At 66.8% G+C, this 54,411-nt stretch carries 59 protein-coding genes (1 of these 59 only partly in view); 32 read left to right on the forward strand and 27 right to left on the reverse strand.

Annotated features, from left to right (window positions below):
* Positions 1-342: 342 nt before the first annotated feature.
* Positions 343-750: a DUF4332 domain-containing protein gene (locus OSH07_RS23295; protein WP_266341109.1), complete on the reverse strand. Its 408-nt coding sequence runs from the start codon at positions 748-750 to the stop codon at positions 343-345.
* 180 nt (positions 751-930) lie between these two features.
* Between OSH07_RS23295 and OSH07_RS23300 the strand changes: the two genes are divergently transcribed.
* Positions 931-2,496, forward strand: a complete 1,566-nt coding sequence (locus OSH07_RS23300; RefSeq protein ID WP_266341167.1) for a helicase HerA-like C-terminal domain-containing protein — start codon at positions 931-933, stop codon at positions 2,494-2,496.
* Positions 2,497-2,598: 102 nt separating this feature from the next.
* Here the strand turns inward: OSH07_RS23300 and gstA are convergent, their stop codons facing one another.
* Positions 2,599-3,207, reverse strand: a complete 609-nt coding sequence (gene gstA, locus OSH07_RS23305) for a glutathione transferase GstA (RefSeq protein ID WP_266341110.1) — start codon at positions 3,205-3,207, stop codon at positions 2,599-2,601.
* Positions 3,208-3,416: 209 nt separating this feature from the next.
* Here gstA and OSH07_RS23310 point away from each other — a divergent pair, with 209 nt between their 5' ends.
* Both OSH07_RS23310 and OSH07_RS23315 read left to right on the forward strand, forming a co-directional pair.
* The gene (locus OSH07_RS23310; protein ID WP_266341111.1) at positions 3,417-4,814 is read left to right on the forward strand and encodes a M20/M25/M40 family metallo-hydrolase; all 1,398 of its coding nucleotides are present in this window, start codon (positions 3,417-3,419) and stop codon (positions 4,812-4,814) included.
* Positions 4,811-5,389 carry an LOG family protein gene (locus OSH07_RS23315; protein ID WP_266341112.1) on the forward strand — a complete coding sequence of 193 codons (579 nt, stop codon included), beginning with the start codon at positions 4,811-4,813 and terminating at the stop codon, positions 5,387-5,389. Before OSH07_RS23310 ends, OSH07_RS23315 begins: the two co-directional genes overlap by 4 nt.
* 4 nt (positions 5,390-5,393) lie before the next feature.
* Here the strand turns inward: OSH07_RS23315 and OSH07_RS23320 are convergent, their stop codons facing one another.
* From OSH07_RS23320 to OSH07_RS23335, 4 genes are all read right to left on the reverse strand, one after another.
* Positions 5,394-6,626 (reverse strand): RNA polymerase sigma factor, encoded by a 1,233-nt coding sequence (locus OSH07_RS23320; protein WP_266341113.1) that lies wholly within the window; start codon positions 6,624-6,626, stop codon positions 5,394-5,396.
* Positions 6,627-6,651: 25 nt separating this feature from the next.
* Positions 6,652-7,005, reverse strand: a complete 354-nt coding sequence (locus OSH07_RS23325; RefSeq protein WP_266341114.1) for a YciI family protein — start codon at positions 7,003-7,005, stop codon at positions 6,652-6,654.
* Positions 7,006-7,102: 97 nt separating this feature from the next.
* Positions 7,103-8,029 (reverse strand): c-type cytochrome, encoded by a 927-nt coding sequence (locus OSH07_RS23330; RefSeq protein ID WP_420909676.1) that lies wholly within the window; start codon positions 8,027-8,029, stop codon positions 7,103-7,105.
* Positions 8,026-8,469, reverse strand: coding sequence for a c-type cytochrome (locus OSH07_RS23335; protein WP_266341116.1), 444 nt, complete (start codon positions 8,467-8,469; stop codon positions 8,026-8,028). The genes OSH07_RS23330 and OSH07_RS23335 overlap by 4 nt, the downstream gene beginning before the upstream one ends.
* A 296-nt stretch (positions 8,470-8,765) precedes the next feature.
* Between OSH07_RS23335 and OSH07_RS23340 the strand changes: the two genes are divergently transcribed.
* Entirely contained in the window at positions 8,766-9,365 is a 600-nt protein-coding gene (locus OSH07_RS23340) for a superoxide dismutase (protein WP_266341117.1), read from the forward strand.
* A gap of 70 nt (positions 9,366-9,435) precedes the next feature.
* Here the strand turns inward: OSH07_RS23340 and OSH07_RS23345 are convergent, their stop codons facing one another.
* The 4 genes from OSH07_RS23345 to msrB form a co-directional block, all read right to left on the reverse strand.
* Entirely contained in the window at positions 9,436-10,146 is a 711-nt protein-coding gene (locus tag OSH07_RS23345) for a glutamine amidotransferase (RefSeq protein WP_266341118.1), read from the reverse strand.
* Between the two features lie 86 nt (positions 10,147-10,232).
* The gene (locus OSH07_RS23350) at positions 10,233-10,565 is read right to left on the reverse strand and encodes a hypothetical protein (RefSeq protein ID WP_266341119.1); all 333 of its coding nucleotides are present in this window, start codon (positions 10,563-10,565) and stop codon (positions 10,233-10,235) included.
* A 99-nt stretch (positions 10,566-10,664) separates the two neighbouring features.
* Positions 10,665-12,755: a S9 family peptidase gene (locus tag OSH07_RS23355; protein ID WP_266341120.1), complete on the reverse strand. Its 2,091-nt coding sequence runs from the start codon at positions 12,753-12,755 to the stop codon at positions 10,665-10,667.
* A 165-nt stretch (positions 12,756-12,920) separates the two neighbouring features.
* The gene (gene msrB / locus OSH07_RS23360) at positions 12,921-13,364 is read right to left on the reverse strand and encodes a peptide-methionine (R)-S-oxide reductase MsrB (protein ID WP_266341121.1); all 444 of its coding nucleotides are present in this window, start codon (positions 13,362-13,364) and stop codon (positions 12,921-12,923) included.
* Between the two features lie 246 nt (positions 13,365-13,610).
* Between msrB and OSH07_RS23365 the strand changes: the two genes are divergently transcribed.
* From OSH07_RS23365 to OSH07_RS23415, 11 genes are all read left to right on the forward strand, one after another.
* A complete protein-coding gene (locus OSH07_RS23365) occupies positions 13,611-14,096 on the forward strand; it encodes a Na+/H+ antiporter subunit E (protein ID WP_266341122.1) in 486 nt (161 codons plus the stop codon).
* Entirely contained in the window at positions 14,093-14,371 is a 279-nt protein-coding gene (locus tag OSH07_RS23370; protein ID WP_266341123.1) for an MrpF/PhaF family protein, read from the forward strand. The genes OSH07_RS23365 and OSH07_RS23370 overlap by 4 nt, the downstream gene beginning before the upstream one ends.
* A complete protein-coding gene (gene mnhG, locus OSH07_RS23375) occupies positions 14,368-14,769 on the forward strand; it encodes a monovalent cation/H(+) antiporter subunit G (protein ID WP_266341124.1) in 402 nt (133 codons plus the stop codon). Before OSH07_RS23370 ends, mnhG begins: the two co-directional genes overlap by 4 nt.
* Positions 14,766-15,317 carry a DUF4040 domain-containing protein gene (locus OSH07_RS23380; RefSeq protein WP_266341125.1) on the forward strand — a complete coding sequence of 184 codons (552 nt, stop codon included), beginning with the start codon at positions 14,766-14,768 and terminating at the stop codon, positions 15,315-15,317. Before mnhG ends, OSH07_RS23380 begins: the two co-directional genes overlap by 4 nt.
* Positions 15,317-15,736, forward strand: coding sequence for a Na(+)/H(+) antiporter subunit B (locus OSH07_RS23385; RefSeq protein WP_266341126.1), 420 nt, complete (start codon positions 15,317-15,319; stop codon positions 15,734-15,736). Before OSH07_RS23380 ends, OSH07_RS23385 begins: the two co-directional genes overlap by 1 nt.
* Positions 15,733-16,173, forward strand: a complete 441-nt coding sequence (locus tag OSH07_RS23390; RefSeq protein ID WP_266341127.1) for a cation:proton antiporter subunit C — start codon at positions 15,733-15,735, stop codon at positions 16,171-16,173. Before OSH07_RS23385 ends, OSH07_RS23390 begins: the two co-directional genes overlap by 4 nt.
* On the forward strand, positions 16,170-17,651 hold the full coding sequence (locus OSH07_RS23395; RefSeq protein WP_266341128.1) for a monovalent cation/H+ antiporter subunit D family protein: 1,482 nt from the start codon (positions 16,170-16,172) through the stop codon (positions 17,649-17,651). Before OSH07_RS23390 ends, OSH07_RS23395 begins: the two co-directional genes overlap by 4 nt.
* Positions 17,648-19,105 (forward strand): monovalent cation/H+ antiporter subunit D family protein, encoded by a 1,458-nt coding sequence (locus OSH07_RS23400; RefSeq protein ID WP_266341129.1) that lies wholly within the window; start codon positions 17,648-17,650, stop codon positions 19,103-19,105. Before OSH07_RS23395 ends, OSH07_RS23400 begins: the two co-directional genes overlap by 4 nt.
* A 183-nt stretch (positions 19,106-19,288) precedes the next feature.
* A complete protein-coding gene (locus tag OSH07_RS23405) occupies positions 19,289-19,507 on the forward strand; it encodes a hypothetical protein (protein WP_266341130.1) in 219 nt (72 codons plus the stop codon).
* Positions 19,500-21,179, forward strand: coding sequence for a proton-conducting transporter transmembrane domain-containing protein (locus OSH07_RS23410; RefSeq protein ID WP_266341131.1), 1,680 nt, complete (start codon positions 19,500-19,502; stop codon positions 21,177-21,179). Before OSH07_RS23405 ends, OSH07_RS23410 begins: the two co-directional genes overlap by 8 nt.
* Positions 21,180-21,450: 271 nt before the next feature.
* Positions 21,451-21,864, forward strand: a complete 414-nt coding sequence (locus OSH07_RS23415) for a Ros/MucR family transcriptional regulator (protein WP_266341132.1) — start codon at positions 21,451-21,453, stop codon at positions 21,862-21,864.
* Between the two features lie 68 nt (positions 21,865-21,932).
* Here OSH07_RS23415 and OSH07_RS23420 read toward each other — a convergent pair whose 3' ends face one another.
* Positions 21,933-22,256, reverse strand: coding sequence for a hypothetical protein (locus OSH07_RS23420; RefSeq protein ID WP_266341133.1), 324 nt, complete (start codon positions 22,254-22,256; stop codon positions 21,933-21,935).
* A 270-nt stretch (positions 22,257-22,526) separates the two neighbouring features.
* Here OSH07_RS23420 and OSH07_RS23425 point away from each other — a divergent pair, with 270 nt between their 5' ends.
* Positions 22,527-22,820: a helix-turn-helix domain-containing protein gene (locus OSH07_RS23425; protein ID WP_266341134.1), complete on the forward strand. Its 294-nt coding sequence runs from the start codon at positions 22,527-22,529 to the stop codon at positions 22,818-22,820.
* Positions 22,820-23,617: a DUF6456 domain-containing protein gene (locus OSH07_RS23430; RefSeq protein ID WP_266341135.1), complete on the forward strand. Its 798-nt coding sequence runs from the start codon at positions 22,820-22,822 to the stop codon at positions 23,615-23,617. Before OSH07_RS23425 ends, OSH07_RS23430 begins: the two co-directional genes overlap by 1 nt.
* On the opposite strand, the gene OSH07_RS23435 is transcribed toward OSH07_RS23430, so the two are convergent.
* Positions 23,618-24,070 carry a SufE family protein gene (locus tag OSH07_RS23435; protein WP_266341136.1) on the reverse strand — a complete coding sequence of 151 codons (453 nt, stop codon included), beginning with the start codon at positions 24,068-24,070 and terminating at the stop codon, positions 23,618-23,620. It abuts the gene before it with no gap.
* A 47-nt stretch (positions 24,071-24,117) separates the two neighbouring features.
* A complete protein-coding gene (locus tag OSH07_RS23440) occupies positions 24,118-24,480 on the reverse strand; it encodes a DUF5330 domain-containing protein (RefSeq protein ID WP_266341137.1) in 363 nt (120 codons plus the stop codon).
* Between the two features lie 366 nt (positions 24,481-24,846).
* Here OSH07_RS23440 and OSH07_RS23445 point away from each other — a divergent pair, with 366 nt between their 5' ends.
* The 4 genes from OSH07_RS23445 to OSH07_RS23460 all read left to right on the forward strand — a co-directional run bounded on the left by OSH07_RS23445 (position 24,847) and on the right by OSH07_RS23460 (position 30,197).
* On the forward strand, positions 24,847-26,982 hold the full coding sequence (locus OSH07_RS23445; RefSeq protein ID WP_266341138.1) for an alginate lyase family protein: 2,136 nt from the start codon (positions 24,847-24,849) through the stop codon (positions 26,980-26,982).
* A gap of 195 nt (positions 26,983-27,177) precedes the next feature.
* Positions 27,178-28,953 (forward strand): PAS domain-containing sensor histidine kinase, encoded by a 1,776-nt coding sequence (locus tag OSH07_RS23450; protein WP_266341139.1) that lies wholly within the window; start codon positions 27,178-27,180, stop codon positions 28,951-28,953.
* Entirely contained in the window at positions 28,946-29,839 is an 894-nt protein-coding gene (locus OSH07_RS23455) for a peptidoglycan-binding domain-containing protein (protein WP_266341140.1), read from the forward strand. The genes OSH07_RS23450 and OSH07_RS23455 overlap by 8 nt, the downstream gene beginning before the upstream one ends.
* Positions 29,840-29,855: 16 nt before the next feature.
* Positions 29,856-30,197, forward strand: a complete 342-nt coding sequence (locus tag OSH07_RS23460; protein ID WP_266341141.1) for a DUF1491 family protein — start codon at positions 29,856-29,858, stop codon at positions 30,195-30,197.
* Positions 30,198-30,203: 6 nt separating this feature from the next.
* Here the strand turns inward: OSH07_RS23460 and OSH07_RS23465 are convergent, their stop codons facing one another.
* On the reverse strand, positions 30,204-31,709 hold the full coding sequence (locus OSH07_RS23465; RefSeq protein ID WP_266341142.1) for a DUF2336 domain-containing protein: 1,506 nt from the start codon (positions 31,707-31,709) through the stop codon (positions 30,204-30,206).
* 231 nt (positions 31,710-31,940) lie between these two features.
* Here OSH07_RS23465 and OSH07_RS23470 point away from each other — a divergent pair, with 231 nt between their 5' ends.
* Positions 31,941-32,123: a hypothetical protein gene (locus tag OSH07_RS23470; protein ID WP_266341143.1), complete on the forward strand. Its 183-nt coding sequence runs from the start codon at positions 31,941-31,943 to the stop codon at positions 32,121-32,123.
* A 28-nt stretch (positions 32,124-32,151) separates the two neighbouring features.
* On the opposite strand, the gene OSH07_RS23475 is transcribed toward OSH07_RS23470, so the two are convergent.
* Positions 32,152-32,769 carry a DUF1254 domain-containing protein gene (locus OSH07_RS23475; protein ID WP_266341144.1) on the reverse strand — a complete coding sequence of 206 codons (618 nt, stop codon included), beginning with the start codon at positions 32,767-32,769 and terminating at the stop codon, positions 32,152-32,154.
* Positions 32,766-33,341, reverse strand: coding sequence for a DUF1214 domain-containing protein (locus OSH07_RS23480; protein WP_266341145.1), 576 nt, complete (start codon positions 33,339-33,341; stop codon positions 32,766-32,768). Before OSH07_RS23480 ends, OSH07_RS23475 begins: the two co-directional genes overlap by 4 nt.
* 182 nt (positions 33,342-33,523) lie before the next feature.
* Between OSH07_RS23480 and OSH07_RS23485 the strand changes: the two genes are divergently transcribed.
* Positions 33,524-34,462 carry a DMT family transporter gene (locus OSH07_RS23485; RefSeq protein WP_266341168.1) on the forward strand — a complete coding sequence of 313 codons (939 nt, stop codon included), beginning with the start codon at positions 33,524-33,526 and terminating at the stop codon, positions 34,460-34,462.
* Between the two features lie 363 nt (positions 34,463-34,825).
* Here the strand turns inward: OSH07_RS23485 and OSH07_RS23490 are convergent, their stop codons facing one another.
* Both OSH07_RS23490 and OSH07_RS23495 read right to left on the reverse strand, forming a co-directional pair.
* On the reverse strand, positions 34,826-35,464 hold the full coding sequence (locus tag OSH07_RS23490) for a hypothetical protein (RefSeq protein ID WP_266341146.1): 639 nt from the start codon (positions 35,462-35,464) through the stop codon (positions 34,826-34,828).
* Positions 35,461-36,153 carry an HNH endonuclease gene (locus OSH07_RS23495; RefSeq protein WP_266341147.1) on the reverse strand — a complete coding sequence of 231 codons (693 nt, stop codon included), beginning with the start codon at positions 36,151-36,153 and terminating at the stop codon, positions 35,461-35,463. The genes OSH07_RS23490 and OSH07_RS23495 overlap by 4 nt, the downstream gene beginning before the upstream one ends.
* 255 nt (positions 36,154-36,408) lie before the next feature.
* Between OSH07_RS23495 and OSH07_RS23500 the strand changes: the two genes are divergently transcribed.
* Entirely contained in the window at positions 36,409-37,152 is a 744-nt protein-coding gene (locus OSH07_RS23500) for a C40 family peptidase (RefSeq protein ID WP_266341148.1), read from the forward strand.
* Positions 37,153-37,655: 503 nt separating this feature from the next.
* Positions 37,656-38,303 carry a DUF2161 domain-containing phosphodiesterase gene (locus OSH07_RS23505; protein WP_266341149.1) on the forward strand — a complete coding sequence of 216 codons (648 nt, stop codon included), beginning with the start codon at positions 37,656-37,658 and terminating at the stop codon, positions 38,301-38,303.
* 25 nt (positions 38,304-38,328) lie between these two features.
* Here OSH07_RS23505 and OSH07_RS23510 read toward each other — a convergent pair whose 3' ends face one another.
* From OSH07_RS23510 to OSH07_RS23520, 3 genes are all read right to left on the reverse strand, one after another.
* Positions 38,329-38,814 (reverse strand): GNAT family N-acetyltransferase, encoded by a 486-nt coding sequence (locus tag OSH07_RS23510; protein WP_266341150.1) that lies wholly within the window; start codon positions 38,812-38,814, stop codon positions 38,329-38,331.
* Positions 38,815-38,840: 26 nt separating this feature from the next.
* The gene (locus OSH07_RS23515; RefSeq protein WP_266341151.1) at positions 38,841-39,545 is read right to left on the reverse strand and encodes a L,D-transpeptidase; all 705 of its coding nucleotides are present in this window, start codon (positions 39,543-39,545) and stop codon (positions 38,841-38,843) included.
* A 176-nt stretch (positions 39,546-39,721) separates the two neighbouring features.
* Positions 39,722-40,162: a lipid-binding SYLF domain-containing protein gene (locus OSH07_RS23520; protein ID WP_266341152.1), complete on the reverse strand. Its 441-nt coding sequence runs from the start codon at positions 40,160-40,162 to the stop codon at positions 39,722-39,724.
* Between the two features lie 199 nt (positions 40,163-40,361).
* Between OSH07_RS23520 and OSH07_RS23525 the strand changes: the two genes are divergently transcribed.
* Both OSH07_RS23525 and OSH07_RS23530 read left to right on the forward strand, forming a co-directional pair.
* On the forward strand, positions 40,362-40,697 hold the full coding sequence (locus OSH07_RS23525) for an ArsR/SmtB family transcription factor (protein WP_266341153.1): 336 nt from the start codon (positions 40,362-40,364) through the stop codon (positions 40,695-40,697).
* On the forward strand, positions 40,694-41,182 hold the full coding sequence (locus OSH07_RS23530; protein WP_266341154.1) for an SRPBCC family protein: 489 nt from the start codon (positions 40,694-40,696) through the stop codon (positions 41,180-41,182). The genes OSH07_RS23525 and OSH07_RS23530 overlap by 4 nt, the downstream gene beginning before the upstream one ends.
* Positions 41,183-41,225: 43 nt before the next feature.
* Here OSH07_RS23530 and OSH07_RS23535 read toward each other — a convergent pair whose 3' ends face one another.
* On the reverse strand, positions 41,226-42,107 hold the full coding sequence (locus OSH07_RS23535; protein ID WP_266341155.1) for a LysR family transcriptional regulator: 882 nt from the start codon (positions 42,105-42,107) through the stop codon (positions 41,226-41,228).
* A gap of 28 nt (positions 42,108-42,135) precedes the next feature.
* Between OSH07_RS23535 and OSH07_RS23540 the strand changes: the two genes are divergently transcribed.
* A complete protein-coding gene (locus OSH07_RS23540; RefSeq protein ID WP_420909675.1) occupies positions 42,136-42,672 on the forward strand; it encodes a PACE efflux transporter in 537 nt (178 codons plus the stop codon).
* A gap of 64 nt (positions 42,673-42,736) precedes the next feature.
* Here the strand turns inward: OSH07_RS23540 and OSH07_RS23545 are convergent, their stop codons facing one another.
* The 4 genes from OSH07_RS23545 to OSH07_RS23560 all read right to left on the reverse strand — a co-directional run bounded on the left by OSH07_RS23545 (position 42,737) and on the right by OSH07_RS23560 (position 48,804).
* Entirely contained in the window at positions 42,737-43,879 is a 1,143-nt protein-coding gene (locus tag OSH07_RS23545; protein ID WP_266341157.1) for a serine hydrolase domain-containing protein, read from the reverse strand.
* Between the two features lie 180 nt (positions 43,880-44,059).
* Positions 44,060-44,770 (reverse strand): outer membrane protein, encoded by a 711-nt coding sequence (locus tag OSH07_RS23550; RefSeq protein WP_266341158.1) that lies wholly within the window; start codon positions 44,768-44,770, stop codon positions 44,060-44,062.
* A 518-nt stretch (positions 44,771-45,288) separates the two neighbouring features.
* Positions 45,289-46,026 (reverse strand): outer membrane protein, encoded by a 738-nt coding sequence (locus OSH07_RS23555; protein ID WP_266341159.1) that lies wholly within the window; start codon positions 46,024-46,026, stop codon positions 45,289-45,291.
* 486 nt (positions 46,027-46,512) lie between these two features.
* The gene (locus OSH07_RS23560) at positions 46,513-48,804 is read right to left on the reverse strand and encodes a transglycosylase domain-containing protein (protein ID WP_266341160.1); all 2,292 of its coding nucleotides are present in this window, start codon (positions 48,802-48,804) and stop codon (positions 46,513-46,515) included.
* A gap of 148 nt (positions 48,805-48,952) precedes the next feature.
* Here OSH07_RS23560 and OSH07_RS23565 point away from each other — a divergent pair, with 148 nt between their 5' ends.
* On the forward strand, positions 48,953-49,504 hold the full coding sequence (locus OSH07_RS23565; protein ID WP_266341161.1) for a YcgN family cysteine cluster protein: 552 nt from the start codon (positions 48,953-48,955) through the stop codon (positions 49,502-49,504).
* A gap of 352 nt (positions 49,505-49,856) precedes the next feature.
* On the opposite strand, the gene OSH07_RS23570 is transcribed toward OSH07_RS23565, so the two are convergent.
* Positions 49,857-50,723 carry a helix-turn-helix domain-containing protein gene (locus tag OSH07_RS23570; protein ID WP_266341162.1) on the reverse strand — a complete coding sequence of 289 codons (867 nt, stop codon included), beginning with the start codon at positions 50,721-50,723 and terminating at the stop codon, positions 49,857-49,859.
* 151 nt (positions 50,724-50,874) lie between these two features.
* Here OSH07_RS23570 and OSH07_RS23575 point away from each other — a divergent pair, with 151 nt between their 5' ends.
* From OSH07_RS23575 to OSH07_RS23585, 3 genes are all read left to right on the forward strand, one after another.
* On the forward strand, positions 50,875-51,813 hold the full coding sequence (locus OSH07_RS23575; protein WP_266341169.1) for a phytanoyl-CoA dioxygenase family protein: 939 nt from the start codon (positions 50,875-50,877) through the stop codon (positions 51,811-51,813).
* Between the two features lie 426 nt (positions 51,814-52,239).
* Complete coding sequence (locus OSH07_RS23580; protein ID WP_266341163.1) at positions 52,240-53,112, forward strand: aldo/keto reductase; 873 nt, start codon at positions 52,240-52,242, stop codon at positions 53,110-53,112.
* 402 nt (positions 53,113-53,514) lie between these two features.
* Positions 53,515-54,411, forward strand: partial view of an aldo/keto reductase gene (locus tag OSH07_RS23585; protein WP_266341164.1) — the 5' portion only. 84 nt of this gene lie beyond the right edge of the window; 897 of the gene's 981 nt are visible here — the first part of the coding sequence; the start codon lies at positions 53,515-53,517; the stop codon falls past the right edge of the window.

The following is a 54,411-nucleotide window of genomic DNA, read 5'->3' on the forward strand; positions in this document are numbered from 1 at the left end:
GCGGGGTTCGCGGGCGAGGCCGATGCGGCAGCCCGATCAAACTCTCGTGCTGCTGAAACCTTTCCGGCCATCGCCGCGTAACACTCACAGACGGTTGGCGATCCGCCCCAACTCCCGGCATTCGCCCGCCTCCCTCCGCGCAGCGCGCTTCCGCGAGCCGCGCACCGGGCACCGTTCCGGAGGCCGCCCCGCCCGCCGGAACGGTGTCCGGATTCATGATACCCTTCAGCCACCCCATGACGTCCGTTGCGCCCTCGCGCCGCCCATCCGTCTAGGCACGACAAAAGGTCCGGACGATCGCGTCGCCCGGATCGTCGATGCGATGGGGCAGGCGTCGCGGGATCAGTAGGTGAGCATGGGCGGCAGTTCTTTCGCCTGCTCGATCCAGCTTTCGACCAGCTTTTCCGACGGCAGCTGGCGTACCAGCTTCCGGGTGGCGTTGATCTCGACCATCTTGGCGGTGAGATTGTCGGCCCGGCGCATCTTCAGTTCCTTGACGGTGTCGACGCCGGCCGCTTCCAGCAGCTCGGAATATTCTTCCGCCACGCCCTTGATGCGCATCAGGTCGGCCATGTTGGCCCATTTCAGGATCTTGTGCTCGTCGATGCCGGATTTCTCGGCGAGTGCCTTGCGCCCCTTTGGATCCTTGGCCTGCTCCAGCAACGCGCCGGTCGTGCGGATGCCGGCCGTCGCGAGCTTCTCGGCGAAGACAGGACCGATGCCTTCGATATCTAGGATGGGGTAAGACATTCTCGAACTCTCCTGAGCGAATCCCAAGTGCTGGAAGTCTAGACTTGGATGTTCGCCCGGACGTTGCGTCATGGCAAGCCGTCTTGTCGCCGGAAGATTGCGCCGCACGGGCGGGGGTCTATAAGGTCGATTGTGCCTTCCGATCCTCGGAGGGGCGACGTGGGGAATGTGTCGATGCCGATGCTGGAAGCGGACAAGATCTATCTCGGGACGAGCGACAAGCCGGAATATCTCCTGCTCGGCCTCGCCAACCGGCATGGACTGGTCACGGGCGCCACCGGCACCGGCAAGACGGTGACGCTGCAGGTGATGGCGCAGGGCTTCTCCGATGCCGGCGTGCCGGTGTTCTGCGCCGACGTGAAGGGCGATCTCTCCGGCATTGCCGAGGTGGGCGAGCCGAAGGATTTCCTGCTGAAGCGCGCCGAGGAGATCGGTTTCGCGGATGAATACAAGTTCAGCGCCTGCCCGACAGTGTTCTGGGATCTGTTCGGCCAGCAGGGACACCCGATCCGCACCACGGTGAGCGAGATGGGGCCGCTGCTGCTGGCGCGGCTGATGAACCTGAACGACACGCAGGAGGGCGTGCTCACCATCGCCTTCCGCGTCGCCGACGAGCAGGGGCTGCTGCTGCTCGACCTGAAGGACCTGCGCGCCATGCTCGGCTTCATGGCCGAGAATGCCGACACCATCCAGGCGAAGTACGGCAACGTCACCAAGGCCTCGGTCGGGGCGATCCAGCGCCAGCTTCTGGTGCTGGAGAACCAGGGCGGCGACGCCTTCTTCGGCGAGCCGGCGCTCAACATCGCCGACCTGATGCGCACGACGATCGACGGTCGCGGCATGGTCAACGTGCTCGCCGCCGACAAGCTCATGAGCTCGCCGCGCCTCTACGCGACCTTCCTGCTCTGGCTGCTGTCGGAACTGTTCGAGGTGCTGCCCGAGGTCGGCGACCCGGCCAAGCCGCGTCTCGTCTTCTTCTTCGACGAGGCGCATCTGCTGTTCGATGAAGCGCCCAAGGCCTTGCTCGAAAAGGTCGAGCAGGTGGTGAAGCTGATCCGTTCGAAGGGCGTCGGCGTCTATTTCGTCACCCAGAACCCGCTTGACGTGCCGGACAGCGTGCTGTCGCAGCTCGGCAACCGCGTCCAGCACGCGCTGCGCGCCTACACGCCGCGCGACCAGAAGGCGGTCAAGGTCGCGGCCGACACGTTCCGGCCCAATCCGGCCTTCAAGACGATGGATGTCATCACCCAGCTCGGCGTCGGCGAGGCGCTGGTCTCGACGCTGGAGCCGAAGGGCGTGCCCAGCATCGTCGCGCGTACCTTCATCCGCCCGCCATCCTCGCGCATCGGCCCGGTGACGGAGGCGGAGCGCCGCCAGATCATCGCCGCGAGCCCGATCGGCATCGCCTATGACAAGACGATCGACCGCGAGTCGGCCTACGAGATACTGGGCCGCCAGGCCGAGGCCAATGCCCCGGCCGAAGCCGATGCCGCCACGGCGCAGGGATCCGCCGGCGGCTTCGACGTCGGCAGCATCCTCGGCTCGCTGCTCGGCACCAACAAGAAGCGCGGCGAGCGCTTCACGGCGACGCAGCGCGTCGCCCGCGAAGTGACGCGCACCGTCACCAACCGCGTGGCGGGCGACGTTGCCGCGAATATCGGCAAGAGTGTCGCCGGCTCGATCGGCGGCTCGGTCGGACGCTCGATCGTGCGCGGCGTCCTCGGCAGCATTCTCCGCCCGCGCTGAGAGGCGCATCGTCCCGACGCCCACACATCCAAACGCCCATACAAAAGACCCCCGGCGCCGAAACGCCGGGGGTCTTTTCGTTCGCAAGGAACGTCGCGCGGATCAGGCCGCGGCGAGCAGGCCTTCGGCCTCGAGCGCAGCCTTCACCGCCGGACGGGCGGCGACGCGGTCGAAATAGGCGTCGAGCGTCGGGCCGAGCTCGAACTTGAACCCCTTGGCCCAGCGCAGCACCGTGAACAGGTAGCCGTCGGCGGCGCTGAAATCATCACCCATCAGGTAGGGCTTGTCGCCGAGCGCCTTCGTCAGATAGTCGAGCCGCAGCGCCAGGCGCTGGCGGAAGCTCTGCTTGGCTTCGTCGTTCACGGCCGGGTTGAAGAACGGGCTGAAGCCCTTGTGCAGCTCGGTGGCGATGAAGGCGAGCCAGTCCATCAGCTGGTAGCGCTCGGGCGTGCCGAGGGCGGGCGCGAGCGTGGAGCCGGGCGCGAGGTCGGCGATCATCTGCACGATCACGGGGCCTTCCGCGACCACGCGGCCGTCGTCGAGCTGCAGCGCCGGCACATAGCCGCGCGGGTTGATCGCCTTGTAGTCGGCGCCGCTTTCCGTCGTCTTGGCGCGCAGGTCCACCTTTTCCATGGTGAAGGGGAGGCCGGCTTCGCGCAGCGCGATATGGGGCGACAGCGAGCAGGCGCCCGGGGCGTAGTACAGCTTCATGCAACTCTTCCTGGGAGGGGCCATCCTGTTCCAAAAGACGGCCAGGCAATGGGAACGGTTTCTAAGGTGGGCTTTGCAACGGCGTCGCGCAATGCGTCTTTTGGCGTGTGGCGGCGCAACCGGCTATTGCCTTTTCTTTTGCGGGATGCAGGCGTATCAGGAGCCCTTCTCGCGCGTGCCAGCGCGCGCTCATTGCCCGGAGCCCGCTCGTGTCCGATCGCCTCGCCGACGTCCTCGCCCATATCGACGCCGATATCGAAAACAGCCTCGATCGCCTTTTCAAGCTGATCCGCGTCGAGAGCATCTCGACCGATCCCGCCTATGCCGGCGCCTGCCGCGAGGCGGCCGAGATGATCGCCGCCGACCTCGCTTCGATCGGCTTCGACGCCAGCGCCCGTCCGACCGCCGGGCATCCGATGGTCGTCGGTCACCAGGACGGCGGCAAGGGACCGCGCGCCCTGTTCTATGGCCACTACGACGTGCAGCCGGTCGACCCGCTCGATCTCTGGGAAACCGCGCCCTTTGAGCCGCGCATCGTCACCGCCGCCGACGGCACCAAGCAGATCGTCGCGCGCGGCACCTCGGACGACAAGGGCCAGCTGATGACCTTCATCGAGGCGTTCCGCGCCTGGAAGGCGGTCACTGGCAAGCTGCCGATCCCCGTCTCGATCCTGCTGGAGGGCGAAGAGGAATCGGGCGGCGCCAATCTCGTGCCGTTCATGAAGGCCAACAAGGACGAGCTCGCAGCCGATTTCGCCTTCGTCTGCGACACGAACATGTGGGACGCCGAGACGCCGGCCGTCACCACCATGCTGCGCGGCCTCGTCGGCGAGGAGATCACCATCACCGCCGCCTCGCGCGACCTGCATTCCGGCATGTATGGCGGCGCGGCGCGCAATCCGATCCACGTCCTCGTCTCGATCCTCGACGGGCTGCGCGACGAGAACGGCCGCGTCACGCTGCCGGGCTTCTATGACGGCGTCGGCGAGATCCCCGACAGCATCCGCCAGCAGTGGCAGTCGCTCGGCTTCGATCCCGAGAAGTTCCTCGGCGAGGTCGGTCTTTCCGTGCCGGCCGGCGAGGTCGATCGCAGCGTGCTGGAGAAGATCTGGGCGCGGCCGACCTGCGAGGTCAACGGCATCTCCGGCGGCTATACCGGCAAGGGCTTCAAGACGGTGATCGCCTCGCAGGCCTTCGCCAAGGTCTCCTTCCGCCTCGTCGACAAGCAGGACCCGGACAAGATCCGCGCCGCCTTCCGCGCCTATGTGCAGTCGAAGCTGCCGGCCGATTGCACGGTCGAGTTCACGCCGCATGGCGGCTCGCCGGGCATCCGCCTCTCGGCCGAGAACCCGGCGCTGGTGAAGACGCGCGCGGCGCTGACCAACGAATGGGGCCATGAATGCGTCGTCGTCGGCTCCGGCGGCTCGATCCCGGTCGCCGGCGACTTCAAGACCGTGCTCGGCCTCGACGCGCTGATGGTCGGCTTCGCGCAGGAGAACGACCGCATCCATTCGCCGAACGAGAAGTACAATCTCTCCTCGTTCCATGGCGGCATCCGTTCCTGGGCGCGCATTCTCGCCGCCCTGTCCGAGGAGAGCGCTTCGTGAAGATCTGCGTCTTCTGCGGTTCGAGCGCCGGCTTCCGCCCGGACTATCGCGAGGCGGCGGTGGCGCTCGGGCGCGCCATTGCCGAGCGCGGCGCCGCGCTCGTCTATGGCGGCTCCAAGGTCGGCCTGATGGGAGCGGTCGCCGATGCGGCGCTCATGGCCGGCGGCGAGGTGATCGGCGTCATCCCGACGGCGCTGCGCGACAAGGAGATCGCCCATCCCGGCCTGACGCAACTGCACGTCGTCGCCTCGATGCATGAGCGCAAGCAGATGATGGCCGATCTTTCGACCGGCTTCGTGGCGCTTCCCGGCGGCCTCGGCACGCTGGAGGAACTGTTCGAGATCTGGACCTGGGGCCAGCTCGGCTATCACAAGAAGCCGGTCGGCCTGCTCGACGTCGCCAATTTCTACGAGAAGCTGGACGCCTTCCTCGATCACACGGTCGAGGCCGGCTTCGTGCGCGCCGAGCATCGCGACATGCTGATCGTCGACGACAACCCGGTCACGCTGCTCGACCGCTACGAGAACTACCAGCCGGTGGCACTGGCGAAATGGATCGGCCCGACCGAGCGCTGATCCGCTAGGACAGAAGACGGACCCGCCGCGTCGCCAGATGGGCGCGGATCGCGGGGTCGTTCGAGAGGTCGATCGCCCGCTCATAGGCGAGCAGCGCCTCGTCCCGGGCTTCGGGAGCGTCGGCTCGCGCGAGCAGCTCCGCGCGGGCTGCCCAGTAGGGCTGATAGGCGGCGACGCGGGCGGGCTCGATCTCGTCAAGGAGACGGAGCCCGGCTTCGGCACCGTCGGCCTCTGCCGTCGCTGTCGCGCGGGCGACGGCGACGCCAAGCACGGGTGCGTGGCGAAACAGGGCGTCGTAAAGGCTGGCGATCGTCGCCATGTCGGGCGCACCGGTGAGCCTGCGGCCGACATGGGCCGACTGGATCGCCGCTTCGAGCTGGTATCGCCCGGTCTGGCCGAATCGCCCGGCGCGCCGCAGCGTCGCCTCGGCCTCGTTCAAAAATTGGCTCGACCAGCGAGCGGGATCCTGGTCGGCCAGCGGCGCGTAGCCGCCGTCAGGCTTGCGGCGGGCCGCCCGGCGCGCTTCGAGATGCAACATGAGCGCGAGCAGCCCCAGCGCTTCGGGCTGATCCGGCAGCAGTTCGTTCAGCATGCGGCCGAGCCAGATCGCTTCCGACGCCAGATCGTCCGGCCGCGCATCGCCGGCCAGGCCTTCCCATCCGCTGCCATAGGCGGTGTAGATCGCGTCGAGAACGGGCGCGAGGCGCCCGGCGAGGTCCCGCTGGTCCGGCAGTTCGAAGCCGATGCCGGCGTCGCGGATCTTCACCTTGGCGCGCGTCAGCCGCCGTGCCATGGCATCGGGCGAGATGACGAAGGCGGCGGCAATGCGCGCGGCATCGAGGCCGAGAACGCTCTGCAGCATCAGCGCCGCATGCATCGACGGATCGATCGCCGGATGGGCGCAGACGAAGAGAAGCTTCAGGCGTTCGTCCGGAAAATGGGGAATCGCAGGATCGACTTCGGCGGAGAGCTCGGTTAGCACCGCCAGTGAGTGCGCCACCGCCGTGCCCGTCGCCTTGCGGCGGGCACGGTCGACCAGGCGCCGGCGTGCGACGGCGACAAGCCAGGCCTCCGGCTGATCCGGTATTCCCTGGTCCGGCCAGCTTTCGAGCGCCGCGACGATCGCATCTGCCAGCGCATCTTCGGCGGCGGCGATGTCGCGATCGCGAGCGGAGAGGATGGCGACAAGGCGGCCATAGCTTTCGCGGACCGCATGTTCGATCGACTGCGTCGCCATGGGAACTCTCCGCCCGTGCGGCCCCTTACATCCGGGGCAGGGTCGGCCGCACCTCGACGCCGCCATAGGGCGCGCACGGCGCCTTCGTCGCCCAGCCGAGTGCTGCGTCGATATCGGCGACCTCGATCACGAAGAAGCCGGCGAGCTGCTCCTTCGTGTCGGCGAACGGACCGTCCTGGATCTGCGAACTGCCGCCGCGGATCCGGAGCGAGGTCGCGGTCTGCGGGCCGAGCAGTCCTTCGCCGCCGCGCACGATGCCGGCCGCGCTGATCTCGTCGACATAAGTCTTCCAGGCGCCCCAATAGGCCTGCGTCTCGGGGCCGTGATCACGCGTGGTGAACTGCGCCTCGGTTTCATAGAAGAGCAAAGCGTATTGCATGGCCGTCCCTGTATCGTTCGAAAAGCGGGACCATTCCCGTCCTTCACGACAATGTCGTCGGACGATCGACGATTCGGACATTCGGCGGGAAAAAATCTCAGGGCTTGCTCGCTGCCACCGGCGGCACCTGTTTCAGATATTCGCCGATCGCCTCGCGGTCCGCCGCCGGCAGCTTCGCCATGTTGCGCTGGACCTCGGCCATCGTGCCGCCGATCGAATCGAAATCCGGCGTGAAGCCGGTCTCGAGCGCGCTGGCGATGTCACCGGCGCTCCAGTCGCCGAGGCCGCCCGGGCCTGAGGTGATGTCGGGAACGCGCCCCTTGCCGGAGGGATCCGGCGCGCCGCCGAGCGCCTGGCTCCTGTCGAGCCCGCCGAGCGCCGTGCGCGGCGTGTGGCACTCGTTGCAGTGGCCGGGCCCCTCGACCAGATAGGCGCCATGATTGACCGCCTCGCTCTTGGCCGGGTCCGGCTTGAAGGTCTCGCCGTCGAGATAGAGCAGCTTCCACAGTCCGATGCCGCGCCGGATCGAGAACGGGAAGGGCAGGTCGTGCGGCTGGTTCGCGGTCGCATCGGTCGGCAGCGTGTCGAGATAGGCCTTCAGGTCGAGCAGGTCCGGCACGGTCATGCGCTGGTACGAGGTATACGGAAAGGCCGGGTAGAGGTGCGAGCCGTCCGGCGCGATGCCCCGCTTCATCGCGTTGATGAAATCGAGCGTGCTCCAGTTGCCGATGCCATGCGCCTTGTCCGGCGAGATGTTGGGCGCGTGGAAGGTGCCGAACGGGGAGGTGATCGCCACCCCGCCGGAAAGCTTGAGCAGATCGTCGCCGGCGGCCCCCGGCGCGGCGTGGCACGACGCGCAGCCGCCCGCCCAGAACAGCCGCTCGCCCTTGGCCGCGTCGCCCGGCTTGTCGGGCAGCACGGCGGCGCTGAGCGGCTGCGGCGCGGTCATGAACCAGAACGCCGCCGCAGCGACGGCTGCGGCAGCGACGAGGACGAGGACGGCCGAACGAACCCGCACGGTCAGGATTTCTTGATGCGGAATTTCTCGTGGCAGCTCTGGCAGCTGGCACCGACTTCGCCGGCCGATGCCTTGATGGCATCGAGCCCGCCCGCGGCGGCAGCGGCGCCGGCGGTCGCGGCGGCTCCCATTTTCGCGGCGATCGCCTCGAAGCCGGCCTTGTCCTGCCAGATCGCCGGCGAGGCGGTGGTCTTGCCCTGGTCCGAGCCCTCCGGGAACAGGGTTGGGAAAGTCTTGATGTCGGCGGCGATCTTCTCGAAAGCCGCCTGGGCCGCCGCCGCGTCATACGGCGTCTTTCCCTGCACCATCTGGAAGATCGTCTTGGCGGCGCCGGCATTGTCCTTCATCAGCGCCTGGCGCTGGGCGATGACGTCGTCGGCGCCATGGGCGAGGCCCGCGGCTCCCAGCGTCAGGGCCAGTCCGGCCAGTATGATCTTGAATTGCATCGACAATCCTCCGTTGTGGTGTTCGGAATCGTTCCAACTGTCGCGACGAACGATGACAGGGGCAAGTCGGAAGGCGGTGCGGTCACGCAAATATGATCGCCTCTCCAGCGTGTTGGCGCACGCGGGTTTGCTGCCGCCGGCCCGGATCGAAAACCGCATACCTTTGATTGTGCATCCGGGTGGAGACGAGTTGCCGGACGACCCGGCGCTGCCTATGTTGCGTTCGGAACCTTCCCGCCGGGACGTCGTTTTTCCGACGAGTCCCACCCCACCGACATGGTCGATAGGAGTCTCCCATGGCTTTCGAACTTCCGCCGCTGCCGTACGACTACGAGGCGCTCGCGCCCTTCATGTCGAAGGAAACCCTCGAGTACCATCACGACAAGCATCACCAGGCCTATGTCACCAACGGCAACAACCTGCTGAAGGACTCGGGCCTCGAGGGCAAGAGCCTGGAAGAGATCGTCAAGGAGAGCTACGGCAAGAACGCCGGCCTCTTCAACAATGCCGGCCAGCACTACAACCACCTCCATTTCTGGAACTGGCTGAAGAAGGACGGCGGCGGCAAGAAGCTCCCGGCCAAGCTGCAGGCGGCGATCGACAGCGACCTCGGCGGCTATGACAAGTTCCGCACCGATTTCATCGCCGCCGGCACGACGCAGTTCGGCTCCGGCTGGGCCTGGGTCGCGGTCAAGGATGGCAAGCTCGCCATCTCCAAGACCCCGAACGGCGAGAACCCGCTCGTCCACGGCGCGACCCCGATCCTCGGCGTCGACGTCTGGGAGCACTCCTATTACATCGACTACCGCAACGCCCGCCCGAAGTACCTCGAGGCGTTCGTCGACAACCTGATCAACTGGGACTACGTCCTGGAGCTCTACGAGAAGGCTGTCTGATCCGGCGTCCGGATTGGTCCACGGAAACCCCGGCCTCGCGCCGGGGTTTTTCATTTTCAGGGCGCCGGGATCAGGCGGCGAGGCCGGCCTGCGTCAGCCATTCGCGCATCAGCGCGTCGGCGCGCCGCGCGAGCGCCGGTCCATGCCCGGCGGCGTCGCGGCGCAGCGCCGGGATGTCGATGCCGGCGGTGGCCAGCTCGGCCGCGTGGCCGATCAGCCAGCGCTCGAAGCGCGGCCCGGTATCCGCCTCGGGATGGAACTGCAGGGCGAGGATGGAGGGGCCGAGCGAAAAGGCCTGCTGCGGGCAGGGAGCCGTCGAGGCGAGATGCACGGCGCCGTCCGGCAGCTCATAGGTGTCGCCGTGCCAATGCAGCACCGGCCCGCCCTCGAGATGGCGCAGCGGACTGGCCGCACCGGCCTCCGTCAGCGTCACCGGCGCGAAGCCGATCTCCTTGACGCCGGACGGAAACACCCGCTTGCCGAGCGCCGCCGCCATCAGCTGCGCGCCGAGGCAGAGCCCGAGCGTCGGCCGCCTGGCCGCAAGGCGGCGGGCGATGAAGTCGCGCTCCGCCTTCAGGAACGGATAGGTCCCGTCCTCATAGACGCCGATCGGTCCGCCGAGCACCACCAGCAGGTCGGGCGCGAGCGGGTCGCCGGCCAGGAAATCCGCGTCGCCGGCATCGCGATAGGTGAGGGCGAAGCCTGCATCGGCAAGCGCCGGCGCGAACACGCCAAGATCCTCGAACTGGACATGGCGGAGCGCCAGGACTGTCTTCGGCATCGTCTCGATCTGTCAATTCAGGGAAAAGAAAACCGGACGGCCGGAGCGGCGGGCGCTCGGGCCGTTCAGCGGGAAGGCATGGCGTCTCAGAACCGCGCCGGAAGGCCCTGCGCGCAGCGGGTGAAGTTCATCAGCCGCGGCCACTCGGTCTGGGTGTCGTAGAGCCAGCGCTTGCACTCCTGCTGGGTGCGGAAGCAGCCGACGCCCCAGGCGGGCTCGAGGCCGCGATCCCAGACATCCGGCTTGGAGCCGGAGAAGCGCGAGAACCACACCTTGCGCGCGCCCATCTTGCTGGCGAGCGCCTTGCAGTCGCCCTGCGAAACATTCTGGCCATAGCTCAGCCCGAACATGACCTGCGCGCCGGCCGGCGGGGGGGCGGCGATCGTGCCGGCCAATGCCGCCGTTGCCAGTGCCGTCATTGCCAATCGTCTCATCGCGATGCCCTCCAGAAACCCCATTCTAAAGGTGCGGCGGCGCCCGTTGAAGTCAAGCGCCGCCGCAATCATCCCGGGCGGGGATCAGCCGTTGTGGGTCGCCTTGCCGGCGACGACCTTGATGGCGAAGGCCGTCGAGAAGGCCGTCTCCTTCAGCCGGTCGAAGCGGCCCGAGGCGCCGCCATGGCCGGCGTCCATGTTGGTCTTGAGCAGCAGCGGGGCGTCGCCCGTCTTCTTCTCGCGCAGCTTGGCGACCCACTTGGCCGGTTCCCAATAGGTGACGCGGGGATCGGTCAGGCCGCCGATCGCCAGGATCGGCGGATAGGCGTGCGCGCCGACATTGTCATAGGGCGAATAGGAGTGGATGGTCGCGAAGTCCTCGGCGCTCTCGATCGGATTGCCCCATTCCGGCCATTCCGGCGGCGTCAGCGGCAGCGTGTCGTCGAGCATGGTGTTGAGCACGTCGACGAAGGGGACCTCGGCGATGATGCCGCCGAACAGATCCGGCTGCATGTTGGCGATGGCGCCCATCAGCATGCCGCCGGCCGAGCCGCCCCAGGCGACGATCCTGCCGCGCGCCGTGTAGCCTTCCTTCGCCAGATATTCGCCCGACGCGATGAAATCGGTGAAGGTGTTGGTCTTCTTCTCGCGGCGGCCGTCGGCATACCAGCGGAAGCCCTTGTCCTTGCCGCCGCGGATATGGGCGATGGCGTAGACGAAGCCGCGATCGACCAGCGACAGCCGCGAGATCGAGAACGAGGCGGGAATGGTGATGCCATAGGCGCCATAGCCATAGAGCAGGCAGGGCGCGCTGCCGTCGAGCTTGGTGTCCTTGTGGTAGAGCAGCGACACCGGCACCGTCTCGCCATCCGCCGCCGTGGCGAAGACCCGGCGGGTGACGTAGTCGGCCGGGTTGTGGCCGGAGGGGATTTCCTCCTCCTTGCGCAGCGTCCGCTCGCGCGTCGCCATGTCGTAGTCATAGACGCGCGACGGGGTCGTCATCGACGAATAGGTGAAGCGCAGCGTCGAGGTATCGAACTCGTAGCCGTCGCCCATGCCGAGCGAATAGGCCTCCTCGTCGAAGGCGATTGCGTGCTCCTCGCCGCTGGCGAGCGCGCGGACGATGATCCGCGGCAGGCCGGCGAAGCGCTCGAGCCGGACCATGTAGTCCTTGTAGACCGTCATGCCGAGGATCAGCGTGCCCGGCACATGCGGCACGAGGTCGACCCAGTTCTCGCGGCCGGGCGAGGCGACCGGCGCTGTGACGATCTTGAAGTCCTCGGCGCCGCCGGCATTGGTCAGGATGTAGAGCGTGTCGCCGCTGTGATCGACGGAATATTCCTCCGCCGTCACCCGCTCGGCGATCAGCCGGTGCGCGCCGGTCGGGTCCTCGGCATCGAGCAAATGGACTTCCGACGTCTCGTGGTCGTGGCTGTCGATCAGGATGTAGCGCGAGGACTGCGTCTGGCCGACGCCGAGGAAGAAGCCGGGATCCTTCTCCTCGAAGACGAGCACGTCCTCGGATTGCGGCGTGCCGACGACGTGGCGATAGATCCGGCAGGGGCGGTGGTTGTCGTCCAGCACGGTGTAGAACAGCGTGTTGCTGTCGGCCGCCCAGACGCCGCCGCCGGTCGTCGCCTCGATCGCGTCGGAGAGATCGGCGCCGCTTTCGATGTCGCGCACATGCAGCGTGTAATATTCCGAGCCCTTGTCGTCATAGGCGAAGGCGAGCCGCTTGTGATCGGGGCTGTGATCGGCGCTGCCGAGCCGGAAATAGGCGCGGCCGGCCGCCATCTGGTTGCCATCGAGCAGGATGGTCTCCGGGCCATTGCCGTCGCGCGCCGTGCGCACCACCAGCGGCTGCTCCGCGCCCTCGGTGAAGCGCATCGCATAGGCGAAGTCGCCATCGGGCGAGGGTACGGAGGAATCGTCTTCCTTGATGCGGCCGCGCATCTCGGCGAACAGCTTCGCCTGCAGATCGTCCGTCTCCGCCATGGATGTCGCCGTATGGGCGTTCTCGGCCTCGAGATAGTCGCGGATTTCCTGCGAAAGCAGGGTCGGGTCGCGCATCACCTCCTGCCAGTTGTCGGCGCGGAGCCAGGCATAGTCATCGGTCAGGGTGACGCCGTGCACGGTCGAGGTCACAGGCTTCTTGGCGGCGAGGGGCGAGGTCACGAGGGAGAGTGCTCCTGCGGAAAGGCGAAAATGAACTGCCGAGCCCGGACCCGGATTGGCGCGAGACGCGGCGGGGTCTCCCGGAAGTCGCGGCACCATAGGCCACAAACTGCCGGGAGGGGAGGCATCGGTTGCAAGGGCGCCGGTGGCGCTCGTGGATATCGCTCAGCCTTCGCTGCCGTCGTCCGGCTTCAGCTTCAGCGCCGTCCCATTGGTGCAATAGCGCAGTCCGGTCGGGTTCGGGCCGTCCGGGAACAAATGGCCGAGATGCGCCTCGCAGCTGGCGCAGACGATCTCGGTGCGCACCATGCCATGCGAGCGGTCCGTCACCTCGCCAATGGCGTCGTCGCCGACCGCCGCGTAGAAGCTCGGCCAGCCGCTGCCGGATTCATACTTGGTCTCGGACCGGAACAGCGGCGCGCCGCAGGCGACGCAGGTATAGAGCCCGGCGCGCTTCTCATGCAGGTAGGGGCCGGTGCCGGGGCGCTCGGTCGCCTGCTGGCGGGTGACGGCATATTGTTCGGGCGTCAGCTCGGCGCGCCACTCGGCATCGGTCTTCTCGACCTTCTTGCGTCCGGCTTCCGTCTCGGGGCGGGTGTTCGTGGTCATGCGCGCTCCTGTCGATCTGCGGCCGAAATGCCGGCGCGGCAGATGGCAATCGGGTGAAACACAAGCTGGCCTATCTAGATAGGCGATCGCGGCGATTTCACAATTGGTCGGGTTCACGTTGTCGCGCTTGTCGGTTTGCGGTCCGGTTTTCCTTGGGCTGGCCGTCTCGACGTGCTTTATCTGCCTTCATCCGTCGAATCACCCATCACACATCGAAGGATGTCCTGAACAGGAGGAGCCGATTACATGCTGCGCACCGCTAGTCTTGCGCTTGCCCTGTTCGTCTTCTGGCTGCTCTTGTCGGGTCACTACACGGTCTGGCTGATGACTGCCGGGCTCGCCGTCTCGGTTTTGCTGGCGTTGGCGGGCCGGCGTCTCGGCTTCGCCGACGAAGAGGGCCATCCGGTCGATCGGGTGATCGCCGGCCTGACCTATTGGCCATGGTTGGCGCGCGAGATCGTCAAGTCCTCGATCACGGTGACCAAGATCATCCTCGACCCGAAGCTGCCGATCTCGCCGCGGCTTTTCCACACCAAGGTGTCGGCGCGGACGCCGGTCGGCGTCGCGACCTATGCCAATTCGATCACGCTGACGCCCGGCACCATCACCGTCGCCGTCGACCGCGAGAATGACCGCTTCCTCGTCCATGCGCTGACCGGCGCCGGCGCCGAGGACGTCGAGGCGGGCGATATGGATCGCCGGGTGAAGCGCTTCGAGGGGAGGGCGGAATGATCGCCGCAGCCCTTTTGGCCGTGCTGGCCGCCATGGCGCTGGTCGTGGTGCGGGCCCTGCGCGGGCCGACCACCTTCGACCGGCTGCTGGCCGCCAATTCGATCGGCAATGGCGCGATCCTGGTGCTCGCCCTGTTCGGCTTTCTGACCGGGCGGCCGGAATTCCTCGACCTCGGCCTCACCTACGCGCTGCTCAACTATGTCGGCATCTTCGCCGTGCTGAAGTTCTTCCGCCTGGGTTCGCTCGGCGCCGAAGCGGAGGCGGACCAGCGATGATCGACCTTCTGCGCGAGATCGCGGCCGGGCTGTTCCTGTTCGCGGGTGCGTTCTTCCTGCTCGCAGGCGCCATCGGCATGAACCGGATGCCGGATCTCTTCACCCGCATGCACGCCGCCTCGGTCGGCGACACGCTCGGCGTCAGCCTGATGCTGATCGGAATGGTGTTCCTCGCCGGCTTCACGCTGGTTACGGTGAAGCTCGTCTTCCTGCTGGGCTTCCTCCTGTTCATGGGGCCGGTGGCGTCGCATGCGCTCGCCGCCGCCGCTCTCCAGGCCGGCGTGAAACCGGTGCTGGCCGAGAACGGCGAGGCGAAGAAGGCCGAGCGCAAGAAAGCCGAGCCCACCGTGAAGGCGCCCGCGCGAAAGACCTCCTCCCGCAAGCGGGGCAAGCGATGACCGAACTCGCGACGATCGAGACCGCCGTCACCATCGTCCTGCTGCTGCTCCTCGGCGCGGTCACGTTCGGCATCGTCCGCGTGCGCGGCCTGTTTGCCGCCGTGGTTCTGCTCGGCGTCTACAGCCTGCTGATGGCGACGCTCTTCATCGTTCTCGACGCGGTCGATGTCGCGATGACCGAGGCCGCCGTCGGCGCCGGCGTCTCGACCGTCTTCTTTCTCGGCGCGCTGTGGCTGACCGATACCGTCGAGGCGCCGGCCCGGCAGCGTCAGTTCATGCCGCTCTTCGTCGCGCTGGTCACGGCCGGCGCGCTGCTCTGGGGCGTGAGCGACCTGCCGCCATTCGGGTCCGCCGATCAGCCGATCCACCGCGAGGGCGCGGACTACCTCGTCCGCTCGCTGCCCGAGACGGGCATCGCCAATGTCGTCAGCGCGGTTCTCGCCAGCTATCGCGGCTTCGACACGCTGGGCGAGACCACGGTCGTCTTCACCGCCGGCATCGCCATCCTGGCGCTGCTCAAGCGCCGTCGCGGCGAGGGAGGCAACTGATGCGGCTCGATGTCGTCCTGCGCGTCACCACCAAGTTCATCCTGGCGCCGCTGCTGCTCTTCGCGCTCTACGTCCAGTTCCACGGCGATTACGGCCCGGGCGGCGGCTTCCAGGCCGGCGTCATCGCGGCGGCCGCGATCATTCTCTATGGCCTGATCAACGGCCTCGGCCCGGCGCAGAAGATCGTCCCGGTCGGCCTGCTCGAGGTGCTGATCCCCGGCGGCGTTCTGATCTATGTCGCGGTCGGCATCGCCGGCATGCTGCTCGGCGACAATTTCCTCGACTACAACCACCTCGCCCATGACCGCATCCATGGCCAGGAATGGGGCGTGTTCCTCGTCGAGGTCGGCGTGTTTCTCACCGTCTTCTCGACGATGATCGCGATATTCTACGCCTTCGCCGGCCGGAGGCGCTCGTGATCCTGCAATTCGGCCAGATCGCCACGATCCTCTTGATGGTCGCAGGGCTCTATGTGGTCATCGCGCGCGGCAACTTGATCAAGAAGCTGATCGGCCTGTCGCTGTTCCAGACCTCGGTCTACCTGCTCTACATCCTGCCTGGAAAGCTGCTCGGCGGCACCGCGCCGATCCTCGACGCCGGCTATTCCGTCTACGCCAACCCGCTGCCGCATGTGCTGATCCTCACCGCGATCGTCGTCGGCATCGCGACGCTGGCGCTCGGCCTGACGCTGGTGGTGCGGATCAAGGAGGCTTACGGCACGATCGAGGAGGACGAGCTCCTGCTGCGCGACGGCCCCAGGGAGAGCGGCAGGGAAGACGCTTCGGGCAAGGCGAATGCCGCCAGCCGCAAGACCAGCAGGACCATCAAGACCGGCAAGGGCGGGAAGCCGGCATGATCGCTCACCACCTACCGGTTCTGTTGATCCTCGCGCCGCTTATTGGCGCGATCCTGGCGGCGCTGTCGCGCAACGGCTTCGTCGCCTGGTTCATCGCCCTCGTCGCCTCGGCGCTGACGGCGGCGATCGCCGTGGCGCTGGTTTGGCGCGTGCAGGCGGAAGGCGTCATCTCCTATCGCATCGGGGGCTGGGCGCCGGAACTCGGCATCGAATACCGCGTCGATGCGGTCAACGCCTTCATCATCCTTCTCGTCGGCGTCGTCGCCTTCGCGACGATGATCTTCGCGCGTCGCAGCGTGCTGGCCGAGATCATCCCGGAGCGCGTCGCGTGGTTCTACACGATGATGCTGCTCTGCGTCGCCGGCCTGCTCGGCATGGCGGTGACGGGCGACGCCTTCAACGCCTTCGTGTTCCTCGAGATCTCGTCGCTCTCGACCTATACGCTGATTGCGCTCGGCCGCGACCGCAGGGCGCTGGTCGCCGCCTATCAATATCTGATCGTCGGCACGATCGGCGCCACCTTCTACGTCATCGGCGTCGGCCTGATCTATCTCGTCACCGGCACGCTCAATCTCGGCCTCATCGTCGAGCGGATCGGCGCCATCGAGAGCTCGCGCGCGCTGATCGTCGCCGAGGCTTTCATCGCCGTCGGCATCTCGCTCAAGCTGGCGCTGTTCCCGCTGCATGCGTGGCTGCCCAACGCCTATGCCTATGCGCCTTCCAGCGCTTCCGTGCTGCTCGCCTCGACGGCGACCAAGGTGGCGGTCTACCTGCTGGCGCGCTTCCTGTTCACCGTCTTCGGCATGGATGCTGGCCCGGGCGGCATCCCGGTTGGGACCATCCTGATGGCGCTCTCGCTTGCGGCGATGTTCATCCCCTCGGCCGCCGCCATCTTCCAGAACGACGTCAAGCGCATCCTCGCCTTCTCCTCGGTCGGCCAGGTCGGCTACATCACGCTCGGCCTCGCGCTCGCCAATCCGACCGGCGTCACCGGCGGCCTGCTGCATCTCTTCAACCACGCGCTGATGAAGGGCGCGGCCTTCATGGCGATCGGCGCCATCGTGCTCAAGGCGGGCACCGCCAAGCTCGACGAACTCTCCGGCATCGGCCGCACCATGCCGTGGACAACGGCGGCGCTCACCGTCGCCGGCCTCGGCCTGATCGGCGTGCCCGGCACCAGCGGCTTTGTGTCGAAATACTACCTGATCCTCGGCGCGTTCGAAGCTGGCCTCGGCTGGCTGGCGATCCTGATCGTCGCGAGCTCCTTCCTCGCCGTGCTCTATGTCGGCCGCATCGTCGAGGTGGTCTGGTTCCGCGAGCCGGCCGCAGCCGCGCGCGAGGCCAGCGAGGCGCCGCTTGAAATGCTGCTGCCGATGTGGCTGCTCGCCGGCGCCACCATCTGGCTCGGCCTCGATGCCGAGGGACCGGCGGGCCTTGCCCGCGCGGCGGCAAGCGCGCTGCTCAGGGTGGCGCCATGACCTTCTCCAACGATCCCGTCCTGCTGGCGCTCGCGCTCGCCATTCCCGCGCTGGCGACGCTTGCCATCGCCATGCTCGGCCGCTGGCCGAACCTGCGCGAGGCGGCGACCCTTGCCGCGGCGGTGCTGCTCTTCGGCGTGGTGATGGCGCTGCTGGCGCATGTGCTCTCCGGCGCGCGGCCGGAGCTGCATCTCGTTTCCGTCGCGCCCGGCCTTTCGCTGGCGCTGAAGATCGATCCGCTCGGCATGCTGTTCGCCGCCGTCGCCGCGACGCTCTGGATCGTCAACTCGCTCTATTCGATCGGCTATATGCGCGGCAATGACGAGCCGCGGCAGACGATTTTCTACGCCTGCTTCGCCATCGCCATCTTCGCGACCATGGGACTGGCGTTTTCCGGCAACCTGTTCACCCTGTTCGTCTTCTACGAGGTGCTGTCGCTCTCGACCTATCCGTTGGTGACCCACAAGCAGAGCCCGGCGGCGATGAAGGCAGGGCGCGTCTACCTGCTCACCCTCGTCGGCGCCTCGATGGTGCTGTTGCTGCCCGCGATCGTCTGGACCGGCCTTGCCGCCGGCACGCTCGATTTCCGAACCGGCGGCATTCTCGCCGGCAAGCTCGGTGACGGCGCGCTGGCGCTGCTCTTCGCCCTGTTCGTCTTCGGCGCGGCCAAGGCGGCGGTGATGCCGCTGCATCGCTGGCTGCCTGCGGCCATGGTGGCGCCGACGCCGGTCTCGGCGCTTCTGCATGCCGTCGCCGTGGTCAAGGCGGGCGTCTTCACCATCCTGAAGGTGGCCGTCTCTGTCTTCGGCATCGAGACGCTCTCCGCCAGCGGCGCCAGCGAATGGCTGGTCTATGTCGCCGGCTTCACCATCGTCGCTGCCTCCGTCGTCGCGCTCCGTGCCGACGACCTGAAGCGCCGGCTGGCCTATTCGACCATCGGCCAGCTTTCCTACATCGTGCTGGCGGCGGCGCTCGCATCGCCCGTCGCCGTCCTTGGCGCGGCCTTGCACATCGCCGCCCACGCCGTCTCGAAGATCACGCTCTTCTTCGCTGCCGGATCCGTCTACACGGCGGAGCATGTGACCAAGATCAGCCAGATGGACGGGATCGGCCGCCGCATGCCCTGGACGATGGGCGCCTTCGCGATCGGCGCGCTCTCCATGATCGGTCTGCCACCGACGGCCGGGTTCCTCGGCAAGTGGTTCATCCTCGATGCCGCCACCGGCGCCACCAACTGGTTCGCGGTCGGCGTCATCGTCGTCTCGACCGTGCTCAACGCCGCCTATTTCCTGCCGATCCTGACCCGCGCCTTCCTGCGCCCGGCGAACGGCCCGCGCCAGGAAGCCCCGCTCGCGATGGTGATCGCGCTGACCGTCACAGCGGCCGGCACCGTGTTGCTCTTCCTGTGCCCGGGCGTTCCGTTCCGCCTCGCTTCGATGATCATGGGAGGGTGAGATGCGTTCTTCTGCCAGTAAGACCCTCACCCAACCCTCTCCCGCAAGCGGGCGAGGGCTTTTCGGCCGGCGCGCTTCAGAAGCAACGTGCCTGAACGAGCACGCACAGTCGCGCCCCCTCTCCCGCGCGCGGGAGAGGGGTGGGGTGTGGGGCTTTTCTCATCTCTCCGCCGGGAGAAAGCCATGACCGCCACCCGCCGCAAGATCCTGATCGCCCTTGTCGTCGTCCTCGCCCTGCTGGTCGTCGCCGATAGCTTCGTCACGCATCATCCGAGCTTCGGCATCGATGGCACGCCGGGCTTCGCCGCGTGGTTCGGCCTCTTCGGCGCGGCGGTCGCGGTCATGGTCGCTCATGGCTGGGGCCGGCTGATGCGTCGACGCGGGGAGCGGGCGGATGACTGAGACTTTCGGGCCGCTGTCGCCCGCCCTCGTCCTGATCGCCGCAGGGCTGATCCTGCCGCTGCTGAAGGAGCCGCTGCGCAACGCGCTGTTCCTGCTCGCACCGGCGATCGCACTGGCGCTCGTCTGGATGCTGCCGCTCGGGCCGGGGCTGGTCGTCGACTGGCTCGGCCTGCATCTCGTGCCGATCGCCGCGGACGGGTTTTCGCGCATCTTCGGCACGGCCTTCGGCATCGCCGCGCTCGCTGGCGCGCTCTATGGCGTGACGCAGCCGAGCGCCACCGAGAAGGCGGCCGCGCTCGTCTATGCCGGCGCGGCGCAGGGCATCGCCTTTTCAGGCGACCTCCTGACCCTGTTCGTGTTCTGGGAGATCCTGGCGATCGGCTCGACGCTGGTGATCTGGTCGAACGGAAATGCCCGCGCGGGCCTGCGCTATGCGCTCATCCATGTGCTGGGCGGCGTACTGCTCTTCGCCGGCATCGCCGCCGAGATCGCCGGTTCCGGCAGCCTGTCGCTGCAGGCGATGCGCGCCGACAGCGTCGGCCGTTGGCTGATGCTAGCCGGCATCCTCGTCAACGCCGGCGCGCTGCCGCTTTCCGCCTGGGTTGCCGACGCCTATCCGAAGGCGTCCTGGTCGGGCGCGGTGTTCCTCTCGGCCTTCACCACCAAGGCGGCGGTGCTGGTGCTGATCCGCCTCTTTCCCGGCGAGCCGGCGCTGCTCTGGATCGGCCTCGCCATGGCGGTCTACGGCCTCGTCTACGCCCTGCTCGAAAACGATATCCGCAAGCTGCTCTCCTATTCGATCGTCGGCCAGGTCGGCTTCATGGTCGTCGCCGTCGGCATCGGCTCGCCGCTGGCGCTTGCCGCAGCGGCCCTGCATGCGCTGGCGCACATCCTCTACAAGTCGCTGCTGATGATGGCGGCCGGCTCGATCCTGCGCGCAACCGGCGAGACGCGCCTGACCGGGCTCGGCGGGCTCGCGCGCGCCATGCCGGAGACGGCCGCCGCCATGCTGGTCGGCGGCCTCTCGCTCGCCGCCATGCCGCTGACGGCGGGTTTCGTCAGCAAATCGGCGATCATGGCGGCGCTGGCGGCCGACCAGGCCGGTTTCTACTGGTTCGCTCTGACGGCGGTTTCGGCCGGGTCCTTCCTTTATATCGGGCTGAAACTGCCCTTCTTCGCGCTGTCCGGGCCCGAGCGCGCGAGGGTCGAGATCCAGCCCACGCGGTCGATGCGGGCCGCGATGGGCGCGCTGTGTCTTCTGCTGGTTGCATCGGGTTGCTTCCCGGGATGGCTGGAAACACTTGCGCCGGAGATCGCCGGCGTGCCGATCCTCACGGCCGACCACATCCTGTTCCAGTTGCAGATGTTAGTCGGTGCAAGTTGCATATTTGCCTTCTTGCTGCCGTTACTTCGCCCCAGTCTTGGATTTACGCTGGACGTCGACTGGTTGTGGCGCGAGCTGCCACACCGCGCGGCGCCGCGCTGGCGCCGGGTTAGGGGGCTTTTTGACAAGGCGGGTGCTGACTTCCGGGCCGAGGCGCGCCGCAGCTGGGGCTCCTTTTCGCAGCGTTCAATCCTGCGTCTTGGCGCGGCCGGCAACTGGCCAACCGGCAAGATCGCCTTCTGGGCCACAGCGCTTCTCGCGATCTATGTATTGATCGCGGCATTGTGAATGGGGATTTGCCCGGGGCCGTGTGATCAGGGGAATATTGGCCGAGACGAATCGCCGCGACCATAAAGATGTGCCGCGGCCTAACAATGCACCGACTTAATGCTTGTCTTTGCGGAAACGCAATTATATAGGTGCGACGAAGTAACGGATTTAGCGCGCCGATGGCCACTGCCGATGCTTGGATTTGTCCGGCTCTGGCGCCGTCGAAGCTGCAAGCTCTCAATTTCTTCGTTACAGAATTGCTATGACACAACCGAAGTTAGGGTAGACCATGATTGAAAAAACGGCAGGAAGCGATCTGATAGATCTGACGGCTGACATCGTTTCCGCGTATGTCAGCAACAATTCAGTTTCGGCGCATGACCTTCCCGGTCTGATCACCGAAGTCTATCAGGCGCTCAACCGTACTCATGGTGGCGTCGTCGAGCCCGAGCCCGAGCCGCTGAAGCCGGCGGTGAACCCGAAGAAGTCGGTGTTCCCGGACTATATTGTCTGCCTGGAAGACGGCAAGAAGTTCAAGTCGCTGAAGCGCCACCTTCGTACGCATTACGATCTGTCGCCGGAAGAATACCGCGAGAAGTGGGGCCTCCCGGCTGACTATCCGATGGTCGCGCCGAGCTATGCCGCCGCCCGTTCGGAACTGGCGAAGAAGATGGGCCTCGGCCAGCAGCGCAAGCGCCGCTGATCGCGCCATCCGCTCGAATGACAAAGGGCCCGGCATCGCCGGGCCCTTTTTGTTGCGCGGTGCATCCTTCAGGGGCGCAATTGCCGACGTTCGCTCTCATAGGCCTGGTGCAGGGCGATGTGGCGGTTGAGGTCGTAGGTCCAGTGGCCGGCGCGGCCGCGCATCCGCTCGGTCCGGAGCGCGCGGGCGAGCCGGGCGACGATCCGCCGCCGCGCTGCCTCGCTCTCGTCGGCGAGTTCGGCCGGCAGCATCGGCAGCAGCCGCGGCAAACAGGTCTGGCGCCGGTAGAGCGCGACGCCGGCTGCGATCGCCGCGTCGACGGCGTGGCGGGCGCGGTGGCGGATCGGCGCTTTCGTGATGGGATCGTCTGGAATTCGGGCGGGGCGGGCCATGGTCGTCTCCGGTTTCGGAGCCCCAATTGTCCCGCCGCCCCGACGCGCGGGGATAAGCCGGCCCTCTATCCCCGCGTCGCCGCTCCCGCCAAAGGCGGAGGATCCTCATCCAAAAAATCTATCCCCGCCCTTCGCGGATAGGACTATCGTGGTCTAGGATTAAAATCCTATATTGCGTTACGGGAGGTTCCGATGGTGGGAAGAGCGGCCCCAGCGGCTGAAAATCGTGAAATCCAGCAGCGGCGCACCCGCGAGGAAGGCACGCGGCGGATGCTGGTGTCCCTTGTCGGCTCCGCGCTCGCCGTCGATGGCGAGAGGCTGTGCGGCGCCGGACGGGGCACGGCCCGGGAGGCGCATGCCCGCCAGGTCGCTGTTTACATCGCCCATATCGCGCTCGGCCTCAGCTACACCGAGGCCGGACGGTTGTTCGGTCGCGACCGCACGACGGCGGCGCATGCCTGCCGTCGCGTCGAGGAGCAGCGCGAGAGCGAGCGGATCGACCAGTTCGTCGACAGGCTGGAGCGAGCCGCCTGCCGCGCCACCTTTCAAGCGGGGAGGGCATGATGGCGAGGCGCGAAGCGGCGCGTCTCGCCCGTCGTCTCGCTACTGCCGGCGCGAGGCTGGAGCCGGATGCGGACGGATACGGCCTTGTCTCGCCGTTGACGACCCGAAGGGGCGCTGTCGAGGCGACGAGCGTCAGGGCGCTGCTCGCCGATGGCGCGCTTGAGGCCTATGGCGCCGGCTATATCCTGTCGGCGGCGGGCAGGGCGATGGTGCGGCGGCTGCTTGCCGGCGGCGAGGATTTCGCCGGCCAGCACCAGAGCCGCGAACGGCGGACGCTCGAGGAGGACGGCGCGCGCAACACCGTGCTCGTCGACGCCGGCGAGAGCCCGCTCGCCTGGTTGCGGAGCCGCAAGGGGCGGGACGGCAGGCCGTTGATCGATGACGCGGCATTCAGCGCCGGCGAGCGGCTGCGGGCGGATTTCACGCGCGGGCAATTAATGCCGCGCGTGACGTCGAATTGGTCGGCGGCGGTGGCGAGCGGCCGGCGCGGCGGCCCCGGCGGCATGGCCGACCTGACGGAGACGGCGCTTTCGGCGCGATTGCGGGTGGAGCGCGCCCTAGCGGCGACCGGGCCGGAATTCGCCGGCATCCTCGTCGATTTCTGTTGCTTCCTGAAGGGGATCGAGGAGATCGAGCGCGAAAGAGACTGGCCGAAGCGCTCGGCCAAGCTGGTGCTGCAACTGGCGCTTTCGGCGCTGGCGAGGCACTACGGGCTTGCCGCGAGCGCGCAGGGGCGCGCATCTGGCGGCGGCATTCGTCACTGGGGCTCGGAGGACTTCAAGCCGAAGGCGGGCTGATCAGGCGGCGGCTTCGGCCGCCGCTTCCGTCTTGATGCGGTTGACCATGGAGCGCAGGCCGTTCGAGCGCTGCGTCGTCAGGTGCTCGCGCAGGCCGATCTTCTCGAACACCGCCTCGGCGTCGGTCTCGACGATCTCCGCCGCCGGGCGGCCCGAGAACAGCGCGATGACGATGGCGACCAGGCCGCGCACGATCAGAGCGTCGCTGTCGCCCTTGAAGTCGAGGTGCGGGCCGTCTGCTTCCTGGCGCACGTCCTTCTGCAGCCAGACCTGGCTGGCGCAGCCATGCACGCGGTTGGCCTCGTTATGCGCTTCCGGCGGCAGCGGTTCGAGGGCGCGGCCGAGCTCGATCAGATAGCGATAGCGATCGTCCCAATCGTCGAGAAAGGCGAAATCGTCGAGAATCCGGTCGATGGGCGAGAGCGTGGCGGTGATGTTCATGGCATCCCGCATATAGCGTTTCGCGCAGCGGGATGAAACGGCCGGCGCCGAAAAGATTGTCAGGCCTTGCGCGGATGCGGCGCGCGCCAGTTCGGCTCCATGTCGGCCGGCGTCAGCGTGCCGCCCGTCGCGCCGACGCCAGGGAGCACCGGGGCCGGGCCGCCGAGCGTCCCGTCGATGGCGCTGTAGAGGAACTGCGCGCCATAGCGCGCCTTGGCGCCGAAGGCGGCCAGCGCGGCGCCGCCATGGCTGCAGACCTCCGGCTGGCGCTCGCACATGCCGGAGAGGTCCGCGACGGCGCCGCGGGCGGCGAGAACCGCGTCGATCGCGCTGACGCGCGGGGCCTGCACGCCGTGGCTCGGGTCGCCGGGAATTAGCAGGACCACGACCGAAAACCAGAAAGCCGCCCGGAGGATAAACATCGATCTGCCCTTCCGCCTTCCGAACCCATCGCCGCGCCACGATCGTTTCGTCGTGACGATGTCGATCCTAGGCGGCGCAACTGAAAGTGGCGTTCAGGCGGATGGGCAAATTCTAGCGAACCGGTTCATGCGTGGGTAACCATGAAGGGCCGCGTTCCCTTGCCCCGGCGCTTGCGATACCCTCCGCCGGTTGACCGGGGGAGCGCGTTGAAAAGGTCGAGCCAAGCAGAAATCGAGGCCATGTCGTCGAGTTGGGCCTGGCGTCTGACACGGCCGATATACCGGCTCGAGCGCGAAATCCGGCGCTGGCGGCCGAAGCGTCTGTTGGCGAAGCTCGGGCGCGCCAAACAGCGGGAGAGCGCCGCTTTGCCTGTCGCCGCCGCCTCGATGCCGGCCGTCGCCGCATCGGCGCCGCCGCCTGCCGCCCAGCATGACGGGCCTGACGATTTCGTGCTCCTTCGCATCCTCGGCAACGATCTCTTCCCCCGCCACCGCAAGGGGCAGACGCGGACGAATCTCGCGCTGATCCTTGCCCACGAGCCGGAGCTCGAAGACTGTCGGAAGCGCTGGATCGTCAACCGGATCATCGATCCGGCCGAGGAAGCGCTGATCATCGATTTGCTCGAGCGCAGCGGCCAGGATTATACGCGCATTCCCTTCGATATCGGGGAATATGCCGGCATAGGCTGGGCGGAAGACGGCTTCGCGGAGCCGGGCTTTTTCCTGAGCAAGTCCTACGAGGCGTTGGGCCCGGAGGCGCGGGCGCGCGCCGAGGTGCATGCGCGGCGGCTGAAGAACATCTACGTCATGAACAACAATGGCGGCCGCAACCTCGCGCTTCGCGAGGGGCGCGGCCTGGCCAGATGGGTCCTTCCCTGGGACGGCAACTGCTTCCTGACCGAGAGCGGCTGGCGCGAGATCCGCCGCGCCGTCCTGGAGCAGCCCGATCTCAAATATTTCGTCGTGCCGATGCTGCGGGTTTCCAGCAACGAGCTCCTGCTGCGGGGGCAGATGGAACGGCCGGCCGAGGACGAGCCGCAGCTGATCTTCCGGAACGACGCGGTCGAGATGTTCGACGAGGCGCGCCCCTATGGCACCCGGCCCAAGGTGGACCTGCTCATGCGTCTTGGCGTCCCGGGCCCCTGGGATCGCTGGCTCGCCGATACGTGGGAGGCGCCGATGGCGCCGCGCTCGGCGGAAGCGGGGAGATTCGCCCTTGCCGGATGGGTTGGGCGGCTCGAATCCGGCAAGCCGCACCTAGAGCGGAGCGGGCAGGGGACCGTGCGCGCCCTCGCGCGGGCCGATGCCATCGTAGCAGCGCTGGATTGGCTCGACCGGCAGGTCATGGCGAGCCGGGTCCAACCCGAGCGCCTCTGTCTCTACGACGAGGCAAAGATCGGCGAATTGGCGTCGGAAGCGTCCGCCACGCTGCGCTCGGCGCTGAAGGCGGATGCCGACGCTGCCCTGTCGCGCGGCCCCGGTTCCGTCGCCGACAAGCCGGCGCCGGCGCCGGGCGCAGGCGCCCGCGACTATTTCAGCCTGGCGCGCTATTGGTGGCCGGATCCCGCCTCGCCGGACGGCCTGCCCTATGTGAACCGGGATGGCGACGACGTCTTTCGCTCCGGCCTGCCGGGCTTCGCGCCCGAGCGCTTCGACCGGATGCGGGTCCAGCAGCTTTTCGATGATTCGATCGTGCTGGCCCTCGGCTGGGCGGCGCTCGGCGACGGGCGATATCTCGATCACGCCGCCGGCCTGGTCCGGACCTGGTTCATAGATCCGCGCACGCGCATGACGCCGCATCTGCGCTTCGCGCAGTTCGTGCACGGCCATGACAGCCATGACAGCACCGGCTACGGCATCCTCGATTTCAGCGGCCTGCCCCGGCTTCTCGATGCCGTGCGACTGATGGAGCGGGGCGGGGCGCTCTCTCCCGGAGACGGCCTCGCCTTCCGCCACTGGCTCCGCTCCTACGCCGACTGGCTGCTGGATAGTCCGCAGGGCCGCCATGCCAGCCGCCGGCTCAACAATCATGGCACGTTCTACGATCTCCAGATTGCAGCGATCGCCATCTTCCTCGGCGATATCGATGCCCTGAATGCCGCGCTCCGGCGTGTGCGGGAGCGACTGCCGCATCAGTTCGCGCCGGACGGGTCGCAGCCGCGTGAACTCGCCCGCTCGCGCCCCCGCCACTATAGCTATCTCAATCTCGTCGGCTGGATTGCGATCGCACGGCTGGCGGAGAGCGTCGGCGACGATCTTTGGAACTACGAGGCCGCGGACGGCCGCTCGCTCCGGAAGGTGCTCCGCTGGCTGATCGACCGGTGCGACGCGCGGGACTGGCCGAAGGGGCTCCCCGTCGAGGCCGAGCGACTGGCGGTCGAGCCGCTGCGCGCGGCCTACAGCGCTAAGTACGAGCCGGAGCAGGCGGGCCCCGCGCCGCAGCCGCCTTTCAGCCTGGATCCCATGCTCGGAATGGCGCCGTTCTGGCCGCTGCAGCGCTAGATCTCTGCCTGCCGGCCAGCTCCGTCCGGGTGGCAGGGATCCTTGTTAAGGCCGGCGGATCGCGTCGTCCGGCGCTTATCCTTAGGGTTCCCTTAAGCGGGGTCTGCCATGATCCCGACATTGCCGGGATGGCCCTTGTCGGGCCCTGCGCCGGCGGGCCGGAAGGCCGGAACGAGCGTCATTGGTGTGTTGTGTATGACGGTTTCATTCGAGCCCTTGCGGCGAATCATCGACGGGTTGGTCCATAGCTCGGTCGCTGACGAGCCGCTGCTCGCCGCGCGCCATCGCGCGTTCATCGCGGCGCATCTGGCCGTCGGCCTCGGCGTCCTCATGCTGTTCCCGATCTGGCTGGCGCTGGCCGGCCGTCCGTCCTTCGCCTCGGCCGTTGCCTTCGGCTGGCTGGCCGCGCCGCTGCCGATCGCCGGCTTCCTGTCGCGCACGGGCCGCTATGGCGAGGCCCATCTTCTTTCCGCCGTGGCGCTGGCCGGGCTCGTCGTCTGGGCCGGCATGCTGACCGGCGGCCTCGGCTCGCCGGCGCTCGTGCTGCTGGCGATCGTGCCGGCCGAGGCGGCGCTTTCCGGTTCGCGCCGGATCACGCTGGCGTCGATCGCGATTTCCGTCTGCGCGCTTGCCGGGCTGGCGCTGGTGGCGCTGGCCGGCCTGCTCCCCGCGCCGATGGCCGGGCCCGTCTCCTTCGCGCCGATCCTGGTCGCGGCCGCGATCCTCTATGGCGCCGGCCTGGCGCTGCGCATCGAGCTGGTCCAGCGCGTCGCCGAGGGCGCCGCCCGCGACGGCGAGGCGCGCTATCGCATCCTCGCCGACAACACGGCCGAGCTCATCACCCGCCACAATGGCTCCGGCGCCGTCGAGTTCGCCTCGCCTGCCGCGCGCGCCATGCTCGGCTGCTCGCCGGCCGAGCTGATCGGCCACGGCCTGTTCGATCGCGTCCACGTCGCCGACCGGCCGAACTATCTGCATGCGCTGTCCGAGGTCGATCGCACCGGCGAGCCGCGACAGGTCGAGTTCCGCCTGCGCCGGACCGCCGGCGACGATGCCGCCGGCTTCGTCTGGGCCGAGATGCGCTGCCGTCCGGCGCTCGATGCGGCGCAGGGCACGCGCTCGGTGGTCGCCGTCCTGCGCGACGTCACCGCCAGCCGCAGCCAGCGCGACGCCTTCGCCGAGGCGCAGTCCTCCGCCGACCAGGCCAACCAGTCCAAGGTGCAGTTCCTCGCCCATATGAGCCATGAGCTGCGCACGCCGCTCAACGCCATCATCGGCTTCTCGGAGATCCTGCAGCGCGAACTGTTCGGCAAGTTCGAAATGGCGCGCCACCGCGACTATATCCGGCTGATCCATTCCACCGGCGAGCACCTGCTGCAGGTGGTCAACAGCGTGCTGGACATGTCGAAGATCGAGGCGGGCAAGTTCGATGTCGTGGCGGCGCCGTTTCCGGTCGTGCCGGTGATCGACGGCGCGCTCGACATGATGGCGCAGCAGATCGCCGGTCGTGGCATCAAGCTCGTCCGCCGCATCGATCGCGACCTGCCCGAGATCGTCGCCGACCGGCGCGCCTGCCGGCAGATCCTGCTCAACCTGCTTTCCAACGCCGCGAAGTTCACCGAAGCTGGCGGCACGGTCACGGTTTCCGCCACGCTGGAGCAGGGTGAACTCGTGATCGAGGTGCGCGATACAGGGATCGGCATCGCCGCCAACGACCTGCCGCGCATCGGTACGCCCTTCGTCCAGGCCGACGCCTGTGCCGAGCGTCGCGGCGAGGGCACCGGGCTCGGCGTCTCCGTCGTCAAGGGCCTGGTGGCGCTGCAGGGCGGCACCTTCGCGCTGGAGAGCGAAACGGGTCGCGGCACGCGCGCCATCGTGCGCCTTCCCATCCGCCCCGCGCGCCATGCGGCGGCCCCCTTCATCCGCCCGGCTGGGACGGTCTTCGAGGAGAGGGAGCGTCGGCGTGCGTGAGCGGGAGGCTCCAGCAAGGCGGAAACGTCCGTCGAACCGGTCGCGCCGTCCGGCTCCGGAGACCGAGAGCCTGATCGGCCGGCTGGCGGACAAGATCATCGAGAACCCCGGCCGGGCCGGCGGCTTCGCGCTGATCGCCATCGCCGTGACCTCGATTGTCTCCAACGCCGCTTTCCTGCAGACCAGGCATCATCCCGACCCGCTCTTCGTGACCCGCAGCGTCGCCGAAAGCCCGGCTCCTGCAGCAGCCGCTGCGTCGGCTCCGGCGGCGACCGCGCCGCCCGTTGCCGAGACGGTCTCCATGCCGCTGCCGAAGAGCCGTGTCGCCGCCACGCAGGCGTCACAACCGGCGCCGCCGCCTGCGCCGGCAAAGGCCCCGGCGACGGCTGCATCCACCGCACCGCAGCAGCCGGCCGCCACAGCTGCGCAGGGCCATGCCTCTCTAGTCGGCAATCTCGTCGCCGATACGCAGCGCGCGCTCCTCGATGTCGGCTTCTATGATGGCTCCGTCGATGGCGTTCTGGGACCGCAGACCAAGGCGGCGATTTCGGCCTTCGAGAAGCGGATCGGCCTGATCCCGACGGGGCAGCCGAGCCCGCGCCTGCTCAGCGAGATGCGCAGGGGGCGGCCGCGCGCCGCCGAGATCGCCGATCCGGTCTCCACCGGTTCGATCACGGATCCCGCCGGCCGCGCCCGCATGAAGCGCGTCCAGCAGGCGCTGAACCAGATCGGCTATGGTCCGATCGAGACCGATGGCCGCGGCGGCGGCAAGACCGCCAGCGCCATCCGCCGTTTCGAACGCGATAACGGCCTGCCCATGACCGGCGCGGCTGGTGACGCCGTCATCGCCAAGCTGGTGCTGATCGGCGCGATGGACACGCTTTGAGAGCGTCGATCCCCCCATGCGCGTAACATCCGGCTTTTGGGTCGCGGCCTATATCCGCCGTGTCTTCGCCGAGGGCGCATTCGCCGCCGTCGTCCGGCGTGGCGCCGAGGAGGCAGGCGCCATCTTCGTCGCGATCGACTGGCTGGACGGAACGGTCGACCTCTATGGCCCGGCGCCACAGACGGTTTTCGATGACAGCAGGCCTACCGACCGGCTCTTCACCCGCATCGGCGAACGGATCGACCGGCTCGAACTGCAGCAGCGGATTGCCTCGGAAACCCGCTTCGACCCGGATATCTGGCTGGTCGAGACCGAGGATCGCCAGGGGCGGTCCTTCCTCGATATTGCGGCGGGCTGATCGGCCTCAGGCGAATTTCTCGGTCCGGAGAGCCGGTTCGCCAAGGATCGGCTGATCGAGGGCGGCCGGACGCGTATCCCTGCGTGGCGCGTTGGCGAAATGCGGCTGATGCGCGGCTTCGGGCTCGGCGTCGCCGCGCCATTCGCCGACCAGTCGGCTCGCGCCGGGCTGTGCGATGCCGGCCAGCAGTTCCGAGAGCCGGAAGAAGGCCTCGACCGCCTCGCGCATCAGCGGATTGGCGAACAGCATCACCTGCTGCGCCTCGCTGTCCGAAAGTCCGATCGCCTTCAGCAGCACGATCAGCGCCTCGCCGGAACGATCGTCCAGCAGGGCCGTCACCTGTTCGACGTCGAGGCGGAGCCCCTCGGCCAGCGCCGCGATCAACTGCTCGCGCTGGTGCTGGCGCGCCAGCATCGGCAGGCGGGCCCGGCTCAGTGCGGCGCGGAAGGCCTGGTCGATCTGGATCGAGGAAAGCTTCGGCTTCGACAGCGGCGCGGGCGGCAGCGAACCGATCCGCGCCAGCCGGCCCTCGCGGTCGAGGCGGAGGAAGGCGGCGACGGGATCGTCGGATACGGCCGGTTCGACAATCGGGGGCGCTTCGTCCGTGACCGGGAGCGCGGCTTCCGGCATCGTGGCGGCCGGCGCTTCGGCCGGCACGGCCGGCAGCGCAACTTCGGCGGGAGGCGGCGTGGCCTCGGAGGTGGCCGCGACCGGGGCGGCGGCCGTCGCTTCCGGCGTCGGCGCGACGGCTGCCGGGCGGGGTTGCGGCTCGAAAGGTTTGCGCGCGGAGGCCGGGGCGGGCGGCGCGTCGCTGGCGAGCGCGCTCATCTCGGCGCTCAGGCTGGCGGTGAGGACGCGCGCCGCGACCAACGCCGAAAGGGGGGCCGAGATCTCAGGTGCGGCGAGGTGATTCGCCGGCTCGGGAGCCGATTCCGTCGGCTCCGGGGCTGCGACCGTCGCTTCGGCGACGAGTTCCGGCAGGATTTCTGGCGGATCTGAGATCTCGGACTCGGACGTCGTGACCGGCCCTGTCTCCGCGACTGTCGGCGCGCCTGCAGCGGCGGCCGGCAACTCCGGCATCGGGCTGGTTTCGGCCGGCAGCAGGGCGATCGTTTCGGCGTCGCCGGTCATCCGCAGCGCGGCTGCGATCGCCGGCGCGAGGCCCTCGCGCGAGGCCATCATCCGCCAGTGCGCCGGGCCGGTAGCGGCCATGATGGCGAGGAGATCGAATGGGTTCAGCGCCGGCGCATGGCGCAGGATCGGCGAGGCGATCTCGACCAAGTCCTTGCCGAGCATGCGCAAAATCGATCCGGGCGTATCCGGGTGGCGCGCCAGCCGCTCGGCGACGAAGGCGCGGTCGGCAACCGAAACCTTGGCGAGGAAATGCGCCGCCAGTTCCTCGAAGCGGCGAATGCCGGCCTGGTCGTGCGTCTTGTCGAGCACGAACAGCTCGGTGGTTGCGCGAAGCAGCGCGGCGTCGCGACTTTGCTGACTCGACACGGCCATGGCCATGAGACCATCCGAAAAATGCGAGGGTTGCATGATGACGCGTTACCTGAAGAGCAGTCGACGCGATCGCAATCCCCGTTGGTAGCCCCGATCGCCAAGCCCGAATCCATCATGCCGGAAAGTTGTTAGCGATCCGTTAACCTTGCCGGTTGGTAAATGGTGCTATTGTTGATGCGAGCGTCCGCCAGGCTATCGGGGCGTCGATGCAGCCGGACGGACCTCCAAGGAGGTCACATGGGCACCATCCTGAGCTATTCGGGCGACCGGCGCAGACGGGTCCGCTCCGGCCTGCCGAAGCAGGGGACATGCGAGATCATCATCTTCTCGGGCGTGCGGATCGATCGCCAGCGCCCGGAGCGGCCGCAGCCGGCGCAACCCGTGGCTGCGCCGCAGCCGAAGCCCGGACGGGGCGGCTAGGGAGTCTGCGGCCGAAGCGGATCCGGGCTCACTGCTTCTCGTCGCCGGGATCGGCGGCGGGCGGCGCATCGGCCGAGGGCAGTTCCGCCGAGCAACTGGCGGCGCCGAGCAGCGCCTCGGCGCGGCCGACCAGCGTCGGATCGGCGACGAAGCTGCGGATCAGCGCGAAGCCCCGCGTGATCGGAACCTCGATGACGATCGACTGGTCGAGGGCGGCGATCGGGTTCTCGCGCAATTGCGCCATCTGCACCGGGGTCGCGATCACCAGGTCGATGTCGGCGCGCTCGGCCGAGCGGTCGTTCAGGCTGTAGACATTGCTGCCGCGCCGGTTGAACACCGCGATCGACCAGAAATCCTCCGGCATCGCCGCCTTGATGCGGACCGGCCCGTCCTCCAGCGAGAAGCGGCAGGCGGCATAGGCCATCTGCGGGTCGAGATAGGGCAGCGGCTCGGTGCCCGGCTCCGACATCGGCAGAAGATGGAAGGCGCCGTCCGGCCCGAACCGGCCGAGCGACGTCCAGGCGTCGCGATTGGCGAAATCCGGCAGGAGCAGGATGACGGCGATGTGGATGATGCCGCCGAGCAGCAGCCCGCCGAGGACATAGAGCAGCGTGCGGATCCAGTTCCGCCGGGCGAAGCGCGTCATGGGCAGCCCGCCTTGGCGATTTCGGGCATGACGACGGCGCCGACGCGCGCGCCGCCGGCGAGCGGCGTGTCGTAGAGGCGCAGGATCAGCCGGATCCCCTCCGTCGTCGTCACCGGCAGCCAGTTGCCGGGCTGCGCCGCGCGCGACACGGAGATGGTGAAGCTGCCGTCCTCGTGCCGCAGCACCTCGCGCGAATGGAAGGCGGTGCGGCGGGCGGGATTGTCCATCAGGTGGCCGTCGGCATCATAGACGGTGAGCGTCCAGAGCCGCGCCGGCGGCGTCTGGCCGGTGATGCGATAGGTGCAGCCGCCGGTAAGCCGCGCCCCGGCGCCATCGGCATCGGCCGAGAAGGCGAGGCCCTCGCCGGCGCCGAGCGGCACCTCGCCGGTGCGCGCCAGCATGGCGGCGGTATAGGGATCGGCATCGGCGCTGCCGGTATCCGGCCACGCCGTCCACGCCCCGCGCGTCACCGCGCCAAACAGCCTCTCGCGGTCGAGCACGAGCGCGGCCGAGCCGAAGCCGACGATCACGGCGATGGCGATGGCGATGGCGAGGTTGATCAGAAGTCGCAAGCACGGGCCTCAGGTCGGAGCGCCGCGAAGATAGCGCGGGCAGACGGCGGGCGATAGCAGGGTTGATGCGTTCCGCCGCGCCCGCGCGCCGCCCCGCGCCCTTCCGCCGCAACAAACGGGTTGCCGGCCGCGCCGAAGGCGGGCAGAGCAGGCGGGGCACGAAGGAATCCAGCGAGGCGATGATGACGACGGCGATCCGCCAGACGATGACGCGCGGCGACTGGGCGCTGCTGGCGACCCTTTCGGCGCTCTGGGGCGGCTCGTTCTTCTTCAATTCGATCGCCGGTCAGGCGCTACCGCCCTTCACGGTCGTGTCGCTCCGCGTCGGCCTCGCGGCGGTGATCCTGGTGGCGCTGATCCGGGTGACGGGGAGGGCGCTGCCCAGGGGCTGGCGGGTCTGGCGCGTGCTGTTCGGCATGGGGCTGATCAACAACGTCATCCCGTTCTCGCTGATCGTCTGGGGCCAGACCCAGGTGCCGAGCGGGCTCGCCGCTGTGCTGAACGCCACCACGCCGTTCTGGACCGCGCTGGTGGTCAACTTCCTCACCAATGACGAGAAGCTGACGGCGGCGAAGGTGACCGGCATCGCGATCGGCGTCGCCGGCGTCGGCGTGCTGATCGGCCCGCAGGTCTTCTGGGATTTCGGGTCGCACGGGCTCGGCGAGTTCGCGATCCTGCTGGCGACGCTTAGCTACGGCTTTTCCGGCGCGCTCGGCCGTCGTCTGCCGCGCCTCGGCGTCGAGCCGATGACGGCGGCGTCGGGGCAGATGATCGCCGCGACGACGATGATGGTGCCCCTGGCGCTGGTCTTCGACCGGCCATGGACCCTGGCGCTGCCGGGCTGGCCGGTCTGGGGCGCGATCCTCGGCCTCGCGGCGCTCTCGACCGCGCTCGGCTACATCCTGTTCTTTCGCCTGATGGCCCGCGCCGGCGCCACCAACACCTCGCTGGTGACGCTCCTCGTCCCGGTCTCCGCCATCCTGCTCGGCACGCTCGTTCTCGGCGAGACGCTGGCGCCCAAGCATCTCGCCGGCATGGCGCTGATCGGCGCGGGGCTGCTGGCGTTCGATGGCCGGGCGTGGCGGTGGGTTAGGGGGAGGCGGGTGGTGGAGGCTGGGTGAGGAGCAGTGATATCTTGTAGGGACTGTGTGCTTTTCACTGCACTTTACTAGCTGCGCTACAATATGAGCTTCATACGAATACTGACGACGCTAATTTCTTGAGCGGTATACAGTTTTGTCGCGTAATAAAATCGGTGTGTTGAACTTCAGTGGGCTGCATGTAGAGAATGTGAAGCGGTAGACATTCGGCTGCAACTCGCAACTCCTGTTTGAGTTGTAACAGCGCATCGCCAACTGAGCCAACGATCAGAATGTCAATATCCTCTCCGATACCGACTAGGCTGGATCCAAACATGTAGGAATCGAATCTGCCTAGGGAACTGCAGCAACACAGAAGATGAGCCGCAATCTCCCCTGCGGTCATCAAGCTGTTCTCAGATATTCTTTTAGCCTGTCCCATTTCATTACCTCGCACCCGAGCTCTTGTCCTGCGTCAATCGCTTCCGGCGAAGGACTCCCGTTCGGATTGATGTTCCAGACGATATCAATCGGACCAAACCGCTCCCAGAGAGTACGAACCGCATCGGCGGTGGGCTCGTATTCTGCAATCATGCCAATCCTGACACTCGTGCCGCTTTTTAACGAAACTCGGTGGATGCGATCATAATCCCGGATCACCTCTTTCACCCGACCGTACTGTCGTAGAAGCCTATCAGCGAATTTGTACACTTTGTGAGACGCGGTATTTGCGTTGCCATCGAGCGCGGCCGAGGAAAGTGTTGCAAAAGTGCCCCAGCCTAAGCCGGTGTCTTCGAGAAATTGAATGGCATTGCCGTGCCAAACGCAGGTTGACCGGTACCCACACAGGAAATCTAGTGCAGGATACTGCTTCTTGTAGTTAACCGCCGTCACCTGATCGATTTCGTGGGCGGCCGAGATCACAGCCAGCACGTCCGGTCTATCTTGCGTCGCGATCAGGATAAGTTCCCCCTCAACATGCTTCGCAGTTGACCGCGTCTGTTTTGCCAGATTTTCCAGTGCGTATCTGACTTGCCAGTTCAAGAGAAGATGCCTTCCATCGCTCGGGGGAACCGGATTGCGCGACCGGCGACACCGCAAACATGGCGCTCCGAAAGAGCACGCACATGCTCCTGGTACTCCGCAAAAGCTCGGCGTTCCTCGTCAGTGGCGAGTCCCAGATTCGCCTTGATGATGGCTTGAGCACGATAGTGATTGGGCAAGATGACGCTCCTGATACGCTGCGTCCATGCCGACGCGGATTCCGACTCCGGATCATATTCAAAATCGGAGCCATGCTCGGGGGCGAATTTGTCCCAGATTGCCTTGCTTTCGGCCATGATGCCAGCGATCGCTGCTCTTGCCTGAGCGCGGTCCTCATAACTTCTGATACCTTGCTTCGCCGCCAAATTGGCAAGATGGTTTTGCTTCCATTCCAGAAGGATATGGCGAGGAAAGCTCTCGGGATCCTTATCAATTTTTGTGTGGCACGTTGGGCACAGCAAAACTAGGTTCTCAAAGGTGTCTGCGTCGAATTCGCCTGCAGGGCGATCTTCATGACGCGGTCCGGCCTCGCCATGTGGAATGACATGCGCCATTTCCGCAATATGTTTGTCTCCACCCAATTCGACGGGGAATAGAGTGTCGAGGCAGTCCGGCTTCTGACAATGACCTGCCGAATCAGAAAACAGCCGTAGTCGTGTTGCTGCGGCTATTGCCTTTCTTTCTGCCATAAGGAAACTCCACCGTGATGCTAGATCAGTATAGCATCGGCCGTGTGCTGGTGCGTAGTCCATCGTCCTTTGGCTGGACGACTAGCGAGCGTACCCTTCCATCCAATGGCAGCTGGTCATCGGCAAGCCCCATGCTGCCCTTGTAAGCTGCGCTTTCGTTTCTCACCCGGATTCACACGTTTCTATGGAAGAATCCATCGCGGACACCTTAGTGGTGTGCTAACGATCCGTTAAGGAAAATCAGGGGGACGAGAAGTGACGGGCAGGAACAGGGAAGCCTCTGAGGTCAGGACGGAAGAAGAAACTATTATTCAGTCGGACAGCAACCTCGTCCTTAAAATTGCTGACCTGCTCCCTGGCGACTTGCTACTATATCGGGGGGCTCACCTTAAAATTCATCAACGAAAAATAGCCGAAGCAACTGGCAGTCCTTATACTCACGCTGCGATATTTCTGGGTGACGGCAGGGTTGCCGAATCTAGCTTCCCGAGCGGGGTCGGCACACAATATGTCGAGCAATCAATCAAAGGGTCTCGCTGCGTTGCAGTACTGAGGAGTCAACTGGGCTTTGGCGGCGACCGGCCGGATCGACTGAACAAGTTTGTCGATGCTGTACTTGAACAGAGGAGGTTCTATAACCTAATTGCGGCGGTCAATTTCGAGAGGGAGAGCATGCAATATTTCGATTCCCACCTCGAAATCGTCCGGGAAAACTACGGAAAGGTGAATTCAGACGAAGAGTTTGCCCAGCAGAGTTTCTTCTGCTCAGCCTTCGTCGTCGCCTGTTATTCTGTCGTCGGGCTGATCGGGCCCACCGCCCAAATCGCTTACCTACCGAGCGCCTTCTCGCCGGGCAGTCTTTATCAGGACCCCAGCTTCGGTTGGCTCCTCGGCTATCTAGTACCAGAGGGCGGGTCAGTTCCGACCGATGACCCTGTTCTTACCCAGGCAACTTTATGGAGCGACCTTCCGGATTGTCGTTGGTGGACAACAGTATAGCTGTTGCATTCTCCGGTGCCCGTTGACATCTGAACCTGTCTATCGAACATTTCGATCGCTGTGCGGGCGGCCAGCATATCCGCTTCCTGTTGAGGGGCCGAATGGACGACCGACGGGACAACGGCGCTTCCTCGCCGAAGCTCATTGGCCCGGTGACGGACAGCTCTAGCTGCAAATCGCCCGAAACCTGCCAGTCCTATTCCCGCCCCGCTCGACATTGCCGGGATGCAGACTGACCGCCAGCTTTCACGCATCGAAACGGGCCAGTTGCGGTCACGCACGGACGCGATGGCTCCCGTAGCTCCAGGCTTGTCTAGCCTTCAAGCACTAGCCGAAAGCCAACGATTGCGCATGGAGCTTCCAACCCAGTTCGCCGACCACACGCAAGACAAATCTATGTGCGACGCTGCCCACAGTGGAGGCAAATTCGCTCCATGATGCAGTGCACCTCCCCCAGACTCATTTAAACTCTTCAGACGCACACCGAGACTCAAACAACACGCATGGCCGAAACCGATCTCTACCTGCCCCTGAAGGCATTCCTGGAAAACGCCGGTTATGCCGTGAAGGGCGAGGTGCAGGGGTGTGATCTCGTCGGCGTCCGGGAGGGCGAGCCGGCTGTTCTCCTCGTCTGCGAGATGAAGCTCTCCTTCAACCTCGAGCTGGTGCTGCAGGGCGTCAACCGGGCGGCGGTCTCCGACGAGGTCTGGCTCGCGGCGCGCGCCTCGAAGGGCAAGGGGCGCGAGCATGATGCGCGCTTCCGCAATCTCTGCCGGCGTCTCGGCTTCGGGCTGATCGCCGTCTCCGCCGCCGGTCTCGTCGACGTCATCCTGGAGCCCTTTGCGGCGACGCCGCGCCGCGATCCGAAGCGGCGCTCGCGGCTGCTGGCCGAGCATCGGCGCCGGGTCGGCGACCCGCAGGTGGGTGGCGGTCGTGGAAAACCGATCATGACCGCCTACCGGCAGGACTGCATCCTCATCGCCACGGCGCTGCTCGCGGGGCCGCAGAGCCCGAAGCAGCTGAAGGCGCATGTGGCGCGCGCGCCGGGGATCCTGCAGGGCAATGTCTATGGCTGGTTCGTGCGCGAGAGCCGGGGCATTTATGGGCTGAGCGAGGTCGGCCGCGCCGCCGTGCAGCCGCCTTCGGTCTGACTATCTTCGGGGCCGGCCGCGTCCGCTACAGCCGGCGGCGCATGTAGACGTCGCAGCGCGCATAGGGCGAGACCGGCCGTTCCTCCGGCGCGAGATGGCGAAACCCGCTGCGCTCGTAGAGCGTGACCGCCGGGACCAGCGCGTGGTTCGATTCGAGATAGACCGAGCGGCAGCCCATCTCGCGCGCCAGCGCGAGCGCCGCATCCATCAGCTGGCGGCCGACGCCGCGCCCCTGCGCGCTCTCGGCGACCGCCATCTTGGCGAGCTCGACTTCGGCGTCGCCATGCGGGACGAGCGCGACGCAGCCGATCGCCGCACCGATCTCGTCCTCGGCGATCAGGATGGCGCCGCCCTTGTCGAGGATGCGCGCCTCGGCGTCGTCGAGCTGTTCGCGGTCCTTGGCTTCGATCGCGAAGAAGCGTTCGAGCCAGGCGATGTTGAGCGCGGCGAAGGCGGCCGCGTGGCGCGGCTCGAACGCCAGGATCGATATGCCGCCCCGCGCCTCCGCCATGCTGCCGCGCTCCCGGTTCGTCAGGCCTAGGCCGGCAGGACGACGACCTTGGTGTCGACGGGGGTCTTGCCGTAGAGGTCGATCATGTCCTGGCTCAGAAGGCCGACGCAGCCGCTGGTGACGCCCTTGCCGATCGATTCGGGATGGCTGGAGGCGTAGATCGTGTAGAGCGTGTATTTGCCGTCCTGGTAGAGATAGAGCGTGCGGGCGCCGAGCGGGTTGTCGAGGCCGCCGGGCATGCCGCCGGCATATTTCGCGGCTTCCGGCTGGCGCGCGATCATCTCCTTGGGCGGCGTCCAGGTCGCCCATTCGGCCTTGCGGCCGACATAGGCGTCGCCGCTCCAGCGGAAGCCGTCGCGGCCGACATTGGCGCCATAGCGGGTCGCCTTGCCGTCGCCCTCGACGCGGTAGACATAGTGCTTGGCGGGATCGACGATGATGGTGCCGGGCGTCTCCTTCGAGGCGTACTGTACCGTGCGGCGGTAGTATTTCGGGTCGAGCCTGCTGATGTCGGTGGCGGGAATCGGGAATTTCTCGGTCGGCACCGGCCCGTAGGCGAGGCGCGCCTCGGCGGCGCTCATGCCGCCGGTGGAGCAGCCGGCGAGCCCCAGCGCGCCGAGGCTGGCGGCGCCGACCAGGAACGCGCGGCGGCTGGCAAGCCCCGGCTCGCGCCCGAGCAGGGCCATCTCGTGCGCCATTCGGGCATCGGCATTCCGACCGTCGGTGATCATGATTTCGGATTCCCCGTGTTTCGTGCCGGCATGATACTCCGGCTCACGGGATTGTGCACGTCGAACTGCGGCAATCCTGCGTCGGCCCGGCCGGCAGGCGCAAGGCGCAGCGCCGGGCCGCTGCCGCCGCCCGGCCTGCTTGGTTCCGGATCTCCGATCCGCCGGCGGCGGGGCGCCTACTTCACCGTGATGGCGAGGCCGCTCAGATCCGCATTGACCTGCAGACCGACCTGCCTGCCGGAGAGCTCGAGCCGGGCGCCCTTTTCGTTCGTCATGACGATCATCTGCGCGCCGCGACCGACCGCACCGCCGCCTCCCACCGCCGCATAGGCGCCGGTCACGTCGCTGGCGCGGCGGATGTTGCGCACCGTGCCCTGGAAATAGGTCTTCGAGGCGCCGAAGGCGAGGCCGCCCGAGACGCCGGCGATCGAGACCGGATAGCGGCGGCCCTTGAAGGTCAGCGTCCCTTCGCCGCCGGAGCCGCCGACGAAGAAAGCCGCCTTGAAGACGGAGAAGCGGATCGTGCCGCTGTCGGCATGGGCGGCGCTCGCAAGGCCGACGGCCCCGGCCGCGATGACGGCAACCGCGGCGGCGCGAATTCTGGGCGAGATCATCATGATGGTTGTTTCCTCGAGGTCGCCGCTTCCCCAGCGGCCGGGCATTCCGGCATGGCGCCGCCTTCCACGACTGAACCGTCTCAAGCGCGATTGGTTCCACGCGCGCCGCGCGAATCCCGCCGTGACGCAGGCTCGCCATATACTAAGACATGTGCCTCAGTGTTCTTGACCGGCGCTCCATTTCGGATTACTAAGGCACATGCCTTACCATTCGACGCCCCTCGATCTTGCCTTTCATGCTCTGAGCGACCCGACCCGCCGCGCCGTGGTGTCGCGGCTGGTGGAGGGGGAGGCGGCAGTCAGCGCCCTGGCGGAGCCCTTCGACATGGCGCTGCCCTCCTTCGCCCAGCATCTGAAGGTGCTGGAGGATTGCGGGTTGATCGTCAGCGAGAAGCGCGGCCGCAGCCGCTGGTGCCGGCTGGTGCCGGCGCGCTTCGACGAGGCGGCGGACTGGATGGAGGCGGAGCGCCGGCGCTGGGCCGAGCGGCTCGATCGCCTGGAAACCTACCTCGGCAGCAAGGGAGAGGAACGATGAAGGACATGGCTGACCCGTTCGGGACCTGGTCGCTCGATCGCGAGATCGTCGTGGTGAAGCTGCTCAACCATCCGCGCGAAAAGGTGTTCGCCGCCTGGATGGACCCGAAGGCCCTGGCCGAATGGTATGGCCCGGCCGGGCTTCGCATCGAGAGCCACGAGGCCGATATCCGCGAGGGCGGGCTCTGGCGGTTCGACATGGTGGGCGTGTTCGAGGGCCGCGAGCAGCGTTTCCCGAACCTGATGCGCTTCCTGGAGATCGTGCCGAACGAGCGGATCGTGATCGACTACGGCACGCCCGAGCCGGACGACCCCGACCGCTTCCGTGCCACGGTGACGTTTGACGAACAGGCCGACGGCAAGACGGTGCTGACGCTCCGCCAGCTTCATCCGAGCCCCGAGCGGCGCAAGGTGGTCATCGGCTTCGGCGCGGTCGAATACGGCCTGCAGACGCTGGACGGGCTCGCCGCCTGGCTCGATCGCTGAGCGATGGGGCGAGCGGCCGCCGGAAGGGATTGAGCGGCGGCCGTCAGCCCGCCTTCAGCAGCGCCACCAGCTCCTGGCCCGCCATGCCGGGCGGGTTGTGGCGCATCCAGCGCAGATGCAGCGGCAGCTTCAGGCCGTTTGCGACATTCGAGAAGGGCAGGATGCGGACGTCGCCGTCGCGGGCGAGCGGCGATGCCACCGAGAGCGGCAGATTGGACCAGCCGAGGCCGGATTTCACCATGTTGACGGCGGTGGCGAGGCTGTCGGTGCGCCAGTAGGAACCGGCGATCAGCTGGCGGAAATCGGTGATCGGGTGCTCCGTGCTGGCGATCAGGATCTGCCGGTGGTGGAACAGGTCGTCGAGCTTGAGGCTCTCGACGTCGATCAGCTCCGAGCCGTGCCGCGTCGAGACGACGGCGACCAGCGTTTCGGTGCCGATGAAATGAAAGTCCTCCTTCTGGCTGGTTTCGAGCCCGCCATAGGCGATGCAGAGGTCGACGCGGCCGGATTTTAGGCGCTCGACGACATCGTCCTGCGGCGCCGTGGTGATCTCGATCGCGAGCAGCGGATGGCGCGCCGAGACGGCCGAGATGGCCTTCATCAGTCGCGCATTGTCGATGTCGGCGGCGATGCCGATGGCGAGCCGCGTCTCCAGCCCGTCCGAGAGTTCGGTCGCATGCGCCGCCAGTTGTTCGAGCTGCTCGGCGATGACGCGGGCATGCGGCACGAGCGCCAGCGCCGCCGCCGTCGGGCGCACCTGGCGCGCCTCGCGAAGGAAGAGCGCATAGCCGAGTTCGGCCTCGAGATTGGCGATCCCCATGCTGACGGCGGAGGGCACGCGGCCGAGCGCCCGCGCGGCGGCCGAAAACGAGCCGTGGTCGATGACGGCGAGGAAGAGCGCGATCGTCTCGCTGGAGAAGAGCATGACCGCTTCCTATCAGTCAAACTGATAGATGGCAACTTTTCCTGTCTGCGAGTTCGCCTATAAGCACCGCCTCGAGCCGGCGGTCCGGCGGGTTGCAAGAGGTTTGGTCGTGCAGGGTGTTCTTCGCAGAGTGGTTTATATCTCGTCCTTCGAGATCAGCGGGATCATCATATCCGCCCTCATCCTGGCCTATCTCTCCGGCACGGCGCCCTCGCACACGGGCCCGCTCGCCGTGATGACCTCGGCGCTCGCGATCACCGTCAACCTTGCCTATACGAGCCTGTTCGAGCGCTGGGAGGCGGGGCGCGCGGCGCGGTCGCGCTCGCTCGGCCGCCGCATCCTGCACGCGGTCGGCTTCCAGATCACGCTGCTGGTGTTCCTCATTCCGCTGATGGCGTGGTGGATGGAGATGACGATTCTCCAGGCGCTGATCCTCGATACGGCGCTGATCGTCTTCTTCCCGATCTACATGTTCGTCTTCAACTGGGCGTTCGACGCGATCTTTGGCCTTCCCGACGCGGTCACCAAAGGCCGCGTCGGCAATGAGGCGGAGGCGGCCGCCTGAGGCAGGCTGGCTTCCTTCGCCTCTTCCCATGGGAAGGTGAAGCGGGTTCGGCGCGCCGAAAAAATCAGCCGTAGACGGCGGCGCGGATGGCGTCTGGATAAGGACCGTTGACGCCGGCGAACGCCGTGTTCGAGAACGACACCACGGAGAGCTTGCGGACCGGATCGACGAACCAGTTGTGTCCGTAGACGCCGCCCCATTGCCAGGTGCCCGGCGAGAAGGGCGAGGCGCTGGCGGCCGGATCCCAGGCGATCGACCAGCCGAGGCTGAAGCCGCGGCCGGGAACGCCGGTGTCGAACTTGCCGATCGCGTTCTGCGACAGCAGCGCCAGGCTTTCCGCCGAAAGGATCGGCGCGCCGCCCCGGCGCATCGCCTCCAGGAAGGCGAGAATGTCGCCCGCCGTGCCGAACATGCCGGCGCCGCCCGACGGGAACGAGCCCGGATCGAAATTGCGGAACGGCGCGAAATTGACCGTGCCCTCGATCGCTAGTCCGGTGACCGGCTGGTATTCGGCCATCACGATCGGCCGCGGATCGCCATCGGCATAGGCGACGGAGAGCCGGGCGGGGTCGCTCGGCAGGAAGCCGGTGTCGGCGAGGCCGAGCGGCCCGGTGACTTGATCGGCGACGATCTGGGGCAGGGCCTTGCCCGTCGCCTTTTCGAGCAGGCCGCCCAGAACGTCGATGCCGACCGAATAGAACCAGGACGTGCCTGGCGCGAAGGCGAGCGGCTGGGCGGCGATCCTGGCGAGGTTCTCGTCCATGCCGCGGCCCGGCTGGTCGAGCCCCTCGGAGATGCCGGCTTCCTTCGGGTAGCCGTAGATCAGGCCGCTGGTGTGGGTGAGCAACTGGCGGATGGTGATGACCGTCTCGCTGCCATCGACGAGCTTCGGCCGGAAATCGGGCAGGAAGCGCGTCACCGGATCATCCAGGCCAAGGACGCCGGCCTCGGCGAGCGAGAGCGTCGCGGCGGCGACCAGCGGCTTGGTGACGGAGGCGAGGCGGAAGATCGTGTCTTCCGTCGTGCGGCGTCCAGCCTCGCGGTCCGCATGGCCGGCCGTGCGGCGGTAGACGAGCTCGCCGTCTTCGGCGACCAGCACGACCGCGCCGACGATAACGCCGTCGCGGATCGCTGCATCGATCACGGCGTCGAGCCGGGCGGCGCGCTTGTCCTGGGCGGCGGAAGTTGCGGTGTCGACGGCGGCCATGAAGAACTCCGGGCGGAAAGTGGGCCGACAGAATGAATCAGGAGCGGGCGCCTGCGCAAGCCTTTGAACCGACAAAGATTGCCCGGCATGACCTTTCGGAATGCGCGGACGGCGGCGAATGGAAAAAGGGCCTCCGTGCGGATCTGCGCGGAGGCCCCTGGTGGCGTCGATCGGCTTTGATCAGAACTTGTAGTTCAGGCCGAACTTGATTGTCTGCGTCGTCAGGTCGGCGCGGACCGGCGTGCCGAGATCGAAATCCTTGGAGCCGAGATCGGCATAGAGGTACTCGACCTTCGCGGTGACATGGTTGGTCACGGCATATTCCAGGCCGGCGCCGAGCGCCCAGCCGGTGAAGGTCTGCTTGTCCGAGGCGCTGTTGTCGACGACGACGTTGCCATCGGCGGTGATCTGCTGGTGGAAGTCCAGTTCGGCATTGGCCCAGGCGAGGCCGCCCGTGACATAGGGCAGGAAGCGGTCGAACGCGTAGCCCGCGCGGGCGCGCACCGTGCCGAAGGACTCGATCTTGGTCGAGTAGTCGAGCGCGAACGCGTTCTCGGTCGGGTCGCCGAGCAGGGTCGATATGCCGTCCTTCTGGTCGCCGAACGAGGCGTCGGCCTCGATGCCGAGCACGATATTGTTCGAGAACTGGTAGTTGAAGCCGCCCTGGGCGCCGCCGAACCAGCCATCCGGCTTCACGCCGCCATAGGCGTCGGTGGGCTCGGAGGTGAAGTCGCTCCAGGCGTAGCCGCCATGGGCGCCGATATAGACGCCGGTCCAGCTGAAAGCCGGCGCCGGGGGCGGAACGGGTTCGTCGGGCGTCGACAGGTCGGCGGCCTGCACGGCGCCGGTCAGGCCGACCGCGATCAAAAGCCCGAGTGCGGTATTCTTCATGTCGCTCTCCCTGCCGACTGGATCGTTAGTTATCCCGGATCGGCGCCGATGTCTGTAGCGCACAGGCAACAATCGATCCATTCGGTCATGTATGAACTAGAACACCATAAATATAGATTAACAATATCTTCGGAAGGTGATCGTAAATCCGGCGCAGCATTACCTTAGGTAATTCGGGAAGTGTTTCGAAATTCGAATTAACCTGCGGTTGCAATGACTTTCGCGCACGGATTTGTCGGCCGTGGTGGCGGTAGTCGCGAAGATGCTGGGATTTGTGCTGTCCTGGGGGCGGGAGAGCGTCAAGGCAGGGTTGGGCGGGGGCAAGGGGAGATTGCGGGCCCGCGCCGATGCCGATCTGCGTGCTGCGGCCATGCAACCGGAGAGGGCATCGCAGCGCATGGCCTGTCCGAAACGCCGGAAAAGGCGTGGGCGGGGCCAGCCGGCGCGATCGACAGCGGCCCCAAAAAAGAAAAAGGGCGGCCAAGCGGCCGCCCTTCTCGTATTCCTGTCGAGGCAGATCAGAACTTGTAGTTCAGGCCGGCCTTGAGGGTGTGGAACTTGGTCTCGGACTGGATGTGGGCGTAGTAGTCGCCGTCATCGTAGTTGAGCAGGTCCTGGCTGCCGAGATCGACATACAAATACTCGGTCTTGAATGTGATGTTCTGGGTGATGCCGTATTCGAGACCGGCGCCGATGGTCCAGCCATATTCGGTGTCGGACTTCGATTCATTGAAGTCGCCGAGGATGTTGCCCGAAACCGTCGACTTTACGTCGCCATAGGCGAAGCCGCCCGTACCGTAGAGCAGGACGTTGTCCATCGCGTAGCCGATGCGGCCGCGGACGGTGCCGAACCACTCGACTTCGGTTCCGGCCGAAACGTTGGCGCCAAAATTGCCGTAATTGATGTCGGCGGAAACCTTGCCCTCATACGAAGAGGCGGCGATGTCGGCCTCGACGCCGAGCACCCAGTTCGGGTTGAACTGCCAGTTGTAGCCGATCTGCGCGCCGCCGAAGGCGCCGCTGGCGCTCTGCTTCAGGTCGCCGTTGATCGTGTAGTCGCCGCCGAGATAGGCGTCGAAGGGATACTTGAAGTCGCCGACGGCGGCGCCGGCATGCACGCCGACATAGAAGCCGTTCCAGTTGAACACGGCCGGAGCGACCGGAACCGGTTCCTCGGTCAGGTCCGCGGCATGGGCGGCAACAACGCCGAGCGCCAGAACCGAAGCCATGGTGATGCTGCGTACAACGAATTTCATGCTTAGCCCCTCGAGCCGGAATTTCGCGAAGCCCGTCTGCTCCGCCGATGTCCAAGGAGTAGAGGATCCTCTGCGCATTGGCTGTTGCATCGCTGCATCACCCTCGACCGGCATTCCGTAGCGTCGCTGCGGGCCTATAGAGTCTATAGTATGGATGGATTAGCGAAAAACACTCAAGCATTTGAAACAATCGGATATTTGTCTATCTGATCCTGCGGGTGACGGAGGGGTTCCACCCACTGTTGCTTGCATGCAACAGGCCGATAAAACAACGCTGGAGGGTATCGATAGGGCATGCCACCGGCTCGACTGGAGGCTTCGGATCGGTCGACTCGCTGGAGTGATTCGAACCCTGCGTCATCTCTCGCAGAGGAAAGTGCCGGCCTTCGCGGTCGGATTCGGACCGCAGGGCATGGCTCCGCGCTCGCCGCGCCGGTGTTGCTTCGTGGGTTTGAAAGGGGAGGGATCGGCGCGAAGCTCGGTCCGTCAGCGCGCTGCGGTGTCGTCGCCTTCGAGCGCGGCGGCGCGGATCTTCTCGCCGGATTCGAACGAGACGGCGTTCTGCGGCTTCAGCGGCGGCGCCGTGTCGAACAGCTTTTCCAGCGCGATCAGCCGCTCCGTCGTCCGCGCGGAGAGCGAAAGCGGCCGCTGGTCGGCGTCGTTGCTGGCAACCGCCGGCGCCGGGCGCGGACCGTCCGAAGCCGGTTCGTCGATGCCGGGGATCGGCTTCAGCTCGATGCCGTTATGGGCGTAGGTCATCACCCGGTTCCAGGTCTGCGCCGGCAGCGAGCCGCCCGTCATCTTGTTGGACGAGGTGAAGTCGTCATTGCCGAACCAGATGCCGCCGACATAATTGCCGGTGAAGCCCATGAACCAGGCGTCGCGATAGGCATTGGTGGTGCCGGTCTTGCCGGCCGTCTTGATGCCCTGCAGCTTGGCGGCGCGGCCGGTGCCGCGCTCCGGCACCTGGCCGAGCATGTAGTTCATCATGCCGACGGTCTTCTCGTCGAGCACGCGCTCGGGCGGGGGCACGTCGCGCTTGCGGTCGAACACCACCTCGCCCTGGCTGTTCAGGATCTGGGTGAAGGCATAGGGCGTCGCCTTCATGCCGCCATTGGCGAAGACGGCATAGGCGCCCGTCATGTCGAGCACGCGCACGTCGGTGGCGCCGAGCGGCAGCGACTTCGAATTGATGATGTTGGTGGTGATGCCCATGCGGTGGGCGAGGTCGATGATCGCCGGCCGGCCGACCGCACCGGCGAGCCGCACCGCAACCGTGTTCAGCGAATGGATCAGCGCCGTGGTGAGCTGGATCGAGCCCATGTAGCGGCCGCCATAATTCTTCGGCGACCAGTTGCCGATCGAGATCGGCGCGTCGACGACGATGCTCTTCGGCGTGTAGCCGTGCTGGATCGCCGTCGTATAGACGAAGGGCTTGAAGGACGAGCCCGGCTGGCGCAGCGCGTCGGTGGCGCGGTTGAACTGGCTTTCGCCATAGTCGCGGCCGCCGACCATGGCGCGGACGGCGCCATCCGGCTCGGCGACGACCATCGCCGCTTGGCTGACGCGGTAGCGCTCGCCGGAATCGCGCAGCGCGCCCTCGATCGCCTCGTCGGCCGTCTTCTGCAGGTTCATGTCGACGGTCGAGCGGACGATCAGGCTGCGGTCGCCGTCCGGCACCTGCTTCTTCACCTCGTCGAAGGCCCAGTCGAGGAAATAGTCGGGCGCGGTGTCGGCGGCCTTGCGGACGACGTCGGCGGGCTTGCGCCGCGCGCCCATCACCTGGCCCTCGGTCATGAAGCCGGCCTGCACCATGTTGGTGAGCACGTCGTTGGCGCGGGCGCGCGCCGCCGGCAGGTTGATGTGCGGCGCGTAGCGGGCAGGGGCCTTGTAGAGCCCGGACAGCATCGCCGCCTCGGCCAGGTTGATGTCCTGCACCTTCTTGCCGAAGTAGAACTCCGCCGCCGCCGCCGCGCCGAAATTGCCGCCGCCCATATAGGCGCGGTCGAGATAGAGCTGCAGGATGTCGTGCTTGGAGAGGTTGCTCTCCAGATAAAGCGCGAGGAACGCTTCCTTGATCTTGCGGTCGAGCGTGCGCTCGTTCGACAGGAACAGGTTCTTCGCCAGCTGCTGGGTGATCGACGAGCCGCCCTGGCGCACCGCGTCGTTGCGCAGGTTTTCCATCAGCGCGCGCGCCGTGCCGATGATGTCGATGCCGAAATGGGTGTAGAAGCGCCGGTCCTCGGTGGCGAGCGTCGCCTTGATCAGGCTGTCCGGCATCTCTTCGAGCGGCACGGATTCCGAATGGCGCACGCCGCGCTTGCCGATCTCGGCGCCGTAGCGGTCGAGGAAGGTGACGGAATAATCCGATTGCGCCAGCCAGTCCTGCTTGGTGGCGTCGAAGGCGGGCAGCGCCAGCGTCAGCATCACCACCGCGCCGCCGGCGGCCATCGTCAGCCCGTCGCCGAGGATCTCGAACGGCGCGCGCCGCCAGCCGGTCATGCGGAAATGGCGGGCGAAGCGCGACAGCGCCTCGGCGCCGTCCTTGAGCCCGGTCCAGATCCGGTAGAGCGCGGAATCGATGAAGGCGTCGATCTCGATCAGCCGCAGCCAGGGCGTCTTCGGCGCGGCCGGGCCGGGCGTCTCGCCGCCCGTCTGTTCCGCCTTTGGAGCCCCCGGATTCGCCGATGCTTCGCCGCCGGCCGGGCCGGCGGACGGATCCCGCCCGGGCTTCAGGCTGCCCAGCCACCCCGAGATCCGATCCTGAAGCTTGCGCAAGGGCTGTTCCATTGAAGGTCGAATGGTTCTAAAAGGCAGTCGAAACATCGCATTCCGGCACTATATGGCGCCATTCGGAATGCCCGGTGAACGGACCGCCCCCAGCCCTGGCCGGTTTTCGCCGATCGACGAAGGATACGCAATCTCCATGCCCTTGCAAGGAAAGGACGCACACGACGCTGCGACCTCCCCGCAACAGGATGCCGCCGGCGCATCCGCGCCCGAAGCCGAGGAAGTGCCGTTCTGGAAGCGCCTGACGCTGGAAGAGATGAGCACCGAGCAATGGGAGTCGCTCTGCGACGGCTGCGCCCGCTGCTGCCTGAACAAGCTCGAGGACTGGGACACCGGCGAGATCGTCTGGACGGCGATCGCCTGCGAATTGCTGGACGAGGATACGTGCCGCTGCCGCGACTATCCGAACCGGCATGATTTCGTGCCGGACTGCATCCCGCTCGATCCCAAGACGGTGCGCACGCTGACCTGGTTGCCGCCGACCTGCGGCTATCGCCTGATCGCCGAGGGGCATGATCTCTACTGGTGGCATCCGCTGGTATCCGGCGACCCGGAGACCGTGCACGAGGCCGGCATCTCGACCTCCGGCCGCACGATCAGCGAGAGCGACATCCCGGTCGAGGAATACGAGGATTATATCGTCGCCTGGCCGGGCGAGCTGCCCGAGCCGGAGGCGCCGAAGGGGTAGGGGTACTTTCCCATTCTTCACCTCTCCCATGGGGAGAGGTCGGCTCGAAGAGCCGGGCGAGGGGATGCGATCTTGCCTGTGAGGCCTCAACATCTCACCCGCCGGCCTGCGGCCGTCGACCTCTCCCCATGGGAGAGGTAAATGAGTGCGCCACTCTTGGCCAGTACGCCACTCTTGGCCGGGCCTGCCGAAACGACTTTCCCACGCTCGCCGTCATCCCGGGCCTGACCCGGGATCCAGGTCTCCCGGGTTCCCCGCCAACCTCTCCATCTCTCCGCCACACGAATCCCTGCTTTCGCAGGGATGACGGGAGCCGTGGTGGCGGACTGCGGGAAGACGACGGCGAGGGACGTTATCCCCCGACCCGGAACCGCTGCCGGTATTGCCTCGGCGTCACGGCGCGCTGCGCCTTGAACTGGCGGTTGAAGTTGGCGAGCGAGTCGTAGCCGACATCGGCGGCGATGGTCGCGATCGGCCTGTCGCCGCCGGAGAGCAGCGCGCAGGCGGCGCCGATCCGGAGCCGTGCCAGATAGCCCGTCACGCTCTGGCCGGTATGGCGCAGGAACAGCCGGTGCAGGCCGGAAGGGCTCAGCGCCGCGATATCGGCGAGCGCCTCCAGGCTCAGCTTCTCGGCATAGCGGCGGTGAACATGGTCGAGCACGCGGTCGATCCGGCCCCGGTTCGCCGGCTGGTCGGCGGCGACCGCAAGCGGCGAGGCGAGGGGCTCGGCCCCGGCGTCGCGTGAAAGCAGCGCCAGCACGCGGAGCAGTTGGATCAGCCGCTCGTCCGGCGGCAGGCCGAACAGCGCCTCGATCAGCGGCCGCGCCTCGGCCGCCGCGGTGTCCGAGAATTTGAGGCCGGTCCGGGCCCGCTCCAGCATGGCGGCGACGGCGCGGAGCTCGGTGAAGACGCCGCCGATCGGCGCCGCCCATTGCGGCAGGAACCACATCACCAGGGCGACATGCGGCGCCGTCTCCTCGACCTTGGCGGCCGAGCACCAGCTATGCGGCAGGTTGGGCCCGACCAGCACGAGGTCGCCGTCGTCATAGTTGCCGATATGGTCGCCGATGAAGCGCTGGCCGCGCGAGTTCAGCGTCATCGTCAGCTCGAATTCGGGATGGTGATGCCACTGGAACGGAATTTCGCCGTCGAGGCGCCGGTTCAGCGTCGCCCAGGATGCGCCGTCGGGGAGCGCCAGACGTTCGAGAAATGGCTTCATCTGGATCTCGTGGGTCTTCTGACGCTGGAATCGTATCAGTTTTCGCCGGGATCGGCGAACACCCGTCCATAGGGATCGCTAGTCTTTCCCGAGCAGCATCCGCGAGGGATGTGGGTGATCAGGGAGAGAGTGCATGACCATGGCCGCTGGAATGGGAACCGCGATCAAGCGCGACAGCCACCCGACGACGCATCAGGAAACGCAGCTGAAGGACATCGTGAAGACGCTGCCGCTGCGCGTGCTCTCCGAGGCCGACTGGCAGCATTGGGTGACGCGCGGCTACGTCATCGTCCGCCAGGCCGTGCCGGCGGAAAATGTCGCGCGGCTGGTCGAGACGCTCTGGGCCTTCGACGAGAAGGACCCGGCCGACCCGGCGACCTGGTACGCGCCGCAGCGCCGCGACCACATCATGAAGGAACTGAATGGCACCGGCATGCTGGAGATCTACAATCACCAGCATCTCTGGGACAATCGCCAGGAGCGCCGGGTCTATGACGCCTTCGTCGACATCTGGGACCGCGAGGATCTCTGGGTGACGATCGACCGCGCCAACCTGAACCCGCCGAAGAAGGTGAAGGGCAACCCGAACGGCTTCATCCACTGGGACGCCGATACCTCGCTCGTTCCCCCGCCGATCGGCGTGCAGGGCGTGCTGAGCCTGAAGAAGCAGGATGGCGACGTCGGCGGCTTCCAGTGCATTCCCGAGCTCTTCGCCGGCTTCGACGACTGGGTGAAGACGCAGCCTGGAGACCGCGACCCGATGCATCCCGACACGGCGGGGCTCTCGATCACCAATATCGAGATGGAGGCGGGCGATCTCTTGATCTTCAACTCGCTGCTCGCCCATGGCGTGCGGCCCAACCATTCCGACGGCCGTGTCCGCATGGCGCAGTACATTTCCATGCACCCGGCCGAGGAGTCGAATCTCGCCGAGCGCACCGAGCGCATCCGTCTCTGGCGCGAACAGGACCATCCGCATCGCGACGCCTTCCCGGGCGACCCGCGCGACTGGGAAAAGCACAACGCCGAAGTGGCAACGCTGACGCCGCTCGGCGAGAAGCTGCTGGGGCTGAAGAGCTGGAACGAATAAGGACGGGAAGACCCTCACCCCAACCCTCTCCCGCGCGCGGGAGAGGGAGCACGCCTGTGCGCTTTCCCGGATCGACTGAGCCTTTCCCGCGCGCCTGCGCCTTTGCTGGTTCGCTGGCGTCCTTCGTAGATGAACGCCGCGCCGTTGAACAAAAACGCCGGCCGAAAAGCCCTCGCCCGCTTGCGGGAGAGGGTTGGGTGAGGGACTTGCTTCCTACCTCCGGCGCCCGTTCACGCGTCCGTGATCGGCGTTCCCCTTAACTTCGGTTCCGGCGCGCCCATCTCTCGGGGACCCTTCCCAGGGGTATCCGTCGCGCCGCTGCCAGGCTTGCAGCCATTCCCGGCCCCGCGGCGGATTTCGGTCCCGGCTGGACGATCATGCCTCGATGGGTGATCCGGTCCGGTCTCCTCATCGAAGGACGACACCATGCCAAACGACATCAACGCGGCCGCTTCGGGCCAGTTCAAGATCGGCGGCGATCTCACCGTCAACCGGCTCGGCTTCGGCGCCATGCGGATCACCGGCGACGGAATCTGGGGCGATCCTAAGGATATCGCCGAGGCGAAGCGGACGCTGAAGCGCGTGCCGGAACTCGGCATCGACCTGATCGATACGGCCGACAGCTACGGGCCCTATGTCAGCGAAGACCTGATCGCCGAGGTACTGCATCCCTACAAGGGCCTCGTCATCGCCACCAAGGGGGCGCTGACCCGGCATGGTCCGAATATCTGGCAGGTGGTCGGCAGGCCGGAATATCTGCGCCAGTGCGTGCTGATGAGCCTGCGCCGGCTGAAGGTCGAGCGCATCGATCTCTGGCAGCTGCATCGCATCGATCCGCGCGTGCCGAAGGACGAGCAGTTCCAGGTCATCGCCGACATGCGTCGCGAAGGGCTGATCCGCCATGTCGGCCTGTCGGAAGTTTCCGTCGCCGACATCCAGGCGGCGCAGAAGTTCTTCCCGGTCACGACCGTGCAGAACCAGTACAACCTCGTCGATCGCAAGAGCGAGGCGGTGCTCGATTTCGCGGAGGCCAATAATATCGGCTTCATCCCGTGGGCGCCGCTCGCCTCCGGCGATCTCGCGCGGCCGGGCTCGGCGCTGACCAAGATCGCCGGCAAGCTCGGCGCCACGCCGGGCCAGGTGGCGCTCGCCTGGCTCCTGAAGCGCTCGAAGGTGATGCTGCCGATTCCGGGCACGGGCAGCATCAGGCATCTCGAGGAAAACACCGCCGCGGCCTCGATCAAGCTTTCCGACGAGGACTTCGCCGCCCTCGACGTCGAGGCCCGCCGCGCCGCCTGAGGCTGTGCCTCGCCCCGCCGGTCGCGGATCGTTCGCGGCCGGCGGTCCTGCTGCAGCGACAGACTGCGTCGTCTTGTGCCGGGGTTCGCGATGGCGCGGCTGCATGGATCCCTGCTTTCGCAGGGATGACGGCGAGTTGGTTGCGGGCAGTGATGTGCAAAGCCCTCGGGCGCGGACGTGGCTGATTTCGATCCTCTGTCGGCGCCCTTGTTCCCTCGAAATCGTCAATCTCCGTCGTCATCCCTGCGAAAGCAGGGATCCATGGTTCGGTGGGGCTCAATGCCGCGAGGGCGAAACCACCGGTGGCGCGCCGGGGGGATTTGGGTTCACAGTGGCAGCCTTGACGATCCACGGCCGGCGCGCCCTCCGCGCCGGATCGGATCGCCGCCGAAGGAGCCCGCCATGGAATACACCCGCCTCGGTCGCACCGGCCTCGAAGTTTCCCGCCTCTGCCTTGGCTGCATGAGCTATGGCGACCCCGCGCGCGGCAACCACGCCTGGACCCTGCCGGAGGCCGAGAGCCGCCCCTTCATCAAGAAGGCGCTCGAGCTCGGCATCAATTTCTTCGATACGGCGAACGTCTATTCCGACGGCTCCAGCGAGGAGATCGTCGGCAAGGCTCTGAAGGATTTCGCCCGGCGCGAGGAGGTGGTGATCGCCACCAAGGTGCATGGCCGCATGCGCCCGGGCCCGAATGGCGCCGGCCTGTCGCGCAAGGCGATCCTGCACGAGATCGACGCCAGCCTGACCCGCCTCGGCACCGACTACGTCGATCTCTACCAGATCCACCGCTTCGACTACGGCACGCCGATCGAGGAGACGATCGAGGCGCTGGACGAGGTCGTGAAGATGGGCAAGGCGCGCTACATCGGCGCCTCGTCCATGCATGCCTGGCAATTCGCCAAGATGCTGGCGATGCAGGAAAACCGCGGTCTCGCCCGCTTCGTCTCGATGCAGGACTACGTCAATCTGCTCTACCGCGAGGAGGAGCGCGAGATGCTGCCGCTCTGCGCTTCGGAGGGCATCGGCGTCATTCCGTGGAGCCCGCTGGCGCGCGGCCGGCTGACGCGCGACTGGGATGCGAAGACGGCGCGCGCCGAGACCGACGAATTCGGCAAGGGCCTCTATTCCCGCACCGCCGACGCCGACAAGCTGGTGGTGGAGGCGGTCGCGCATGTCGCGGCCCAGCGCGACCTGCCGCGCGCCCAGATCGCGCTCGCCTGGGTGCTGTCGAAATCGGTGATCACGGCGCCGATCGTCGGCGCGACGAAGATGCAGCATCTCGACGACGCCGCGTCG

Origin of the sequence: Kaistia nematophila (assembly GCF_026343855.1) — a bacterium.
GTDB classification, from domain to species: domain Bacteria; phylum Pseudomonadota; class Alphaproteobacteria; order Rhizobiales; family Kaistiaceae; genus Kaistia; species Kaistia nematophila.

Bases quoted from the DNA above. Each gene is read 5' to 3' on its own strand.
- OSH07_RS23370 (WP_266341123.1), top strand. From the start codon at position 14,093: ATGATCGCCGCAGCCCTTTTGGCCGTGCTGGCCGCCATGGCGCTGGTC.
- OSH07_RS23565 (WP_266341161.1), top strand. From the start codon at position 48,953: ATGCCCTTGCAAGGAAAGGACGCACACGACGCTGCGACCTCCCCGCAA.
- OSH07_RS23550 (WP_266341158.1), bottom strand. From the start codon at position 44,770: ATGAAGAATACCGCACTCGGGCTTTTGATCGCGGTCGGCCTGACCGGC.
- OSH07_RS23470 (WP_266341143.1), top strand. From the start codon at position 31,941: ATGGGCACCATCCTGAGCTATTCGGGCGACCGGCGCAGACGGGTCCGC.
- OSH07_RS23400 (WP_266341129.1), top strand. From the start codon at position 17,648: ATGACCTTCTCCAACGATCCCGTCCTGCTGGCGCTCGCGCTCGCCATT.
- OSH07_RS23570 (WP_266341162.1), bottom strand. From the start codon at position 50,723: ATGAAGCCATTTCTCGAACGTCTGGCGCTCCCCGACGGCGCATCCTGG.
- OSH07_RS23475 (WP_266341144.1), bottom strand. From the start codon at position 32,769: ATGACGCGCTTCGCCCGGCGGAACTGGATCCGCACGCTGCTCTATGTC.
- OSH07_RS23575 (WP_266341169.1), top strand. From the start codon at position 50,875: ATGGGAACCGCGATCAAGCGCGACAGCCACCCGACGACGCATCAGGAA.
- OSH07_RS23485 (WP_266341168.1), top strand. From the start codon at position 33,524: ATGACGACGGCGATCCGCCAGACGATGACGCGCGGCGACTGGGCGCTG.
- OSH07_RS23340 (WP_266341117.1), top strand. From the start codon at position 8,766: ATGGCTTTCGAACTTCCGCCGCTGCCGTACGACTACGAGGCGCTCGCG.
- OSH07_RS23580 (WP_266341163.1), top strand. From the start codon at position 52,240: ATGCCAAACGACATCAACGCGGCCGCTTCGGGCCAGTTCAAGATCGGC.
- OSH07_RS23520 (WP_266341152.1), bottom strand. From the start codon at position 40,162: ATGATGATCTCGCCCAGAATTCGCGCCGCCGCGGTTGCCGTCATCGCG.
- OSH07_RS23505 (WP_266341149.1), top strand. From the start codon at position 37,656: ATGGCCGAAACCGATCTCTACCTGCCCCTGAAGGCATTCCTGGAAAAC.
- OSH07_RS23525 (WP_266341153.1), top strand. From the start codon at position 40,362: ATGCCTTACCATTCGACGCCCCTCGATCTTGCCTTTCATGCTCTGAGC.
- OSH07_RS23515 (WP_266341151.1), bottom strand. From the start codon at position 39,545: ATGATCACCGACGGTCGGAATGCCGATGCCCGAATGGCGCACGAGATG.
- OSH07_RS23385 (WP_266341126.1), top strand. From the start codon at position 15,317: ATGCGGCTCGATGTCGTCCTGCGCGTCACCACCAAGTTCATCCTGGCG.
- OSH07_RS23380 (WP_266341125.1), top strand. From the start codon at position 14,766: ATGACCGAACTCGCGACGATCGAGACCGCCGTCACCATCGTCCTGCTG.
- gstA (WP_266341110.1), bottom strand. From the start codon at position 3,207: ATGAAGCTGTACTACGCCCCGGGCGCCTGCTCGCTGTCGCCCCATATC.
- OSH07_RS23545 (WP_266341157.1), bottom strand. From the start codon at position 43,879: ATGGCCGCCGTCGACACCGCAACTTCCGCCGCCCAGGACAAGCGCGCC.
- OSH07_RS23335 (WP_266341116.1), bottom strand. From the start codon at position 8,469: ATGCAATTCAAGATCATACTGGCCGGACTGGCCCTGACGCTGGGAGCC.
- OSH07_RS23410 (WP_266341131.1), top strand. From the start codon at position 19,500: ATGACTGAGACTTTCGGGCCGCTGTCGCCCGCCCTCGTCCTGATCGCC.
- OSH07_RS23555 (WP_266341159.1), bottom strand. From the start codon at position 46,026: ATGAAATTCGTTGTACGCAGCATCACCATGGCTTCGGTTCTGGCGCTC.
- OSH07_RS23295 (WP_266341109.1), bottom strand. From the start codon at position 750: ATGTCTTACCCCATCCTAGATATCGAAGGCATCGGTCCTGTCTTCGCC.
- OSH07_RS23425 (WP_266341134.1), top strand. From the start codon at position 22,527: ATGCTGGTGTCCCTTGTCGGCTCCGCGCTCGCCGTCGATGGCGAGAGG.
- mnhG (WP_266341124.1), top strand. From the start codon at position 14,368: ATGATCGACCTTCTGCGCGAGATCGCGGCCGGGCTGTTCCTGTTCGCG.
- OSH07_RS23540 (WP_420909675.1), top strand. From the start codon at position 42,136: ATGGCAACTTTTCCTGTCTGCGAGTTCGCCTATAAGCACCGCCTCGAG.
- OSH07_RS23495 (WP_266341147.1), bottom strand. From the start codon at position 36,153: ATGGCAGAAAGAAAGGCAATAGCCGCAGCAACACGACTACGGCTGTTT.
- OSH07_RS23395 (WP_266341128.1), top strand. From the start codon at position 16,170: ATGATCGCTCACCACCTACCGGTTCTGTTGATCCTCGCGCCGCTTATT.
- OSH07_RS23510 (WP_266341150.1), bottom strand. From the start codon at position 38,814: ATGGCGGAGGCGCGGGGCGGCATATCGATCCTGGCGTTCGAGCCGCGC.
- OSH07_RS23365 (WP_266341122.1), top strand. From the start codon at position 13,611: ATGCTGCGCACCGCTAGTCTTGCGCTTGCCCTGTTCGTCTTCTGGCTG.
- msrB (WP_266341121.1), bottom strand. From the start codon at position 13,364: ATGACCACGAACACCCGCCCCGAGACGGAAGCCGGACGCAAGAAGGTC.
- OSH07_RS23415 (WP_266341132.1), top strand. From the start codon at position 21,451: ATGATTGAAAAAACGGCAGGAAGCGATCTGATAGATCTGACGGCTGAC.
- OSH07_RS23405 (WP_266341130.1), top strand. From the start codon at position 19,289: ATGACCGCCACCCGCCGCAAGATCCTGATCGCCCTTGTCGTCGTCCTC.
- OSH07_RS23530 (WP_266341154.1), top strand. From the start codon at position 40,694: ATGAAGGACATGGCTGACCCGTTCGGGACCTGGTCGCTCGATCGCGAG.
- OSH07_RS23460 (WP_266341141.1), top strand. From the start codon at position 29,856: ATGCGCGTAACATCCGGCTTTTGGGTCGCGGCCTATATCCGCCGTGTC.
- OSH07_RS23435 (WP_266341136.1), bottom strand. From the start codon at position 24,070: ATGCGGGATGCCATGAACATCACCGCCACGCTCTCGCCCATCGACCGG.
- OSH07_RS23535 (WP_266341155.1), bottom strand. From the start codon at position 42,107: ATGCTCTTCTCCAGCGAGACGATCGCGCTCTTCCTCGCCGTCATCGAC.
- OSH07_RS23440 (WP_266341137.1), bottom strand. From the start codon at position 24,480: ATGTTTATCCTCCGGGCGGCTTTCTGGTTTTCGGTCGTGGTCCTGCTA.
- OSH07_RS23345 (WP_266341118.1), bottom strand. From the start codon at position 10,146: ATGCCGAAGACAGTCCTGGCGCTCCGCCATGTCCAGTTCGAGGATCTT.
- OSH07_RS23320 (WP_266341113.1), bottom strand. From the start codon at position 6,626: ATGGCGACGCAGTCGATCGAACATGCGGTCCGCGAAAGCTATGGCCGC.
- OSH07_RS23430 (WP_266341135.1), top strand. From the start codon at position 22,820: ATGGCGAGGCGCGAAGCGGCGCGTCTCGCCCGTCGTCTCGCTACTGCC.
- OSH07_RS23420 (WP_266341133.1), bottom strand. From the start codon at position 22,256: ATGGCCCGCCCCGCCCGAATTCCAGACGATCCCATCACGAAAGCGCCG.
- OSH07_RS23300 (WP_266341167.1), top strand. From the start codon at position 931: ATGCTGGAAGCGGACAAGATCTATCTCGGGACGAGCGACAAGCCGGAA.
- OSH07_RS23465 (WP_266341142.1), bottom strand. From the start codon at position 31,709: ATGGCCATGGCCGTGTCGAGTCAGCAAAGTCGCGACGCCGCGCTGCTT.
- OSH07_RS23325 (WP_266341114.1), bottom strand. From the start codon at position 7,005: ATGCAATACGCTTTGCTCTTCTATGAAACCGAGGCGCAGTTCACCACG.
- OSH07_RS23350 (WP_266341119.1), bottom strand. From the start codon at position 10,565: ATGACGGCACTGGCAACGGCGGCATTGGCCGGCACGATCGCCGCCCCC.
- OSH07_RS23450 (WP_266341139.1), top strand. From the start codon at position 27,178: ATGACGGTTTCATTCGAGCCCTTGCGGCGAATCATCGACGGGTTGGTC.